Genomic DNA, 53,602 nt, shown 5'->3' on the forward strand with positions numbered 1-53,602 from the left:
TTTTCGCGCGCTGACCGAAGATGCGCTCGACTTTTGCCTCGCGCGGTTTCCCGGTGTCGACAAGGCCTTGCGGGCGGATCTGCTCGACGCCTATCGCAAGCTCGACTGTTTTGCCGAGGTGCCAGAGGTGCTGGCGGCGTTGCGCAAGACCGGGGCACGGATCGTGATCCTCTCCAACGGCACGCCCACCATGCTGGATGAAGCGGTTGTTGCGGCCCGGATTGGGCACTTGATCGACGACATCTTCTCGGTCGAGCCCTTGAAGATCTACAAGACGGCGCCTGCGGCTTATGCGCTGGTCACCTCGGCCTACAAGATTGCCGCCCCGGATATCGCCTTCCAGTCCTCGAACCGCTGGGACATTGCCGGTGCCAAGGCCTTCGGCATGACCTGCCACTGGATCAACAGAAGCGGTGCGCCGAACGAATACGCCGATTTTGCACCCGACAAGGTGTTGTCGTCGCTTTCGGGACTCGTCGAGATTGCCGGATGAACTGGTCAGCGAGCAATATCTGCAGTTCGAGGACGAACGGACGCGGCCGGCGCGGGATCTGCTTGCGCGTGTGCGCGACTATCCGCCGATGGCGGGCGGACGGGCCGCGCTAGCCTTGCCCCGGCTTTTTATCGTGGCCTAGACAAACCGAGCGTATCTGGCGTGATGGCATCGTGACCGCTATAGAGACCGCCACGATCCGGCGCTGACGCGCCACTGACTTCACGAAAGATGAAAACGCTGATGACGAAGACCTGGAGCAAGCCCGTGATCCTGCACGGGATCGGCGAAGAGGGCGAGGATGTTGTGGTCGACAGTTCACTCGGCGCCTCCTGGGCGCTGATCGAGGACTGGCCGGAAGAGGAGAGCGAGGCGCTGGATAAGGCCCTTCTGGTGCTCGGCGCCGTCGCCCAGGGCAAAGCCAAGGAAGAGGATGGTCGCAGAGCCCTGATTTCGGCGGCGACGGCAGCAGGCGTGAAGTTTACCGCCTGAGCGGCACCTTTGACTTAAGGCGTGACGCTTGCGGTGTCGGTGGTATCGGTCGGCAGGACGACATCATCGGCAGACGTTGGCGCCAGCGGATCCGGCGCAGTGACTATCTCGCCAGCCGGATCGGGGGCCGGGTCCGTCACAGGATCGACAACGGGATCCAGCACGGGATCAACGACCGGCTCGACCGGCATTGCCGCAGCAATTTCTTCCCGGATCTCATCGATCTTGCCGACGGCTGGACCGACACCGAGAAGCTCCTTGGCCCAATCGAGCGTTGCGTCGTCGACGACGGCACCTGGCTTTGCTGCGGCCTGAAGGGCCGCCCTCAGCGCCTCGTCGTCAAGCGCCGCATCTGTCGGCACCGTGTCGATACCGCTGGCCAGTTCATAGGTGGCATAGGCGGTGACATAATTCCTGATCGCGCTCATGCGGGGATCGGAGCTGTTGAGATAGGCGCGATAGTTGCGATTGAGCGAGTTCAATCCGGCGAGTTCTGCCCTGAGCGGTCCGACGGCAGGCTTCATCTTAGGCACCGAGGCGAGCGTGGTGATCGGCTCAAGCGGTTGGCGAGTGGCAGACTTTGTTTCGGTGCGCCCCTGGCGACGCTCCACGCTCTGGGCCTTGCTCGATTTCTGCCCCTTGCCTGTCAGTGTCGCGAATGCATCGGTGAAGAAATTACCCGACTTGCCCCTCTCGCCGGCCTTGCCGGAAGATTTTCCACGCTCTGCGGACTTTGCTTCGCGGGTCTCGGCGCTGCGACCATTACCACCTCCATTGCCGCCGCCACCGCCATTGCCGCCACCGCCGCCGTTACCGCCACCATTTCCTCCACCATTGCCGCCACCACCACCGTTACCACCGCCGTTATCCTTGGCGAGGGCAGTCTTTTCGGAGAGGCTGAAATGATCGGGAGAAAGCCCGAAGGGTGCGGTCGCCAGAGCGATAGCAAGTGTGGCGACAACTGCCGAGTTCGAAATCCGCATAAGTTTCCTCCGCGCTGATCGGTTGGGCGCAGTGACGAGATTCCGACGTCAGAATTTCACGCGGATTTGACAATCTCGTCAACACATCCATTAGAATTTTAGCAAGCTCGACTTATGATGACCCGATTGATGACGAATGGCTCAGGTGGAGACCTGCAATGTCAGGAACGCCAGAACCGCATAGCGCCCGGCCTTGGCGATCGTGACGAGGATCAGGAAGGTGAGAAAGGGTGTGCGCAGGAGGCCGGCGACGACCGTCAAGGGATCGCCGATGATCGGCACCCAGGACAAGAGTAGCGACCAGATGCCGAAGCGCCGGTACCAGGCTTCGGCGCGAGCGAGCTTTTGTTCTGAGACGGGAAACCAGGGCCGGTCGCGGAAATGCTCGATAAAGCGGCCAAGCAGCCAGTTGACGACCGAGCCCAGCACATTGCCTGTCGTCGCGACGAGAAGCAGCAGGACAACCGGCTGATCTTCGGCGAGGATCAGGCCGACCAGCACTGCCTCGGACTGCGCCGGGACGATGGTCGCGGCGAGGAAGGCTGCCAGGAAAAGGGCTGTATAGGCGGCGAATGCTGTGATCACCGGCCCGGTCTAGCGCGGCGAGTTCCCGCTGGCAATGTGGCGGGTACGCGCGACGGCACCTGCGTCGGTTCAGACGCTTCCGGTCTTTGCAAACGAAGGCTTCGAAAAGGGCTTCGAAACTGACCAAAAGAATGGCCGCCACGCATCCGGGGGCGATGCATGGCGGCCGGATGGCCGGGGGCTGGCCATCGAGACTTTTTCTGTCAGACGCTTTTCGTCAGACGACGCGGCGGGCGGCGTGCTCAATATCAGTGCCTGCGGCCTCATCGGCATCGATCACGCGGCTTCCTTCAACGCGTGCGCCCGGCTCCAGACCCTTCGGCCCCTGGTCACGGACCTGATGCGGGGCGGGCGTGGTGATGGCGCCGTGGTTCGGATCGTTGACGTCCTGGCCGCGGACGCCATCGGCATCAGCCTTGCGTTCATCCGGATTGCTGCGCGTTTCGCGTTCGCGGGTCGCATCGGCAATCAGGCGGTCGAGCTCGTCTTTGCTCATGGCGCTCAGATCGAAATCCTGCATCTTGGTCTCCCTGCTTTTCGTGATGAAAGGTGTTCGTCTCATCAACGCGCGACGCGGCGAAAGGTGCCGTCACTGCTGTCGATTGTGGAAACCGATCGGCCGGGGCAACGTTGCATCCTTATCAAGGGGGAGCCGGATCCATGGATTTCGTCAGCATCATGCACATCATCACCCGGGCGATCGAGGCCGTCGGCGTCGCGGTTATCGTCATCGGCATTACCGTCTCGGGATTTGCCTATCTGAAGAGCCCGCGCGGCCTGGACGCCTACGGGGATCTGAGGGCCGGCATGGGACGGGCGATCCTGCTCGGGCTCGAGCTGATGGTGGCCGGCGACATCATCAATACGGTGGCGATCGAGCCGACGCTCGATTCGGTGCTGGTGCTCGGCGTGATCGTCATCATCAGAACCTTTCTCAGTCTGTCGCTGGAGGTGGAGATTTCCGGTCGCTGGCCCTGGCAGGGCAAAGGCGGCGAACAAAGCCTGCATCGCGGCAAGACGGACGGCGGAGAGGATGAGAAGGCGTGATCAGCGCGGTTTGCCGATGATGCTGAGCGTACCGTCACTCTCCAGCACCACGGCCGCTACCTCATCGAGACTTTCGCGGCCATTGGAGCGGGCCGCGCTCATGATCTCGTCCTCGGTGATGCGCTGTCGCATCATGGCGTCGTGGCAGAAACTGCCGTTGCGTACGAGAAGTGTCGGCTCCGAGCGGATGGCCTTCGCCACGCTTTTCGATCGAACCGAGGCGAACGTGACGATGTATTGCAGGAAGATCAGCAATCCGAGCGCCGTTGCCCCTTCGGCGAGCGCAATCAATTCCTGCAGGAGAACGGCAGAGAGCGTCGAGCCGAGCGCCACCGTCACCACCAGATCGAAGGCATTGAGCTTCGCGAGCGTTCGCTTGCCAGAGATGCGCAGGAAGAGCACCAGGGTGATATAGGCGAGCGTTCCAACAAATATGGTGCGCGCCATGCCTGTCCAGCCCTGAAACAGCATCTCCTGCCAGTCCATGCCTTCGCTCCTTCCCGGTCATTCAGCGCTGCGGATTATCGGCGTTGGCAAGCGGCGATGGGCGGCCGTCAGGGCCGTCCTGTCCCTCGCGCTGGTCGCTGTCTTCCATATCCTGATCCACCAGGTAGGTGTCGGAGCCGAGCCGGTTCGCCTCGCGCAGGGCATCGTTGCGGGGTGTGGTGCCAGTGGTCTCAGGCAGCTTGCGAACGCCTTCCTCGCGATGGTTTTCATGGTCAGACGTCATCGTCTTTCTCCTTGAATGTCCTTGGGTTTTTATCTCCTTGTCGAACGGCGGTTGACGCAATTCGTTCCGACCCACGGCGGCGAAACTGTCGCGGCAGACCGGTCATCGTGTTGCAATGGTGGTTCCAAACTGCTCTATAAGGACAGCCTTGAACAATTTTCGACGCAATTTCGAAAGGGCGCACGGCTTGGCAGTCTGGGGTCCCGACATGGTGTTACGCTGGTTCCGGACCATTCAAATCGGGAGTGTCCTGATCCCGGTCGTTGGCGGGCTGATCTGGGGCGGGATCGCCTGGCAGGAGCAGAAGGCGATCGCCACCGATCATGCGGTCGATACCGTCACGCTTGTCCGTCAATACTCGCAGCGGCTGATCGAGACCGAGATCATCAAGCATGGCGCGGCCCGCAGCCGGGTGAACGGCGAGCCTGCGGACTTCCTGCTTTCAGAAGCCTTTCACAGTTTTCTCGCCGGCCTTGACGGTCGCCAGCCCGATAACTTCGGACTGGCTGTCATCAGCGACGAGGGGCGGATGATTGCTTCGAGCCGTGCCTTCCCGGTCGATACGCCGATGGGCGCGCGCGACTATGTCGATGCGATCCGGGGCGGCAGCCGGCTTTTCATCGACCGGATCAAGCTTGAACCGGGCGGCGAAGACGCGATCATCGTGGCGACACCCTTCGTCACCAATGATTTCCGCGGCATGATCGTCTCCTCGATCGCCACCGACACCAGCCGCACCTTCCTGCGCGATGTCGCAGCGCAGGATAATGAGGCGGCGTCGCTTACCCGCGACGATGGCAAGCTCCTGGTCCGCCAGGTCCCGTCCGAGCCTATCTTCCTTACCCCGGACACACAGGCGCGGCAGAACATGGCGCTCGGCAATGAAGGGGTTTACGAGGCGCTGGCGATCTCCGACGGTATCAGGCGCATCTACGCCTTCAGCCGGCTCGGCGGCATACCCCTCGTCGCCAATTTCGGTGTCCCGATCGACGGTATCCGTGCAGCCACGATCCGCAGCGCCCTGCCCGTCTGGCTGTTGATGCTCGCCATCAGCGCCTTCACGCTGGTTGCAACGGCGCTTGCGAGACGCAGCATGCTGGCACAGCGCGAAAGCGACCGGCAGGCGCTGAAGCGGGCAGAAGCTGAGAACCTCGCGCATCAACGGGCCGAACTCATGCGCGAGATGAATCACCGGGTGAAAAACAATCTCGCGCTGGTGACGAGCCTCATCAACATGCAGGCCCGACGCGGCAGCTTCGACGTGCAGGCGCTGCAGATGCGGGTCAGAGCGCTGGCCGAGGTGCATGACCTGCTCTACCGCTCCAGCCACGGCGAGAAAATCGATCTCGGCGAACTCCTGACCCGCGCCTGCGATCCGGCGACGCTGGTGCCGGAAGACCGGGCCATCACGCTCCAAGCCGTTCTGCCGAGCGGCATTCTCCTGCCTGCCGACCGGGCCTCGCCGCTGGCGCTTGCTGCGCTGGAACTGGTGACCAATGCGGTGAAACATGCCTTTGCCGACCGAGAGACCGGCACGATCCGCCTGACGCTGACAGCTGAAAACGACGGCCAGGCCAGCCTCACCATTGCCGATGACGGCATCGGCATGGAGGAGGAGACCGCGCGGCGCTCCGGCACCCGCCTCGTCGATGCCTTCGTCAAGCAGGTGGGCGGCGAGATCACCCGCGAGATGGACGGCGGCACGCGCTATGTGATCCGGTTCGGCCTGTGAGGGAAGCCACGTCGGGGGTTCCGCGACTTCCCTCGCCTCCCCTCAGAGCGTCATCTTTTCCTTCGGGTGCGGGCTGTCCTCATAGGCGCCCCAGATCGACTGGTCGAAATTGATCGTGGCGCCCGTCATCAGGCCGCTTTCCTCCGACGACAGATAGGCGCAGGCGCGGGCGACCTCGGCCGGATCGACGAGGCGGCCGAAGGGCTGGCGGGCGGCCGCTTCCTTCAGCCAGTCGGCGGGCGCGCCGTGATATTCCCGCTGGATGCGATCTTCGCCGTCGCTCGCCATCCAGCCGATGTTGAGGGCATTGCAGCGGATGCGGTTCTTCAAAAGGCCGAAGGCGACATTGCGGGTCAAGGTGTCGAGTGCGCCCTTGGAGGCGCAATAGGCGGCTATGAAGGGCTGGCCGGCCATTGCAGACATCGAGGAGATGTTGACGATGGTGCCCTCGATACCATCACGCAACATCAGCTTCACCGCATCCTGGATGAGGAAGAAGGGCGCGCGGGTGTTGATCGCGAACATGCGGTCGAACAGCGCTTCGTCGGTGTCGAGGATGGTGCCGCGATCGGTGATGGCGGCGACATTGACCAGCGCGTCGATGCGGCCGAATTTCTCATCGGCTGCGGCAATCACTCGGCGGCAGTCAGCGACTTCGCCGAGATCGGCCGAGACGAAATGCACCGGGGTGCCGTAGCGATCGGTGATCTCACGCGCCTTGGCCTCGCCCTTGTCGCGGCTGCGACCGCAGATGACCAGGCCTTTTGCGCCGCGCTCGGCAAACAGCCGGGCGACTTCCGCGCCGAGCCCCTGCGTGCCGCCGGTGACGACGGCGATCTTGTTGTCCAGTCTTCCCATTGTCTTCCTCATGCCCTGCGCTTGGCAGCCTGTGTCTCGACGAGCGCTGCGAAGGCCTCCGGTTCCATGCCCGCCTTGAGCGCTTGCGCCATCATGGTGTTCTGTGTCTTCGGCGCAAGGCCACCGACCGGCGGATCGCTGTCGAGATTGGTTGGGAAGGCATAGCCTTCCGCCGTTGCGGCCATGGCATTGGCGATTTCGGCCAAGGTCAGCGCGCCCGCCCTCTCGGCCGCCAGCAGCGCCGGATAGACCGCCTTGCACATGGCATCGCGGTCGACGCTTTCCATGGCGCGGCCGAAGGCGGAGGAGACCTGCAGCAGGTTTGCCATGCGCCAGATATCATCAGACACATTGTTGCCGGCGCCGTGCATCAGGGCCGGATTGAAGAAGACGGCGTCGCCCTTCGACAGCGGCAATTGCACGTGCTGCTCGGCAAACACCGCCTGAAACTCGGGGCGACCGAAGGCGAGGTAACCTTCGAAGAAGCTCTGCGAATAGGGCAGGAAGAGCGTGGGGCCGCTCTCGACCGGCATGTCGCAATGGGCGACCGCGCCCTGCAGGGTGAGCAGCGGCGACACGGCGTGGATGTGGCCCGGATAGGTCTGCATCTGTTCCGGCGACATGAAGCCGAGGTGATAATCGCGATGCGGGACCTGCGCCTTGCCGCCAGGGTTCACCCGGTTCATCTGCGCCGTCATCTGGTAGCCGCGGCCGAGCCAGGCTTCCGACGCCATGGCGATCGCGTCCGAGGCATAGTAGCGGGCGAAATTATCGGGGTCGGCGAGCGCGTGTTTCTGCAGCGAATTCCAGATGCGGTCATTGGCGCCGGGTTTGGCGAAATGGTCGGCGGCGGCCTTGCCGCCTTCCTTCTCGGCCTGGACGATCGCGTTGAAGACTTCGGTGGCGCGATCGACGACCGCAAGATCGGCAATGGCGTTGCGGATGACGATGACGCCGGGGCCGGTTGAGAAGGCTTCGACCCACTCGGCCATCAATTCGCGGCGGGCCTCCGGGTCGCGGGCGATGTCGCGCACGGCCGATCCATCATAGAGGAGCACGTTCTTCTCGACGCCGGCGGCGAATGGCCAGTCTTCGCGCCTGGTCTTTTGCGCCACCAGCGCCTTGAAGGCCTCGATGTCGCCGGCCTGGCTGTCAAGCCAGACCTTGTCGCGGCGACGACTGGTCAGTGTTCTCTGGTCCATGATGTCCTCCCGAAATCCTCATCCAGCTTGACCATAGTCAGACGACGGGCGAGAGATGAGCGGCAAAACACCTCAAAAACACCTCAAGGCCGATCCCATGCGTCCGCCCTTTCCGCTCAAGGACATTGCCCTGCAATCGGGCCTCAGTCTTGCCACCGTCGATCGGGCCCTGCACGGACGCGGGCATGTGGCGAAGGCGACGGGGCTCCGCATCGAGGCGGCGATCGCGGAACTGGAGCGGCAATATGCCGAGGCGCGGATCGGCGGGCGGCGCCTGGTCATCGACGTGGTGATGGAAACGCCGCAGCGTTTTTCGAACGCCGTGCGCGCGGCCTTCGAAGCCGAACTGCCGGGCATGCGGCCGGCTTCGCTGTCGGCCCGCTTTCACGTGGCCGAGACCATGGAGGAACGCGATCTTCTCGCCATCCTCAAGCGCATTCGCCGGCGCGGCAGCCATGGCGTCGTCGTCAAGGTGCCCTCGACGCCGGCGATCGCCGAGATGGCAGCCGAGTTGATGGAAAGCGGCATTCCTGTGGTGACGCTGGTAACCGACCTGCCCGCCACTGTGCGGCAGGGTTATGTCGGTATGGACAACCGGGTGGCGGGGGCAACGGCCGCCTATCTGCTTGCCCGCATGGCGGGGCCGGCTGCGGGCAAGGTGCTGGTCACACTGTCGAGCGCCCGGTTTTCCGGCGAGGAAGAACGCCAGCGCGGCTTTCGCGATGCGCTCAAAAAGGACGCGCCGCATCTTGGTATCGTGACGATATCAGAGGGGTTCGGCGTCGACCGCACGACGGAAAGGCTGGTGAAGGCGGCGCTTGTCGCGGATCCCGAGATCCGCGCCGTCTATTCGATCGGCGGCGGCAACCGGGCGATCCTGCGCGCCTTTGCCGAGGAGCGGCGCCGGATCGACGTCATCGCCGCCCATGACCTCGACGCCGATAACAGGGCGCTGTTGGCGGAGGGCCGCCTGACCTTCGTCATCCATCACGACCTGCGCCAGGACGCCCGCAGCGCCTGCCAGATGGTGATGGCGCATCACCGCATGCTGCCCCGGGATTTCCAGGTGGCACCGTCGCGGGTGGCGATCGCCACGCCGCATGAAGGAATGTGAGGCGATTAGTCGTCGCGGCGGATCATGCCGGAGATTGATGCGGCCACGATGGCGGTGACGCCCCAGCCCGCGATAATGAAGATTTTCTGCAGGTAGAACAGCCACCAGCCCCAGGGCCCGCGGCTGGTGGAGGGCGCCCACGCAGCTGTCTGGCCAAGATTGAGAACCGGAACGACCACGTCTACCCCATAGGCGAGTGCGTTGAAGGTCTCATAGTCGCGACCCGGACCAGCCCATGTGCCCGTCTGGCGATCCGGGCCGTCAGACCAATCGGCGGCCGGTGTGGCTGATGGTGGGCGCTCGGTCGTGCCATCTGCATAGGCCTTCCAGTCCGAAGAGGTGAGGATAACATCGGAATTGGGGGCGAAATCCCCGTAGCTCCATGTGATGTGCGAAAGGATGGCCATAGCGACGACGAGGGTGATCAGAGGCCCGAAGCTAAGCCAGGGTTTATAGCCATAGCCGGTGATTCTGCGGCTGAGTTTGTCCCAGAGCCAATTCAAGCCAAACTTCAGCCAGGGAAATAGAAAGAAATCGATGTATCGCCTACGAATATACCTCAACCACGGCAGTATTGTCTTCATCGAAGGCTTTCGTCCGCCCTCATAGTTGTCAATGATGTTCCGGATAGACGCGCGCACCGCCTTGCGCTGCTCCTTCTCCTTCTCGACCAGAATTTCGCGTGCTTCATGGCGATGGCCGGTTTCGCGGTAGAATTTGGCCAGTTGCTGATAGGGTTGGGGGTAGAACTGGCCGCTGAAGTTGGCACCGTTTTTGAGCCAGCGTTTGCGGCTTGAGAGATCAAGGGGATCGATCAGGTTTTCATAGGTAGCTCCAATCAGTATCAGCGAAGAAACCGCATTCCAGCTTTGCTCATCATCCACCAGATCGCGAAGCTGGGCGGCATTAAGGTCAACTGTTCCGGCAACGACTTTCAGTTTCCGCCAGATAAAACCTCCGCTGACGATCATACGCTGAGCGCGCAGGGCTTTGCCCTTCCCGCCATTCAACTCGGCGCCGTCAAATGCGAGTTGAACGCCAATATCAGCGCCGACAAACGAGACTTCGCCGTTGCTCTTCACGTTGTGAAGGAAGGCGCCGCCCTTGATTGTAGCTCCCTCCACATTCAGGGCGTTGCCCCCGTCGCTATTCAAGTCGGCGCCTTTGCAGGAGAGTTGACCGCCGATCTCGGCTCCAGAAAACGAGACCTCGCCGATGCTCTTAAAATTGTCGAGAAACGCGCCGCCTCTGATCGTGGCGCTCTGCGCATTGAGTGCCTTGCCCTCGCCGCCATTCAATTGAGCCTCCTCTGCCGAGAGTTGACCGCCGATCTCGGCTCCAGAAAACGAGACTTCGCCGGTGCTCTTCAACTTGTCGAGGAAGGCGTTGTCCATGATCGTGGCGCCCTCCGCATTCAGGGCAGCGCCCTCACCTCCATTCAACTCGGCACCGTTGCATGAGAGTTGACCGCCGATCTTGGCGCCGGCAAACGAGACTTCACCGGAGCTCTTCAGATTGTCGAGGAAGACGTTACCCTTAATTGTGGCGCCCTCGGCATTCAAGCCGGGCAGGCTGCTGCCATTGAGGACCAAGCGATCGAAAGAGGCCTGATCAGCTGCGATAGGTTCCGCGAAAGCACATCCGAATAAGTGAACCGCGCCCTTGGCACACGCAAAGCTCAGGTCCAGTTGCCCCGCGATCCAAGCTCCTTCCAGTTGCACACCCTTCTCATGTACCCGGCATTGTTCGCAGCCACCGAGGATCAGGTAGCGTAGCAGGTCAGCGCGGATGGTGCGCGCTTTGCTGGAGCGATTAGGCCGGGTCCCATTGCCGAGGGTGGTCAGTTCGCCCCGCTTGCAGTTCTCGATCAGTTTCTTTTCGGCGGGGCTTAGGGCAGCGTTGCCCTTGAGGTTTGCGATATCGGCATAGGTTCGGATCAGCATGGTCGCCCCAGGGGTTCAAGGTGATCGCGACACTAGCTGCGGGTTTCGGCGCCCGCAACCATAGGGCGGCAAGACGCTTGTGGTTCCCCCTCACCCGGCCTCCGCTTCGCTCGGCCACCCTCTCGCCGAGGGGAGAGGAGCGGTCGCAAGCGTCGTGGCGCCGATGCCCAAAACGCAAAAAAGCCGCCAGGTTGCCCCGGCGGCTTTTGTCATTTCAAACCTATCGCTCGTCTCAGACGAACTGGCTAAGACCCGGGACCGAGGCGACGACTTCGTCGACAACGTCTGCGCCGGCGTATTCGCGGGCGACGGCCATTGTTTCCTTGGCAAGCGTCGAGATTTCGCCCATGCCGAGGCCTTGCGACATCAGCTGCTGGCCGAGGCCCATGATGCCGCCGCCGCCGATGGCGCTCATCAGGCCGCCGAGCAGGCCGCCGCCGCCAGAGCCTTCGCCATTGTGCTTGGCGACCAGTTCAGCGGCACCGGGGATGGCTTCGATCATGCGGGCGACCGGGCCGTCGGCTGCTTCGCGCTGCAGGAAGCCGAGCATCATGCCGAGCGCCGTTTCGGCCTTTTCCGGGGAAATGCCGACACTGTCGGCGATGCGGGTGACGATTTCGCTCATTCTCGAAGTCCTCCTGAGGCGATTTTGACGTTAACGTCAACGTAATGGATGTTCACGGTGAACTCAAGCGGTCCAGCCCTGGGGTGACAAAAATTGCCGGGGACAGGACGGACCCGGCAGAGCACCCGAGACCGCCTTGACGCCAAGGACCGTACCAAGGTGAGACATCCGACCGTTGTCGATGTTCCACACTCCTCCTATAAGAGCAAGCTGAAGTCCTGATGACGATGGGAGAAACGTCCGCATGCTGCAAGAAGGCTCGCTCTATCTCGGCACCAGCCGCAACCCGGACGACAGCCTGAACAAGGCTGAATACATGGCGCTGAAATACGGCAACCGCCACGGCATCGTCACCGGCGCGACGGGTACCGGCAAGACGGTGACGCTACAGGTGCTGGCCGAGAGCTTTTCCGAGGCCGGCGTTCCCATCTTTGCCTCCGACATCAAGGGCGACCTTTCCGGCGTTGCCGCAATGGGCGAGCCGAAGGACTGGATCACGCAACGTGCGACACAGATCGGCTTCACCGATTACGCACCCGCCGAATTCCCCGTCATCTTCTGGGATCTCTATGGCGAGAAGGGCCATCGGGTGCGCACCACGGTGGCCGAGATGGGACCGTTGTTGCTCTCGCGCCTGATGAACGCTTCGGAGGCACAGGAAGGCGCGCTCAACATCGCCTTCAAGATTGCCGATGAGGGTGGGCTGCCGCTGATGGATCTCAAGGATCTGCAGGCGCTGCTCAATTACATGGCCGAACATGCGTCCGAACTTTCGAGCCAGTTCGGTCTCATCTCCAAGGCTTCGATCGCGACGTTGCAGCGCGGGCTCTTGATCCTCGAACAGCAGGGGGCGGAGAATTTCTTCGGCGAACCGGCGCTCAAGGTGACCGACATCATGCGCACCACCCATGACGGGCGCGGGGCTATTTCGATTCTGGCCGCCGACAAGCTGATGATGAACCCGCGTCTTTACGCGACCTTCCTGCTCTGGCTGCTCTCGGAGCTGTTCGAGGAGCTGCCGGAGGTGGGCGATCTCGACAAACCGAAGCTCGTGTTCTTCTTCGACGAGGCACATCTTCTCTTCAACGACGCGCCGAAGGTCTTGATCGAGCGGGTCGAGCAGGTGGTGCGGCTGATCCGTTCCAAAGGCGTCGGCGTCTATTTCGTCACGCAGAACCCGCTCGACGTGCCGGAGACCGTGCTCGCCCAGCTCGGCAACCGGGTGCAGCACGCGCTTCGCGCCTATACGCCGCGGGAGCAGAAGGCGGTGAAGACAGCGGCCGACACTTTCCGGCCCAACCCCGCTTTCGACTGTGCGGATACCATCACCCAGCTCGGCATCGGCGAGGCGCTGGTGTCGACGCTCGAAGCCAAGGGCATTCCTTCCATGGTCGAGCGGACGCTGATCCGCCCGCCCTCGGGCAAGGTGGGACCGATTGACGACGCCACGCGGCAGAAGGTGATGAACCTGTCGCCGGTCGCCGGGCAATACGACATCGATCTCGATTCGGAATCGGCTTACGAGATCCTCACCGCCCGGGCGAAGAAGGCCGCAGACGCCGAGGCAGCGCGGCGCGCGGCGGAGGAGAAGGCGGAAAGCGGTGACAGCGCTGCCGGTCGCTGGACCCTGCCCGGCTTCGGCGACGAGCCCGAGGAGACGCAGAACAGCCGCAAGACGACAACGACGAAACGCTCCGGCGGCTATCAGCGCGAAACGGTGATCGAGGCCGCCATGAAAAGTGCGGCACGCTCCGTTGCGACCTCGGTTGGCCGTGCCTTGGTTCGCGGTATCCTCGGCAGTCTTCGCCGGTGAAGGCTCGCGTTTTTCTCGCGCGCCACAAGAACTGAGTGACGAAAGCTCGCCGTTATCGGCGGGTTTTTGTTCACTTCCGTGCAACCATACCTGATATATACTCATCACTGATACAATTCGCGGACCTGTCTCCGGGAATTCATGGGGTCGAGCTTGGACAGCAGTCTGGATCACGTCGTTCTGGTCAACAATGCAAAGCGCGCGCTGGAACGCGGACGCTTTGAGCTCACCTACCAACCCATCTATTCCGTCGATAACCGGGAAGTGGACAGTGTGGAAACACTGCTGCGCTGGCGCATCGCCCCGGGTCGACTGGCGGCCGCGCAGGACTTCCGCGCCGTCTTTCGCGATCCCATGATGTCGCTGTCGATCCGTGATTTCGTGCTATCGACGACACTGCGCCAGGCGGCGCGTTGGCGGGCCGAGGGCCACGACATGGGGCGGATCAGTGTCAATGCCACGGCCTTCGATCTGTGTTCCGGCGATTTTGCCCTGCGGCTGACCGACATGGTGCAGGGTTTCGGGCTGACACCCGATATGCTGGAGATCGAGGTTGCAGAGCCGGCTTTCTATGGCCCGCTGGCCAAGCCGGTCAGTCTGGCGCTCGAAGCCTTGCATTACTGCGGCTTTTCGCTGGCCATGGACAATTTCGGCGCGACCCATGCAGGGCTTACAGCGCTCCGCAACCACAGCTTCCGGCGCTTGAAGATCGACCATTCGCTGATGCGCAGCGCGCTCACCAATGCCGTCGACAAGGCGATCGTGCGCCATGTCATCGCGCTTGGCCACGATCTCGGCATGATCGTCACGGCAGCCGGCGTCGAGAACGAAGACCAGATGGAAATCGCCGTACAGCTCGGCTTCGACAGCGTGCAGGGCTTCTTCGTCTGCTTCCCGAAGGAAGCGGAGCTTCTGCCGCGCGTCTGTCATGTGCTCAACCTGCAGGGGCGATCCGCCTGAGCCACTGGCCTCATGCCATTATGCCCTTCCGCCCTCGCCGATGAGATGGCAGGATGGCGCCCATGACCTTGCTGATCTATCCGCTGGCTGCCCTTGCCGAAATCGCCGGATGTTTTGCCTTCTGGGCCTGGCTGAAACTCGACCGCTCGCCGCTCTGGCTCGTGCCCGGCCTTCTGTCGCTTGCGGTGTTCGCGTGGCTGTTGACACTGGTCCCCTCCGAGGCAGCGGGCCGCGCCTATGCCGCCTATGGCGGGGTCTATATCGCCGCGTCGCTTTGCTGGCTCTGGCTGATCGAGGGGCAGCGGCCGGATCGCTTCGACCTGACGGGTGCCGCGATCTGCCTTGTCGGCGCAGCGGTGATCCTGTTGCCACAGCGGGGGTAAGCGAAAAGCCCCCAGATTCCGAGGATGCCGGCTTGCGGAATTTCCGTATATACATAAACTATGGTGATTGTCTGGGATGAACCGAAGCGGCAGCAGAATCTGGCGAAGCACAGCCTCGACTTTGCCGAGCTCGATCTGTCGTTTTTCCTGACTGCTTCGATCCGGACGGCGAAGACCGGTCGGCCGATTGCGATCGGAGAGTTCCAGAGTCGCGCTATCGTCGCAGTCGTCTTTCTTCCGATGGGGCGCGAAGCAATCTCCATGCGTCCGGCGAGCCGTCGGGAAAGGAGCGAGACATGAAAAACAAATTCTCCTCTGCACGTCCCCTGACCGATGAGGAAGAAGCCGAGATCCAGGCGATGATTGCGTCTGATCCCGACAACCCGGAAATGACGGAAGAGGAATTGAAGGAGTTCCGCCCCTTCCGCGAGGGGTTTCCCGATCTCGCCGCAGCGATCGACCGCAAGCTTGGTCGTCCCAAGGCGAAGACGACGAAAAAGGCGATCAGCCTGCGGCTCGACCAAGAGGTGATCGAGCGGTTCAAGGCGGGTGGCGAGGGATGGCAGTCGCGGATGAACGAGGTGCTGCGAAAGGCGGTGGGGCTTTAAGACCCCTGCCCCGTTCCGCCCTCCCGAGCCATTCACCAACTCCTCCACCCTTCCACCAGCATCAGCGCCGCCACGGCGACCAGCAGCCAGCCGGCGGCGCGGCCGATCCAGATGGTGACTTCAGGCTTCGAGACCAGCGCATCCCGCCCCTTGGCCGCAGCGAAAGCAAGCCCGCCATAGACCAGCCCCTGCAGCATGAGGGTGAGCGCGCCCATGACGAGCGCCTGACGCCAGAAGGGGCCGTATTCGGGGCGCATGAATTGCGGATAGACGGCGAGGATGAAGAGCCAGGCCTTCGGGTTGAGCAGGCAGGTGATCAGTCCCTGGCCGAAGATGCGGGCCGTCCGGTGCAGGTTTGAGGCTTCAATGCCGTCGATGACGATGGCGCTTCTGGCCAGCGTATAGCCGATCCAGATCATATAGGCCGAACCGATCACCAGCATGGGGCCGGCAAGCTGCGGGACCAGCGTCGAGAGGACTGTCACGGCGATGGTGCCGAAAAGCGTGTGGAAGACGCCGCCCAGCATGATGCCGGACGTGGCGGCCACGCCTGCGCGGCGGCCGCCGGTCAGGCCATTGGCGATGACGAAGATCATGTCCATGCCGGGCACGATGATGATGCCCGCCAGCAGGGCGGAGAAGAGCCAGAGGTTTTCGGCATAGGTCATGTCAGTAGGATCTCCTTAAATGGGCAAGCCATGCGCGGGGAATGGCCTGTTTTCAATGCTTTGGAGATGCTTTAGACAAGGGCTACTGACAAAGGTGTGTCAGTTGAGATGAGGTCTGACCCATGCGCAAGGCGTCCCGGCTGTTCGAGATCATCCAGACCTTAAGGCTTGCTGCCCACCCGATAACGGCGCAGCAGATCGCGGAAAAACTGGAGGTCACGCAGCGGTCGATCTATCGCGATATCGCCGCCCTTCAGGCGATGCGCGTGCCGATCGAGGGCGAGCGCGGGATCGGCTATATCCTGAGGCCCGGCTTTCACCTGCCGCCCCTGATGTTCACGCCGGAGGAGACGGAAGCGATTGTGCTTGGCATGGCGCTGACCAAACGCACGGCGGACAGGGAGCTGCGGGAGGCATCTGCCCGGGTGCTGGACAAGATTGCGGCTGCCCTTCCAGACCCGCTGCGCGAGGCGATCATCTCGCGCACGCTTTATGCCTGGGGACGGGTGGCAGAAGCGCCCGAGGCCATCGACTTTGCGATGATCCGCAGGGCGATCCGCGACGAGGAGACGCTGGACATCGACTATGTCAACGAGCAGCGGGAGGAAACGACGCGGCGGATCCGGCCGATCGCCGTCATCCATTACGCGGAATCGGAAGTCGTTGTCGCCTGGTGCGAGCTGCGCGAGGCCATCCGTAATTTTCGGGTCGACCGGATCAGCGCCTGCCATCAGACGGGAACGCATTTCCGCCGCGAGGGGGACCGGCTGCGGAAGTTGTGGGTGGCGGGGTGGGACACCTCCGGCCAGGGCGCGGGGCGTGACTGACCGGAGGCTGCGCGGATGACAGGGGCCAATCAGGCCGATCGTGCTGCCGCCCGGTCGGCCTGGCTCATCCCGCCATAACCCCAGTCGGTGGCCGGCAGTTCATGCACCACGACATAGGTGGCGGGATGCAGTTCCGGCCATTCGGCGCGCAACAGGGCCATGGCGTTTTCCTGGAAGCGCCGCTTCTGCTCGACCGTATTCGTGCCGGCGGTGACGAAAACTTCGAGATGGGCCGTCGTTTGCTGCCGCTCGCCGCCAATCGTCCAGGTCTGCGCGGGTGCGGCCTCGATCTGCACCGAGGTGAGATCATGACGCTTGGCGAGATCGGTGGCGACGAGGTCGGTCAGGGCGCGGGCGAGATCGCGTTCACGATCCGGATGGGGTGGGTGATAGCTCAGGCGGGCAAAGGGCATGGTGGGATTCTCCGAAACAGGGTGACGGAGGCAGGATAGTCGCGCTATTCTCAAATCATATCGACCAAGTGCGCATTCTGACTTGAGGAAAACGCATGCTTCCAGATCTTCCCTCGCCGCTGTTGCGCAGCTTCGTCGCCGTGGCCGATGGCGGATCTCTGGCCGCGGCGGCGACAAAGGTGAACCGCAGCGAATCGGCGCTCAGCCTGCAGATGCAGCGGCTGGAGGATATTGTCGGGCAACCGCTTTTCGACAGGGACGGACGGGCGCTGAAACTCAACGGCACGGGCAGCTGGCTGCTCGCGCATAGCCGGGCAATCCTGGCGCGGATCGATGCGGCGCGGGCAGAGCTCGATGCGGCGTCGCGCCCACCGATCCGGCTCGGCGTGGTGCAGGATTTCGTCGGCCAGGTGCTGCAGCCGACCCTTGCCGACCTGCGCGGGGAGGACGGCGAAACGCGGTTTTCGATCGTCATCGGCAGTACCAGCGAATTGCTGCAGGCGATGGGCGAGGACCGGATCGATACGGCGGTCTGTGCCGGCGATGTGGCCGCCGGCGGGGCTGGCGGGACCGTTCTTCCGATGGGCTGGTTCGGCGATGTGCGGCTATTGGAAGACGAGGTGGTGCCGCTGGTCAGCATCACGCCGCCCTGCCCGTTTCTGGCCGCAGCGACGCGGGCGCTGGATGCCGTGGGGAGGCCACGGCGGCTGGCGCTGGTCACGCCGAGCCTCGACGGGGTAAGAGCGGCGGTCGCCGCCGGTCTCGGCATTGCCTGCCGGACAGAGGCCGGGATGGGTCAGGCTGCCCTGACGGGGGCGGGATTGCCTGATCTTTCCGACATCCGCTATGCGGTGATCGAAAAACGGCCCGGGAAAACCGGGCCGTCAGAGGCAGCACTCAGGATGGCCGCGCATCTCTCGACGCTTGGCCAGACCTGACAGGTTCAGGCGACCGCCATCCGCCTGGCTTCCCGGAACGACACCAGACGACCGCGGGCTTCGTCCCAGAGAACCAACTTCACGCAGGCGAAGCTTTGCATCAGCGTGATGCGGCTGATGGTCTTCAGCTCCGGATGATCGCGCAGGACTTCCGGCAGACGGTAGAAGGGGATCTTGCTCGACAGGTGATGCACATGGTGCACGCCGATATGGCCGGTCAGCCAGCGCAGGCCCCAGGGCAGATCGTAGTGCGAGGCGCCGTGGAGAGCGGCGTGCTGGAACTGCCACTCCGGAGGGTTGGACCAATGGGTGTCTTCGAACTGGTGCTGGACGTAGAAGAGCCAGATGCCCAATGCGCCGGCGAGCAGCACGATCGGCAGATGCACGATGAGGAAAGCATCGAGGCCGGCAAGCCAGATCATCAGCGCCGCCATGATGACCATCCCGGCATTCGTTGCCATGGTGGAGACCCAGGGCAGAGCGCCGTCCTTCATCATGCCGAAGGGCAGACGCTGCTTCAAAAGGAAGACCCAGATCGGGCCGATGCCGAAGAGCACGACCGGATTGCGATAGAGGCGATAGCCGAGGCGGCCCATCGGGGACAGGGCCTTGTATTCGGCAACCGTCAGCGTGGTGATGTCGCCGACGCCACGTTCCTCGAGATTGCCGGCGGTCGCATGGTGTTCGGCATGGGCCCGGCGCCAGTAGTCGTAGGGCGTAAAGGTCAGGACGCCGAGCAGGCGACCGGTCCAGTCGTCGATCGAGCGACGGGCGAAGAAGGCGCCGTGGCCGCAGTCATGCTGGATGATGAAGAGGCGCAGCAGGAAGGCTGCCGCCGGCACGACGAGCACGAGGCCCGGCCAGAAGGCGTATTCGAAGCTTGCCCAGGCACCGAGCCAGAGCAGGACGAAGGGCACGAGCGTGACGCCGAGCTCGAAGCTCGAGCGCGTCAGGTCCGGTTTGCGATACGTATTGACGATTTTCAGCCAGGCCTTGGCGTCAGGGGTCTCGTCTTCGACGATTTGATCGTCGCGGTAATCGAATGCAGCGCTCACAGGCCGGCCTCCGAAAGGTTGGTTTGATCGGGGAAGGCGGCAGAGAGGCTAATGACGCCCGATATCGGGGCGCGCGACACGGGGCATCCGAAGGAGAGGCCCGCAGCAATGGTCATGGTCGGCTGGCTTTCGTGACTTAGAGATCGCCCGTCACTCCTGGAACGGGTGGTCCCTCCTATCAGATCATGGAGGCCTTGTCGCCATGGAACACTGTCGCTTGTCCGGCTGCGGCATTTCGCCGGGCATTGTGCATGGCGTCCCGGAACACTTGTGAACCGGGACGCTGGTCTTCTGGTCAGGGACGAGCGGCGCTCATCAGCCGGCCGGCTTCAGTGTTGCGAGGATCTTTCCGACTTCGGGCATGTTCTGGGCTTCGGTTTCCGTGGATGCCCAGTAGGTGACGATGGCGATCTTTTCGTCAGAAAGGCCAATGATGCCCACGCCGATGGAGACGGGACCGTCCTTGTCCGTCCCCTTCCAGTCGATGGTCTCGAACGGCATGCCGTTCAGCTGGTCCTTTGATTCTTTCTGAGACGCCGGATCGGGCACGACACCGTTTTCTTCCAGGAAGCCGAAAACGTCGGTCATGACCTGGTCCATGTCTTCGGCGCCTGCAATGTCGAAGGAAATGTAGGTGCCGGCGTCAGGAGAGTTCGCCTCGACGCCGTAATCGGTCTCGGTCGGCTGCCAGTCATCGGGGATTTCCACGGTTGCGGCCGGCTCGTCGGAGGGGAAGGTAAAACTGCCTGCAAGTGCGGTGGTCGCGGTGATCAGGAGGATTGTGGTTGCAGCGAGAAACTTGTTCATCGGAGGGTCCGTTGATGAGGGATGAGACGTGCCAGATGGTGGCTTTTTCAAGCCGCAGGTGGCGCGTTGTCGTAGCAAGCAGAGGTCAAGAAAGTCGTACTGTTTTTGCTTGAAACGGCCTACAGCGTTGGAAAAAATATCGATCCTTCACGATATGATGAAGAAATATTGAAGGAGCGTATTCCACGGCTTGCCACATCACTTTTTCGCCGCGGTGCAAAAGCCGCTTTCTGCAATGTTTTCCGCCGCTTCCCGCGCGCCTTTCGCTTCGTGAACAGCCTTGAAACAGCGGTTTTCCGGTTTTTGCTTGTATCGACGCCATCCTTTCCCTATATTGCCGGCATCGAAGATTGCGAGCGACTTTGTCTACGCGCTTTTAGCGCACGCCAGATTTCCTTCAACGTCGATATACCAGCCGTCGAATGTCTCGGCGGCAAGCCCAACGATTGAAAGGAAATCGTTATGAACACAGGTACCGTAAAGTGGTTCAACAGCACCAAGGGTTTTGGTTTCATCCAGCCGGATGAAGGCTCTGCCGACGTGTTCGTCCACATCTCTGCAGTTCAGCGCGCCGGCATGCGCGACCTCGTCGAAGGCCAGAAGATCGGCTACGACATCGTCCAGGACAAGCGTTCGGGCAAGAGCTCGGCCGACAACCTGCGCGCCGCTTAATAATTTGTCGCTCGCCCCCGCTGATAACGGATTTACCGGCAGAGGGGGCTGAGTGGCGAGGGAAGGTCGGGTTCCGCCCGGCCTTTTTTGTTTATCCTGTGATCGAAGCCATCAGCCGCGATCCACATCTTTGCCCGATTTTGTCGGGATCTTCGCCGGGGCATGGCGCGTTAGCCTGTCGTATCCCCTCCTTTGAAACTCGAAAACAAGCGGGCATCAACGCCCGGAAAGGAAACGACCGTGCAAGTTCTCGTTCGTGACAACAATGTCGACCAAGCACTCCGCGTGCTGAAGAAGAAGATGCAGCGCGAAGGTCTCTTCCGCGAGATGAAGGCCCGCAGCGCCTTTGAAAAGCCGTCGGAGAAGCGCGTGCGCGAAAAGGCGGAAGCCATTCGTCGCCAGCGCAAGCTCGCGCGCAAGAAGATGCAGCGCGAAGGCCTTCTGCCGGCTCCGAAGAAGGCAGTGCGTACGCGCTAATGACGCTATGATCCGTGCGCCTTCGGGCGCGCGGACCCGCCTTCCCCGCCACGAAGGCGCAACGCAGTTTGCGACGCGGGCAGGGACCAGACATGCCGAGACAGGCAGCCAGGCTGCAGGAAGGATCCGGACATGACCGCCACCAAAGAGACCTTCTTCAAGCCCGAAAAGGTTTCCCCGCAGGACAAGGCCGCCACGACCGACAGCGTCGCCCGTTCGCTGATCGCTCAGGAAGCGACCGCGCGGGAACGCAAGACGGAAACGCTGAAGGCGCTGCGCATGCAACGTGAAGCGCTCGAAGCCGAGCAGGCCCCTGCACCGAAGAAGCGTGCCGTGAAAAAGGCCGTGAAGCGCGGCTGAGCCGAGCGCAAACGACCACCAAGTCAGAAATTCCAGGAAGCCGGGGCTGCGGATGCTGCCCCGGCTTCTTTCATGTCATTTCTTCGCCGCCGTCAGATTGAAATAGGCGCCTTGCGGGTCCTGGCAGGCTGCGATCCAGGCGCCACCGGGGACCTCATGGGGGCCGAACATCAACTGCCCGCCGAGAGACTTCATCCTGTCGATCGCCGAATCGATGGCCGGGACGATGAAAAAGAAGCCCCAATAGGGCATTGGCATCTCAGGCGTCTTGTTCATCATGCCGCCGATGCCGCGATCGCCGAGCTTGAAGGTCTGGTACGTCCCCAAATCTCCCATATCGACTGCCATGTCCTTTTCCCAACCGAATCGGGCGGCGTAGAAGTCCCAGACCTTTTCCCAATCACCGGCCATCAGCTCGTTCCAGCCGACCGTGCCGGTGCTGCCGGGGGTCGACCAGCTGCCGGTTTCACCATCCGGCATCTTCGGCGTCATGAGGCAGACGACGGCGCCTTGCGGATCGGCGACGACGGCGAAACGGCCAATGCCGGGGATATCCTCCGGCGGGCGGTGGATCGCGCCGCCGTTCGACTCGTATTCGGCGGCCGTCTTGTCGACATCGTCGACGGCGATATAGCCGGTCCAGTTGGGCGGTATGCCCTGCCCTTTCATGTCCTCGGTCAATGCCATCATTCCGGCCACGCCGGAAGGGAAACCGGACACGGCGAAGGTGGTGTAGGTAAAGCCCTCCATCTCCATATCGGTCGGCTCCCAGCCGAGCAGCGGGCCATAAAAGGCCTTGGCCGCGGCCGGATCGGGGGTCATCAGCTCGTGCCAGATGAATGTGCCATGCATGCGCAGTCCCTCTCTCAATCTGTCGGCGATCAGCCGATGCGTTTTGCTTCGCTGGTCATGAAGGTGTGAAAGCTGCCGTCGGGTTGGCGAACGCTGCCCGAGAAGGTTCTGGTGTCATCATCGACGAAGTGGATGACATCGCGATAGGTCTCGGTCTGTTCGGGGTCCTGCATGCTCGGCCCCTCGGCCTCGAGCACAAGCGTCTGACCGTCATCTTCCAGCCAGCCCCTGTAGACCCAGAACTTGTCCATCATCGACCCAATCCAGCTGCCGACATAGTGGCCGAGGCGCGGATCGTAACCGAGGGTCATGATCATGGTAGCACGGCCGCCTTTCGTACCCATCCCGCCCTCACCTTCCGCGACCACCCAGAGGCCGCCGATGGAGCGGATCTTTTCGGTCCATCGCTTCTCGGGATCGTCGGGGTCGTAGCCTTCCATCCCGGTCGAGGTCAGGAAGAGCCAGTCGCCGACCAGCCGGTCGAGGACACGGTGATGTTCGCTGGGTTTGGCAAACTCCATGATACCCTCCTCAGTGGCAGCAACCGGCCTTTTCAGCCGGCTTGGCGACATACTCGTCCTTGCGCTTGACGAAACTCAGCGTGCCCGTCTCGTTGCGGCCGAGCGGCGCGTGGTCGAGGATCATCAGTGTGCCCAGCGCCTCCTCCCCGCCCCGGGCATATTGCGAATAGGTGTGGAAGATCTCGCCCTTGTCGTTGCGGTAGAAGGCGGACAAGCCCGGCAGTTCGTCGAAGGCCCGGTCGCTCGGCGTTTCGCGGAAGTTGTAGTTCACCGCGCCGGAGGCGAGCTCCTCCTTGGTGAAGGAGACGTGGAAATCGTAGTTGAAGTCGCTGCCTGCGGACGAGACCCAGGGGAAATGCCAGTTCATGCGGCGCTTATAGGCCTCGATCTTTTCGAGCGGCGCGCGGGAGACGGTGACGAGGGTCACGTCGTGATTGTTGAGATGCGGCAACATGCCGTCGATATGATCGGCGAAGAAGGAGCAGCCCTCGCAGCCGGCCTCCCAATCAGGATGAAACATGAAATGGTTAATCATCAGCTGGCTGCGACCATCGAACAGGTCGGCAAGCGTTTTCTCGCCCGATGGCGACTGGAAGCGGTAGTCCTTCTCCATCCGCACCCAGGGCAAGGCGAGGCGCGCGGCATTCACCCGGTCGCGCTGACGGGTCAGTTCTTTTTCCTGCTGAAGCAAGGTTTTGCGGGCCTCCAACCATTCTTCCCGCGAAACAACCGAATATTCCATTTTCCCGATCCTCCTCTTGACAATTAGGTTGATATCAACATATTTAGTCCATGTCAAACATGCCCCTGATTCCTTACGCCACGACCATCCACGTCAAAGATACCTGCCTTTGCCTGCATGCCCAGCGCGCGGCGCGCGCGCTCGCTCGTCGCTTCGATCTAGCACTGAAGCCGGTCGGGCTCACCAACCAGCAATTCTCCCTGATGATGGCGCTGAACCGGCCGGAACCGCCGCCCATGGGGCCTGTTGCCAGACTTCTGGCCATGGATCGCACCACGCTGACGGCGGCGCTGAAGCCGCTTTCGGCGCGCGGTTGGGTATCGATCGAGCCGGATCCGAAGGACAAGCGCGGCAAGCGGCTGCGGCTGACGGAGGAAGGTGCGCGTACGCTCTCAAGCGCCGTGCCGATCTGGACCGATCTGCATGGCGAGATCGAGGCCGGCATGCAGGCCGACCCCGCGATCCTTCGCCGCGGACTGCTGGAGGTCAGTGCCTGACGGCTGCCTCAGCCGAGGCCAAGCGGCAGGGCGACCAGCGGACCGATCAACATGACTGTCGCCATGGCGAGCGCCACACGGTCGCGGCCCTCGAACAGCGGCCCGCGGAAGGCGGATGCCGGGTAGCTGCGGCGAATCTCGTGACGGGTCACCTCGTTGACCGGAAGATCCGGCGACAGGCGATGATCCTCATAGATTGCATTGGCTGTGGTGGTTTGCATGGTTTCGTCCTCGATTGCGGGTATCGAGGTCCAACCGGGAACAAGGGCAAAGGGTTCCCCTCCGCGCTTATTGCGCTTTCCGCTGGACTGGCGGTTGCGATTGGCACCGGCGCAGTGACGGCGCCCGGCCCGGACAATGGACGCGGCTCAAGAGCATGCGACGCGGACATGAAAAAGGCCGGCGCGAGGCCGGCCTTCGGGCGGTGGATATCTCAATTGAGACCGATCAGATGACCGAGACCGGAACTTCGGTCGAGGTGCGCATGGCGTGGCTGTAGGGGCAGACGATGTGGGCGGCCGCAACCAGCTTCTCGGCCAGCTCGCGCTCCATGCCGGGGATCTCGACCGAAAGCTTCACTTCGATGCCGAAGCCAGTGCCGTCTTCGCGCGGGCCGATACCGACTTCGGCGTGGACCTTGGCGTTTTCCGGGATCTTCACCTTTTCCTTGCCGGCAACAGCCTTCAACGCGCCGAGGAAGCAGGCTGAATAGCCGACAGCAAAGAGCTGCTCGGGATTGGTGCCGGTTGCGCCGTCGCCGCCGAGTTCCTTCGGGGTGGTGAGCGTGACATCGAGGACGCCATTGTCGGAGGCGCCATGACCGGAGCGGCCGCCGGTGGCATGTCCGTGTGCGGTGTAAAGAATAGCCATTGGATGTTCTCCTTGTTTTGCGGTTGGTGAATTTCTATATAGTGGACAATTGAATTGCGCGCAATTGTTTTTTGCGCATTGAAATGTGCACCAGTTTTGGTCACTGTGGAAACAATAGATGCCGAAAGGGGTTCATCAAGGGCTATGGATGACGAAACGCTGGAAAAGGAACTGAGGCTGGACAAGCAGCTGTGCTTTGCGCTCTACGGCGCCGCACATGCCTTCACGCGCGCCTACAAGCCATTGCTCACGCCTCTAGGACTGACCTATCCGCAATATGTGGTGATGATGGCGCTGTGGGAGGAGGACGATCTCTCGGTGAAGGCGCTGGGTGAAAAGGTCGGCCTGGATTCCGGCACGCTGTCGCCGCTTCTGAAGCGGCTCGAACAGATCCATTACGTCTCGCGCCGCCGGGATGCGGCCGACGAACGCGTGGTGTTCATCACGCTCACCGAGGAAGGGCGCGCCCTGAAGGGTCGAGCGCTCGAAGTCTTTTCGACGATCGGCAACCAGATCGGCTGCGACATTGCCGAGATCGAGAGCCTGCGTGACAGTCTCAAGCGGCTGAAAGGCCATCTCGAGGCGATCGAGGAGAACCGATCCTGAAAAAGCGCTCCTTGAGCCTCGACAGCTTGTCTGATTCTCACTCTTGGTTACGGAGCAAACTGCCGCCTTGTACGTTGTGGAACAATGGACAAGGCGCGCAATCTTTTCGATATCGTCAGTGGCAAGCTATGGCTTCTGCCTCTCATCTTTTCGGGCCTTTCGGCCCTACTCGCCATACTGCTAATCAGCTATGGACACCTTCTGGGGCCCGATGTCGTGAGCGCGGGATGGTGGCTTTATAGCGGCGAGGCCGAGACAGCGCGGCAACTGCTGAGCAGCCTGTTGTCCGGGTTGATGACGATGACGTCGCTCGTTGTCTCCGTGACCTTCGTCATCCTGACGCTTGCGGCCAACCAGCTCGGGCCGCGACTGATTTCCCACTTCATGGCCGACCGGCAGATCCAGGCCGTGCTCGGCCTGTTCATTGGCACGATCCTCTACCTCATCCTCGTTTTGCGGATGATTTCCGACACGCTGGGCAAAGACGGCGTTCCGCATCTGGCGATCACGGTCGGCAGCCTGCTGACCGTGATCTGCCTGATGTCGCTCTTGTTCTACATTCACAAGGTGGCGCGGCTGATCATCGCCGACAACATGGTGCAGGCTCTGCATCGCAATCTGCTGGTGACCCTTGATGAGGTTTTGCCCGGCGAACCGACGAAACATGTCGAAGAGGCTGCCCGTTTTGCGGGCATAGGTCAGCCGGTGGCATTAAGGACGGTCGGGCACGTACAGGTGATTGATTATGCCGCGTTGACCCGCATCGCGGTAGAAAAGGATCTGCGGATCGACGTGGCCGTGAGGGCCGGTCAGTATCTGTTGGCGGAAGGCGATCATTTCACGATTTTTACCGGAGACACCGGCGAAGGGACTGAGATCGACGACGAGACGATCGCAGCCTTGCGTGCCTGCTTCACCATCGGGCTGCAGAACACCACCGCACAGGACCTCGAATTCAGCATACGACAGCTGACCGAGATCGCGGTTCGGGCCCTTTCGCCGGGGATCAACGACCCCTTCACAGCAGTCGCCGTGGTCGACCGGCTGGCGGCCTCCTTCGAGGCGGTGCAGCAGCGCCCCCTGCCCTATCGGCAGTATCACGATGACGATGGAGTGCTGCGTCTGATCGTCAGCCGTTCCGACTATCGCCGCATGCTCAACACCGGCTTCCGATCGATCCGCCAGGCGGGCGCCGACCAGCCGCTCGTGCTGATGCGGATTGCCGCCCGGCTCGCGGACCTCGCCCATTCCGTCCGCTCACCCGACCAGGCAGATGCGCTGAGGGAGCAGTTGGCGGCGCTGGAACAGACGGTCGAGGAATGCCATTCCATCGAGCACGACAAGTCGTCCATGCAAGCCTATCTCAGCGAAACTCGGCAGGTTCTGGCCGCGATCGAGACGGCGGCGGCTGACAATCCGGCTTGATCGCTGGCCCTCCGCCTCTCCTGCCGCGCGCCTCCCTGATGCCTTGATTGCCCCCGATGCAGGCAGCAGAAGGAGAGATTCGCATGACACCATCGAGAACCCTTACCGCTCGCTGTATCACCGCCCAAATCCAGCTTCTCGTTCTGCCGCTGATGCTCCTGGGCATAGCTATGCCAGCGTCCGGGCAGGCTGCCGAAGGCCAGATCGTCGCGGCGGCCAAGCGCGTGGAGCAGAAGCTCGGCATGCGGGTCGGGCTTTCGGTCATCGATACGGGCAGCGGCGCAGTCGTCGCCTACCGGGACGATGAGCGCTTCGCCATGGCAAGCACCTTCAAGTCGCTCGCCTGCGCGGCAGCCCTGTCGGGTGGCGATGCGGTTCTCGAGCAGACGACACGCATCACAAAAGCGGACCTGCGACCGCATTCGCCGGTGACGGAGACGCGGGTCGGCACGAGCCTCTCCACGCGAGAACTCTGCGAGATCACGCTGCGGACCAGTGACAATGCCGCCGCCAATGCGATCCTCAAAGTGCTCGGCGGGCCGGCCGAAGTGACAGGCTTCCTGCGCGGCATCGGCGATGCGACCACGCGGCTCGACCGTTATGAGCCAGAGGTCAACGAGGCGAAACCCGGCGACCCGCGCGACACGACGACACCGGAGGCGATGGCGCAGACGCTTCACCGGCTGTTGCTGGACGGCGCGCTTGCCCCTGCCGCCCGCGACCAGCTGGAAGCCTGGATGGCGGCGAATGCCGTGGCCGGCGGCCTGCTTCGGGCCACGCTGCCAAAGGGCTGGACGATCGCCGACCGCGGCGGTGCGGGCGGGCATGGCACGCGTGGGGTGGTGGCGCTCCTGCGCCCTCCGAAAGGCGCGCCGCTCGTCGTCGCGATCTACATGGACGGCAGGAAACATCCGCTGAAGACGCGGGACGCGGCGATTGCCGAGATCGGTGAAGCGGTCTTTGAAGAGTTTGCGCGATGACTGGTCGGACGATCGTCCGTCTGGCTTTCACGCTGTCGCTGGCAACGACACTGATGGCGCCCGGCACGCATGCCATGGCGCAGGAAGCCGGCACCACGGCAGAAGCACGGTCGGACTGGCAGCGGAAGAAATGCGACGTCTACCGGCAGGCCTTTGCCGAGATCCTCGACCATGTCGGACGCGAGGGCGTTTCGGACATATTCCTGGTCCGGAACCAGGCATTCATCGACAGCGGCTGTCTTGCCGATGTCGATGCCTGTCCGCAGACGGAGGCCGACATCGAGGTTGCCAATGGTCTGACCATCGCCAGCATGAATGCGGGTGCTGCGAGCTCGTTCAGCCCATTTCGCTGTCGGGAATAAGCCGCGTCAATCCGCCCCTCGGCCGGCGGGTGGAACGAGGAACCGATCTGCACGCGAAGGGTTGTCCTTCGGTCAACTGCGGTGACGACACCTCCAAGCGAGCGCCGCACAGACCATCAAGGAGAATGCCCATGCAAGTACCGCAGAATGCCGTGATTGCCGTTGCCGACGGCGAGAAGCTGAGCCTCTTCCAGAACGAAGGGAATGCTCTTGATATCAAGCTGAAGGCCATTCCGTCCGAAGAAATCGACGGTTCGAAAATCCCATCCGGCGCCCGCCATTCCAGCAGCGCCGCCAATCCCGACGACAGCCAGCAGGACGAGGACGGCTTCAGCAACGGTGTCACCGAAATGCTGAACAAGCAGGTGCTCGACGGCAAGATCAAGAGCCTCGTGATCGTTGCTGCGCCGCGGACGCTCGGCGAGATGCGCAAGAGCTACCACAAGCAGCTCTCCGCGGTGCTGGTCGGCGAACTCGACAAGGACCTGACCGGCCACACGGTTCAGGAGATCGAAAAGGCGCTTGAAGCCGCCTGATCTCGACGCGCATTCGAGACCCCGCAATGCAAACAGGCCCCGCCGTCACCGGCGGGGCCTTCTGTCTTCTTGCGGTGATTGCCGCGCGCGATCCGATCAAGAACGCCGGTTACTGGCGGACGACGATCTTTGCCTTTGTCGGCACGCGTTCGTAGAGATCGATGATGTCCTGGTTCATCAGACGGACGCAGCCGGAGGAGACGGCCTTGCCGATGGAGCTCCATTCCGGCGAACCGTGCAGACGGTAGAGCGTGTCCTGACCATTCTGGAAGATGTAAAGCGCACGTGCACCCAGCGGATTGTCGAGGCCGCCGGGCTTGCCGCCGTTGCGGACCGAGTATTTCTCCAGTTCCGGCTGACGGGCGATCATTTCGTCCGGCGGGGTCCATTTCGGCCACTTCTGGCGCCACTGGATGACGCCTGCGCCACCCCAGGCAAAACCGTCGCGACCAATGCCGACACCATAGCGCATGGCGGTTCCGCCACGCTCGACGAGGTAGAGAAAGCGGTTCGGGGTATCGACGACAACGGTGCCGGGGGCTTCGCCGGTGGGATCGATCACCTGCTGGCGGTAGAAGCGCTCCGGAATGCGCCAGTAGGGGACGGCCGGAATGACGTAGCCGCCGTCATAAACCTCGCCATACATGGCATCGAGTTCAGGGGTGCGGCCACTCGGCGCGGCCGGCACAACGGGGCCTTCCAGACGGGTACCCGGCGGAAGCGGACGGGAGGAGGTCGTGCAGCTGGCCAGCAGGGATGCCGCGCCGAGGCCTGTCAGGGACAGAAGCGAACGGCGGGTCAAATTGGGTGTAGAGGACATTTAGGTATGAGTTTCCTGTAGCAGTTCTGCGGATGAAGACGCTGGGAGGTGCGCTTTGTTCCGCGATGATGCGATGCAAACAGGAAAGGTTCAATTAAAGCAACGCTACCACCCCCTCACGTTTTGGAGAGAGGGCCAAGGTCGCAAATGAGTGTCGCTAAATGACAACAATCGGGGTGTTGTCGGGCACGCGATCAAAGAGGTCGATGACATCCTGATTGAACATGCGCACGCAGCCCGAAGAGGTTGCCTTGCCGACCGACTGCCAGTCCGGCGTGCCGTGGACACGGTAGAGCGTATCCTTGCCGTCCTGATAGATGTAGAGCGCACGCGCGCCGAGGGGATTGTTGAGGCCTGCGACCAGACCGCCGCGGGCTGCGGAAACGGGTCTGAGGTTGGGATTGTTCTCGACCATGTTGTCGGTCGGCGTCCAGTGCGGCCATTTCGCCTTGCGCTGGATCACGCCCCGGCCCGACCAGGCATAACCGTCACGGCCGAGCCCGACGCCGTAGCGGATCGCCTTGCCGTTCGGCTGGACGAGATAGAGGTAGTGCGCCCTGGTATCGACGACGATGGTGCCCGGGGCTTCCGTCGACTGGTAGCTCACCTCCTGGCGCAGCATGTCGGAGCGTACGCGGTCGAGCGGGATGGCGGGAAGCGTGTGGCCGTCATCGACCATCACACCGTAGAGCGTCCGATGCAGCGGGTTGGAGACCGGCAGACCATAGGTCTGGTGGAACTGGGTGCGGTAAAGGTCGCGCTTTTGCGGTGCGCTCTGGTCGGCGGCCGGCGGCGTGCGGGCTGGATCGTACCAGACCGGGGCCACCTCATCCTGGAAGACCTCGATGTTCATGCGGCTGGTATCGGTCATCAGTATGCAGCCCGACAGCGAGCCGACAAGAGCCGTACCGAGGCCGAGCGACAAGAGCCGCTTCGACAGGAGGGAGGCCGGGCCGGACGGGAGAGGCTTCAACATGCTGCACCGATTCACTGACATCGTTGCCGGCACCCTGTCAGCTGCGGCTGGCGCGAAGCTTATGACCGGGGGTGACTTGCGTGCGCCGTCATGTTGCCCCCCCGAATTGGAGCTGTGACGTTGTGGTGCCCGCATATGGGGAATTGCTTCGGCTAGACTTTTACCGGAAGTCGTATTTCCCCTTCAGATCGGCACGCAACTATGATTTTTAGTATTGCAGATATTAGTGTTTCATAACTTTTTAAGGCGTCTCGATCACGATCCGTTCAACATTTCACATCTGGGCAGGGCGAACGAACGTGCTTCACAACATGAAGATTGGCAGCAAGATCTATCTGGGCTTTGGGTCGGTGCTGGTCGTGCTCGGCGTCATCGCCGGGGCCGGCGTCTATTCAAACCTCAGCAACGAGGCGTCATTCGCGGAATATCGCGAGAGCGCGAGGCAGACGAACGAGGCGGGCCGTATCCAGGCCAATATGCTGGAAGCGCGGCTCGCCTTCCGCAAGTTTCGCGCCGACCCTTCGGACGAACTGAAGCAGGATGTAACGACGCGGCTTGCGACGACAAAGGCATCGGTCGACACCATGCTGAGCTATAAGCTGAGCGACACGGCAAAAACGGCCGTTTCCGGCTACCACGGCATCATCGACACCTATGCGCAGGGCTTCGACAAGGTCGTGACGCTGCAGACCCAGCGCGAAGAACTCGTGGACGGAACGCTCGACACACTCGGGCCGAAGATGGCCGCGGAACTGGAGGCAATCAGCGAGTCTGTTGCGACCTCCGGGAACGTCGAGGCGGTCGCTACGCTCGAACGATTGAAGTATGACATCAGCAGCCTCCGTCTGGGAACCAACAAGTTCCTGCTGAACAACAGCGATGACGCATTCGAAAACGCCAAGACGTTTGCCGAAAAGGCGCGTGAGGAAGTCGCAGAAATCAAAGCGAGTTCGACCGATCCCGCCGCGACTGCTACGCTCGACAGGCTTGCGACCGAATTGGCGACCTACGAAGCCGCCATCCGGTCGGTATATGAGGTGATCAAGAGCCGGAACCAGTTGATCAGCGAGACGATGAACGTCGCCGGGGATCAGCTATCGAAATCGGTGGAGCAGCTCAAGCTAGACCTGAAGAAGCAACAGGACACGCTGGGGCCGAACATCCAGTCGACGATGGAGACCGCCGTCGTGATCGGCAGCACGCTCGCGGCCGTCGGCCTCTTCATGGCCGGTTTCATCGCCTTCTTCATTGCGCGCAGCATCACGCAGCCGATTGGCCAGATTACCGGCGCCATGGGTGCGCTCGCCGACAACAAGCTCGATACCGTCGTTCCCGGCCTCGACCACAGAAGCGAAATCGGGCTGATGGCCAAGGCCGTCGACGTCTTCAAGCAGAACGCCATCAAGATCCGTGACATCGCGGCCCAGGAAGCAGCCCTGCAGGAGAAGAATGCCGACCTGCAGTCGAACATTGCGACCGTGGTCGATGCCGCCGTTGCCGGCGACTTCACCCGTCGCATCACCAAGCGCTACGACAATCCGGACCTCGACCGTTTCGCCGCCAACGTCAACACGCTGGTTCAATCCGTCGATGCCGGCATCGCCGAGACCGGCAGGGTGATCTCCGCGCTTGCCCAGGGCGACCTGACCGAGAGCATGGAAGGACACTATCAAGGCGTCTTTGCCAGCTTGCAGACGAATGTGAACGAGGCCATGGCCAGCCTGCGCAACCTGATGCAGCAGGTTCGCCAGTCGGCCGATGCGATCAATGGTGGCGCCGACGAGATCCGCCAGGCCTCGAATGACCTGTCGCGCCGCACCGAGAACCAGGCCGCCTCGCTGGAGGAAACCTCTTCGGCGCTTGAGGAAATCACGGTCGCCGTCAAGACCTCGACTGAGCGGGCGCAGGATTCGAGCAAGATGGTGACGGAAGCCCGGCAGTTCGCAGAGGCTTCTTCCGGCGTGGTCGGCGAGGCGACGTCGGCGATGAGCCGGATCGAACAGGCCTCGAAGGAAATCTCGCAGATCATCAACGTGATCGACGAAATCGCCTTCCAGACCAACCTTCTGGCCTTGAATGCCGGCGTTGAAGCGGCGCGGGCCGGCGAAGCGGGCAAGGGTTTTGCCGTCGTCGCCCAGGAAGTGCGCGAACTCGCCCAGCGTTCGGCAACGGCTGCCAAGGACATCAAGACGCTGATCACCAAGTCCTCGCAGGAGGTGCGGACAGGCGTCGACCTCGTCGGCTCAACCGGCCAGGCGCTGAGCGACATCCAGACGAAGGTTGTCGGTATTGCGAGCCAGGTGACCTCGATCGCAACGGCCGCCCAGGAGCAGTCGACGGGTCTCGCCGAGGTCAACATGGCCGTCAACCAGATGGACCAGATGACCCAGCAGAATGCGGCGATGGTGGAAGAAGCCGCCGCCAGCACCGCAAAGCTTGCCGAAGAGACCGCGCATCTACGATCGCTTGTCGCGCGCTTCAAGGTCCAGAAGGACGGTAACGCCCAGCGCTACGCGGCCTGATCGACCCAAAAGCTATCCTGCAAGACAAGACCCCGGCGCTTCGCACGCCGGGGTCTTTCATTTCTGTCTCAACGTTCAAGTGTCGGCAGCGGCCGCGGGCTTGCCCTCGCCTTCGCGCGGCAGGCGGATATTGGGGAGGAGGAGCGCCGCGATCAGGCCGATCACCATCATGCCGGAGGCCGTCAGGAAGAGCGGCACGAAGGCGTCCGAATAGGCGTTGGCAACCAGGGCACGGGCGGCCTCCGGCAGGGCGGCGAGGCCTTCCGGAGTGAGGTTGCGGAAATCGACACCGCCGGGCAGCGCGATCTGGACCTGGGTGAGGCCGGAGCTGACGATGGCGCCGTAGATGGAGATTGCGATCGCGGCGCCGCCCATGCGCGTCAGCGTGACCGTTCCGGTGGCGGCGCCCACGTCAGCGCGGGAAGCGGCATTCTGGACGCCGATGACGGGAACCTGCTGGCCGATGCCGACGCCAAAGCCCTGGAGCAGCATGACCAGCGCGATTAAGATCAGCGGGGTTCCGGCATGCAGGAAGGAGAAGATGCCAAGACTGACAACGCCGAGGGCTGCAGACGCAATCGAGAAGGGTTTGTAGCGGCCGCTTTTCGCGATCAGCCGGCCGGCGGCAATCGAGCCGATGGCGATGCCGCCTGTTGTCGCGACGAAGAGCAGGCCGGCCATGGAGGGCGAGAGGCCGGTCGTCGTTTGCAGATAGAGGGCGATGTAGTTGACCGAGCCGATGCCGATCGCGCCCGAGACCAGCGAGATGACCAGCAGCAGGTTGATGGTGGGCTTGGAGAAGAGCGAGAGGGGCACGACGGGCTCCGGCGCACGGCGCTCGACGAGGACCCAACCGACCGCGCAGAGGGCACCGAAGGCGACGACGGCAAGGCTTTGCCAGGCGATCAGCGAGCCGAAGATCTGGCCGCTATCGGCCCAGAAGACGATGGAGGCGACAGCACCGGCGAGCAGGATCGCACCGGCATAGTCGATCTTCGGTTTGCGGTTCGGCTTGCGATAAGGCAGCAGAAAGGCAAGGCCGATCAGGACGGCGATGCCGATCGGCAGGTTGACGAGGAAGATCGAGCGCCAGCCGAAGAGATCCGACAGCGTGCCGCCGAGGACGGGGCCAAGCGCGCCAGAGGCCATTAGCACTAGGCTCGAATAGCTCTGGTAGCGGGCGCGTTCGCGCGGCTCGAAAAGATCGGCATTGATCGAGAAGATCGAGACCATGATGCCGCCGCCGCCGAGCGCCTGCAGCACGCGGGCGGCAATCAGCGTATCCATTGAGACGGCAAGACCGCAGACCAGAGAGCCGAGCGTGAAGATCGCGATGGCTGCCATGATCACATACTTGCGGCCGAAGAGATCGCCGAGTTTGCCATAGAGCGGCATGACGGCGCTGGTCGTGAGCAGATAGGCGGAGCCGACCCAGCCGAAGCGTTCCAACTCGCCGAACTCGCCGACAATGGTCGGAAGCGCCGTCGAGACGATCTGGTTGTCGAGGGTCGCCATGAACATGGCGGACATCAGCAGAAGATAGACGAAAAGGCGGAGCCTGGGATCAGTGACCAGCGGCGTATTGTCTGCGGACGGCGCGGCGGTGGCGCTCGCTGTCGGATGCGGTTCGAAACGGGGATCAGGCCCGGAGGGGGCGGCGGTGGTGGCTCTGGTCATGGATCGGGGGCTCCTGTCTGGCCACAAAATGTGCCCCTCGCATTTATATGTCAATAGCACATATTTGCTTAAAGCATTCATTTTGCTTTCCGCACCGTTCAACTTTTGCTATGCTGAAGCCATCATGTCTGCTTCGCACACCAAACTCTCGAACGTTGAGCCCGAAACCGTGGATGCCCTGCCCGACGGCCTGCCGGAAGGCGGCGACGCCTCGCTGGCTGCCATCGGGCATGCCATGACGCGCATGCGGCTGTTGATCGGCCGCCGCTTCATCGGGCGCATGGCCTTGCAACGCATCGGGACGGGGCTCGAACTGTCGGACCTCGATGCCATCGGCGTCATCAAGCGGATCGGCAGCCAGCAGGAGGTGACGGTCGGCACGATCGCCGAACAGCTGAGGATCGATCCTTCGCGGGGCAGCCGGATCGTTGCGGATCTCGTGAAACAGGGGCTTCTGGAGCGCGCGGCCTCGCAGGAGGACGGCCGCCGCAGCCTTGTCAGGGTGACGGCTGCGGGCCGCAAGGTGCTCGATGACATCGAGGCCATCAAGCGCGAGACGATCACCGAGGCGACCGCCGGTTGGTCCGACGCGGATGTGGAGACATTCGGGCGGCTCTATGCCCGCTTTACCGAGGGCCTGGAGGCGCAATTCAAGCGCTTCGAGCAGGACGAAGGCTGACGGTCTCAGGGCGGCACGGCAGCGGGTCGCTGGAACGGAAACGACCCGACCGGCACTCCCTCCCCCGAGAAAATGCCGGCCGGTCGTCATGGGACTGGTTGTTCACCACCCTCCCCGCTCCGCCAGGACAGGAAGGGCTTGCGTCCCACGCCGAAGGGAATGGCTCAGACCGGTTTCGGCCCTTGCAAGGCGTTGTAGATCTTCTTCGCCAGGATTGCCGAAATCGGGACCGAAAGGACGAGACCGGCTGCGAAGGCGGATGCGATCTGCCAGCCTTCGCGCATGTCGAGCGACAGAACCGCGATCACCGCCGCACCGCCAACGGCGCTGGCGACGAGGATATAGAGAACTGCAGCGAGGCGAAGCATGATCGTTTTCCTTCGTGTTCATGTCTTTCTGTTGTGACAATAGGATCAACCCGGCAAGTTTCCTTGATCTGGCTCAAGTCTTTGCCTGAAATTGCTTAGACCAAAGGCGAAGCGCTTCACGTGCACCGTTAACACTGTTTTAAGCCTGTTCTTGCCGGGGCTGCACGCTTCCTCCAAGGTTCTGGCCTGACAGTGAAAGCCGTAAACGGAACGGACACATGCCTTCTCGACGCTCGGTCATGATCGGCCTTGGCGGGCTCTTTGCGACAGCGGGCCTGCCCGGCGGCCTGCGCCTTGCATCCGCCCAGACGCTTGCCATGGCGGAACTGCGCGGCGGCTTCGACGCGGCCGAAGCCGGGATCCTGCCGGGCACCGAAGACGACCAGAGCGCCAAGCTGCAGGATCTGATCGACCGGGCGGCGGCCATGGGCCAGCCGGTCTTCCTGCCGGCCGGCACCTATGAGGTCGCCAATCTCGAATTGCGCGATGGCAGCCGGATCGTCGGCGTGCCGGGACTGACGCGACTTGTCTATCGCGGCGACGGACATCTGATCGCAGCCCAGGACATCCGACGCCTCAGCCTGTCAGGCCTAACCTTCGATGGCGCCAATCGCTGGATTGCCGATTATACCGAGGGGCTCCTCTCCTTCCGCAGTGTCGACGACGTGACGATCGAGGCTTGCGAGATCACCGGCAGCCGCAAATGCGGGATCTATCTGGCACGCTGCGGCGGCCGCATTAATACCACGCGCATCTCGGGCGCTGCTGATGCCGGCATCTGGGCGATCGAAGGCAAGGCCTTCTCGATCCGCAACAACCAGGTCTTCGACTGCGGCAATGGCGGCATCCTTGTGCATCGCTGGACGAAGGGCGAAGACGGCAGCGTCATTGCGGGCAACAGGGTGGCACGGATCGGCGCGACCAATGGCGGCACCGGGCAGTATGGCAACGGGATCAACGTCTTTCGCGCCGACAATGTGCTGGTGTCGCAGAACCATGTGTCGGACTGCGCCTTCTCGGCGATCCGGGCCAACTCTGCCTCCAACATCACGATCAGCGGCAACCAGGCCTTCCGATCCGGCGAAACGGCCATCTATGCCGAATTCGAGTTCGAGGGCGCGCTGATAACAGACAACATCATCGACGGCGCGGCGATCGGCATTTCAGTCGCCAATTTCGACCATGGCGGGCGCCTGTCCACCGTCAGCGACAACATCGTCAGGCGGATCGTCAACAAGGGCCCCTATGTGCCGACGATCAGCAGCTTCGGCTTCGGCATCTCGGTCGAGGCCGATACGCTGGTCAGCGGCAATCTCGTCGAAGGCGCTGAGACGGCGGCCCTCGCGATCGGCTGGGGGCCCTATCTGCGCAATGTCATCGTCAGCGACAACATCCTGCGCGACAGCCCGGAAGGCATACGGGTGAGCGTGGTCGAGGGCGCCGGCCAAACTGTGATCCGCGGCAATATCGTCGAGGGTGCGGATAAGGGCGCGATCCTCGGATATCGCTGGAAGGAGCGCGTCGGCGACGAGCTTTCGGATGGAGAGACCGACTACAGGCATCTCAGCATCGCAGACAATGCGCGCATTACGCGGTGACACGATCAAGGCCATGCTTGTGCGTTAACCAAGTGGAAACCAACACCGGTATTTTCGGATAGTCGTAATCTCTGTTTAAGGTCGCGCTGATCTAATCGCCGACGACCCTAACGCAGCGAAGCCGATGTTCCTGAAACTGCAGAACACCATTCTCGAAATGATCGCGACGGGGCATCCCCTGGCGGAGACGGTCGATAGACTCTGCCGCGAGGTGGAAGCGATCAGCGACGATGTCGTCTGTTCGGTGCTGCTGCTCGACGACGAGCGGCGGCTGAGGCATCTTGCCGGTCCATCGCTGCCACTCGAATACACCTCCGCCATCGATGGCACCGCGATCGGACCCGGCGTCGGCTCCTGCGGGACCGCCGCGCATTTCGGCGAGCCGGTTCTGGTCGAGGATATCGACACACATCCCTACTGGCAGCCCTACAAAGGCCTGGCGCTGCCGAACGGCCTGCGGGCCTGCTGGTCTACACCGATCATCGGCGCCGGAAAGGTGCTCGGCACCTTCGCCTTCTACTACCGTGTCACGCGCGGTCCCTCGGATGCAGAAAAGGCGGCCGTCGAAGCCTGCGTGCATCTCTGCGCCATCGCCATAGAGCGCGACCAGCGGATCGCCGAGCGACGCAAGCTCGCTGAAACCGACAACCTGACCGGCCTGCCCAACCGCAGCCGCTTCAACGAGACGATCGATGACGTGTCGCGCCGCGGCCAGGACTGGGCGCTGATGCTGATCGACCTCGACAATCTGAAGATGGTCAACGACACCTTCGGCCACAGCGCCGGCGATGACCTGATCCGGATCGTGGCTCATCGCTTGCAGGATCGCGCTCCCGCAGAGATGACCTTCCGCCTCGGAGGTGACGAGTTTGCCGTGATCGTGCCTTGCCTGGAGGCAACGGACCCGACAGAACTCGCCGAAGCGTTGATCCAGCGGATCAAGGAGCCGGCCGACTGCGCCGGGCACCTGATCTATCCTGCCGCCACACTCGGCGGCGCAAAGGCCGGCGTCGAGCGCAGCCCGCAGCAGGTGCGCCAGAACGCGGATTACGCACTCTATCACGCCAAGGAACGGGCGCGCGGGCGCTATCTCGAATATGCCCCGGGTCTCGGCACTTCCATCGTCAAGCGCTTCCGCGCCGTGCAGGAGGTGGATCGGGCGCTGCGCGAGGACCGCATCGACGCCCATTACCAGCCGATCGTCGAACTCGCCACCGGGCGGATCATGGGATTTGAGTCGCTCTGCCGGATGAAGATGGCCGATGGCAGCGTCGTTGCTGCCGCCCATTTTCAGGAGGCGATGAAGGATGCGCATGTGGCGATCGAGATCACCGAGCGCATGCTGGAGCGCATTGCGGCGGCTTGCATCGAATGGCAGCGAGACGGGCTGCAATTCTCGCGTATCGGTCTCAACCTGTCCGCCGCCGATTTCCACCGTGGTGGACTGACGCAGCGGATCGTCGATGCGGTGAGCCGCGTCGGCCTGCAGCCCAGCTCGATCGTCGCCGAGGTCACCGAATCCGTCTATCTCGCACAGAAGGACAACGTGATTGCCGAAGAGATCCGCGCCATGCGCGAGGCCGGCATCAAGGTGGCGCTCGACGATTTCGGCACCGGTTTTGCGTCGCTCACCCATCTGCTGACGGTCCCGGTCGATGTCATCAAGATCGACAAGTGCTTCGTTCGCCGCCTGGCCGACGCCGGAAGCGGATCGGTGATCACCAAAGGACTGCTCGACATCGCACGAGGGCTCGGCATCTGGGTGATTGCAGAGGGCATCGAAGAAGAGGGCCAGGCCGAGCATCTGTTGTCGCTCGATTGCAAGGCAGGCCAGGGCTATTATTTCTCGCGTCCCATGGATCGCGACAGCGTGCGGGAGATGCTTGAAGTCAGCCAGTTCCATCCGGACTGGTCACGCATTCTCCTGGAACGCGAACGGCAATTTCTTCCCAAAGTCGGTTGAGAGACCGGCGGCCACGGCCGCCCGTCCCTGCAACCTCTCTCCGCTTCAGTTCCGTGCGGTCTGGCGACTGCCGACCCAGCGGATCAGCTCACGCGCCTCCGGTGGCGGGCGCTTTTCGACCCGGCGATAGAGGCGGCAATCGCGGGTGCGGGTGAGAAGCCCCATATTGACCAGTTCCCGGCGGATCAGCACGTGATCGCCAAAGCCGTTGTGGCGCATCAGCACCGCATTGACCGCCTTTTCCGGCATGTCCTCGCCCGCCGACAGGAAGGACCAGAGCACCCAGAGCGCCAGTTGCTGCTGGTTGAGCTTGCCCGGCCAACGGACGAGGGTGTCGGTTCCGGCGAAGCAGCGGGCGGTGAGTTCGACGCGGCGGAAATCGACGGCGGGCTCCGCTTCGACCACCACTGGATGGGCCAGACGATCTTCCGCCGCGCGGCTTGCCTTGAAATGCTGGTAGTTGCGAAAGCCGACGGCGCGGGTCAGCATGTTCAGGAGCTCGACATGGCCGGGCAAGTCTGCCCGCGCTTCAAGTTCGCGTTTCAGGTTTTTGGCAAGCGCCGACAGATCGGGGGCTGCGAAGGCATGTGTTGTCTTCGACATCTCATTTCTCCTGGTCGTGCCCGGTCTTTGAAAGGACCACATGGCCGGTGGTCACCGACTTCCGACGGGGCACGGGAAAACGAGCTTCGTCGATCAGAAGAAAGGCAGGTTTAGCTCCCCTTGTCGGGGCGGTGACGCCTGGGTGAACTGCAGACCCTGGAGGCTCAGCAATAAACGCAGCTCGGGCATGCTGTCAATTGCGGCGACGATCAGCAAAATTCATCGATCCCATCAGCGCGAACGGCTTTTCCAGAGCCCATCGGCGCGATAGCCTCCGGCCCACCAATCAAGGGAGACCGGCATGCTGAAGATCTATGGCGTCTACAAGTCGCGCGCGACGCGCATCCTCTGGCTCGTGGAAGAGCTCGGCATACCCTTCGAGCTGGTGCCGGTCATCCAGGCTTACAAGCTCAAGGATCCGACGGCGTCGGATGCGCGGCTCAATACGCGGTCGCCGGAATTCCTCGCTGTGAACCCGATGGGCAGCATTCCGACCATCGCGGATGACGGGCTGGTCTTGAACGAGTCGCTGGCCCAGACGCTTTATGTGGCGAAGAAGCAGGGCGGCACGATTGCGCCGCGCGATCTCAACGAAGAAGCGCAGATGCTGCAATGGTCGCTGTTTGCAGCAACCTCGATCGAAACGGATGCACTCAAGATCTCCATGGCCAATGCCAGCGGCAAGCTGGCTTCGGCAGAGGGACAGGCGGAAGCGGCCGAGGTCGCCAAGATGCTCGCGCGGCCGTTCGGCGTGCTTGAGGCACATTTCTCGCACAATGATTATACGGTCGGCGGACGTTTTACCGTTGCCGATATCAACCTGGCCGAGGTCGTTCGCTACGCTCAGGCCTATCAGCCCATCTTTGAAGCGCATCCGAAGACCGCCGAATGGCTGGCACGCATCCAGTCGCGGCCGGGCTTCAAGGCGATGTGGGAGAAGCGGCTGGCAGAGGTGGAGTGACGGCGGGGACTACCGACCTCACCTGTGTCCTGACGTCCTAAATCCGCCTCACCCGCAACCCGGCACATCCTCTAGCCTGTACCAGACCGGAATGCCGCGTTCGGTGGCAATGCGGACATCGTTGTCGGCGCCCTTGGAGGCGCCGGGCAGGCGCAGCACGCCGTCGCACAGTGCCAGGAGCCGGCCGGCGACAGGGTGGAAAATTTCTTCGTAGAGATCGTCGCCGATCGTCTTGCCGCCCGCGGCATGCCAGACGGGTAGCGCCACCCATTCCCCGATCATCGGCACATGGCCCGCCTTGAACAGGGCGTAGGACGGCGCTTCGAGTGCCTTCAGGTTGGCGGCCATCTTTGCCGGGTCATCGCCCGTGCCAGAACGGTAGGGGCCGGCTATCAAAATCAGCATGTCAGTCTCCTCTTTTGATCTGCCTCATGCAGAAACGTGCACATATCCGCACGATTCTGCTGGATTGTCGAATCCAATTCGGCATACTTCGGAGTTAACATGAACAAACGGGCGCAATCATGCTGACTGAACAGAGACGACGGCTGATCCTTGAGGTGCTGAAGCGTGACGGGCGGGCGGTGGCGGGAGAGCTGGCGCGGCTGTGGGAGGTCTCGGAGGATACGATCCGGCGCGACATGCGGGACATGGCGACAGCAGGTCTGCTCAAGCGCGTGCATGGCGGGGCGCTGCCGATTGTGGCACCCCTGCCCGATCTCTCGGCGCGGCGGGGGCTTGCGACCGAGGAGAAGCAGCGGCTAGCGGCGGCAGCGCTTCGGCTGATCTCGCCGGGTCAGGTGGTGTTCTTCGACGGAGGCACGACGACGGCGGAGATCGTGCGACAGATCCCGCTCGACATGGCACTCACCGTCGTCACCCATGCTCCGACGCTTGCCACCGACCTGGAACGGCACAGCGATATTGAGGTGGTGCTGCTCGGCGGGCGGATCTATCGCCATTCGATGGTGGCGGTCGGGCCGACTGCCCTTGCAGCAATCGAGCAGATCCGGCCGGATGTCTTTTTCCTCGGCGCCACGGCCGCGCATCCGGCGGAGGGGCTGTCGACCGGGGATTTCGAGGAGGCGGCGATCAAGCGACGGATTTTGGAGCGTAGCCTTGCCACCTATTGCCCCCTGACATCAGAGAAGCTCGACACGGTCTCGCCTTTCGGGATCGTGCCGATCTCGCAGCCAACCGGGCTGATCGTCGTCTCGGATATCGATCCGGTCGTGCTCGACGGCTATCGCGCCCAGGGCGCCCATCTTGTGCTGGTCTGACGACCATCGCCCTCACCGTCAGTCCTGCGCGGCAATTCTTGTGAAGGGACGCGCCAGCACCCAATAGCCCGTGTGGCGGTGGACCAGCCCCGTGACCACCACCAGCCGGATGAGCTGCACGAGGACCATGGCGGCGGCAGCGCCGGTGATCCCGTAGAGGGGGACCAGCAGCAGCATCAGGCCGAGGCAGGCTGCGACCGAAATGGAGACGATGGCAAGGCTCAGGCGATAGCGGCCCTGGACCACGAGAAGTTCAGCTGCCTGGCCGGTAGCGGCGCGGACGATATAGGCAAGCCCCAAAAGGACAAGACAGGGATAGGCGGAGACGAAGGCCTCTCCGAAAAGGTGCAGCAGCGGATGGCCGGCGGCAAGCGTGAGCGCCACCGAGGGGATGGTGAGCCAGAAGGTGGCATTGGTCGAGCGGGTGATGCGGGCCTGTAGCCCTGCCCTGTCGGCAGAGGCGAGCGAGAGCGAAAAGCCACGCGCTGCGACCAGCATGAAGCCATATTGCACGAAGGCGGCGAGCGAGAGCGAACGCTGGGCGGCGAAATAGAGCGAGGCCTGATCAGGGCTTACCAGAAAGCCGAGGATGAGCACGTCGATCCAGACGAAGAGCTCCTCCGCCGTCATCGCCGGCATCATCAGCACCGAAGCGAGCAGCCAGAAGCGACGGCGCTCCGGTGTCGTTGCGGTGGGCGCGGCCTTCTTCGGGAGGCGTGCGCGCAGGAGGAGTACCTGGACGATGAGGACGACGATCGAGGAGAGCACGACGAGAGCAAGGACGGTCACGGCATCGAGGGGCAGGCCCGAAAGCCTCGCCAGACCGACACCGGTCATGACCAATACGGGCCGCAGGATGAAACCCGGCACGGTCGAGAGCGCATACCAGCCGAAGCCGCGGGCAACACCCGTCACATAGGTTTCGAGCGACAGGACGGGGAAGCCGAGGGCCAGCACGCCGATCGGCAGCAGGAAGGCCGGATCGACGAGGCCCGGCAGGACAAGCAGGAAGGCAATGGCGAGAGCCGCCAGCAGGCCGGATCCAAGGATGACGGCGCGGAAGCCGGTCGCGAGATAGCCCGTCAGATGCGCGTGTTTTTCGCGCCGGCCATAGCGGGGAATGAAGCGGGCGGCGGAATTGTAGAAGCCGAGCACGCCGATCTGTCCAACGACGCTGACCCAGGTCCAGAGGATGACATAGACGCCGTAGTCCTCGAGCGCCATCAGCCGGGCGAGCAGGATCTGCAGGCCGAGCCCGACAAAGGCGGCGGCGATGCGGACGGAGATGCTGACAAGCGCCCCGCGCAGGCCGGGGTCCCGCACCGCCTGCTGCAGCCTGGCGACAAACCGGGCGATCATGGGATGCAGCACAGGACCAGGACCATGCTGCCGCCATGGCGACCAAGCAGGCGCTGGACCGCGCCGACCGCCGACAGGAGGCGGGCACGGATTTGCGCCCCGAAGCGATGGTAGATAGACCGGACATGCGGGCGAAGGCCTGCCATCCAATGATGGCAATAGAGCCGGCCGAGGCTGGTCAAGGGAACATAGAAGGCCGTCAGCGGCTCGGTGGCGTTGGTCCAGCTCGACTTGTAGGCGGAGGGATCATTGAGAAAATCGAAGCGGCGGATCCCGGTTTCGATCGCCCAGCGCTGGGCGCTCTCCATCTGCACCTTGCCCGGCGAGTGTTTCTGATAGGCAAGATCGATGGCGCCGAGGAAGCAGTAATAGTCATCGCGGAAGCGCATGCCGATTTCCATGGCGATCGGGCTGCCGTCGAGCGTCAGCGTATGCAGGTAGACGCCGTCATCGCCCTCGTTCGCCTTGGTGCCGAGATCGCGGAGGAAGGCGGCAAAACGTGGATCAAACACGTCGCGACCGAGGCGGCCGGTGTCTCTCAACCAGGCCTGTTTGAGGGCAATGCAGCGATCGATGTTGTATGCGTAACCTGCACTTCCTGCCGGATAGACGCGATAATCGAGGGCGCCCAGCTTTTCCAATCGGTTGCGGCGACTGTTGCGCTGCAGGCGCTGTTTCTTCGGCAAGGCGCGGTGATGGCTTTCCCAGTCAGTGATAGCAGAGAGATCGAGGATGGAGGATTGCTGACCGTCCTCGGGGCTTACCCCCTGACCTTCCAGAATATCTGCGAGCAGGGCTGATTGCGGTACATGGTCGAGGCAGACGGCATCGAGCCCACGATCCCTGCGGATCTCATCGAGGACTGCGCGACCAGCGCCCCGATCAAAACGAGCGGGATCGTAAAGCAGCGTCGAATACTGGTTCATCGGCGCCGTCAGCGGAACGAGAAGCGTGATCGCCGGACTGATGCGGCGGGTCATCATCGGCCAGATCATCACGCAATCGGCGCCATCCCACAGTACATAGACCCGGGCGCGCACATCCGTCTTTTCCGGCGCGAGGAAAACCCTGCACCAGGACAAACACCAGTCGAAGCTCTGGAAATAACCGAAAGGCTCCGGGCAGCGCGTTTCAAGCCCCTGCCAGACATCCCTCAATGCTTCGAGTTCATTGAGCGTTTCGAGGCATTCGAGCTCCAGGTGGCGGCCATGGCGCACGAGCGGAATGGCCCAGCTACGGCCGGCGCTGGCCACGGCGACGCGGTCTCGCCCTCTGATCGCAACAGTCATGAAACTCGGCCTCGTCGTTTGCCCACGATGGGTCGTGGCCGCAGTCTAGACCGACAAGGGTTAAACCTCCCTTGAAGCAGGTGGCCCCGACGGGACAGCCCGGCAAGGGCGCTTGAGGCTCAGGCGAACAGCACGTCCGTCGTGCGGATCGCGCCGACCGGCATGCCATTCCAGTTCGACATGCCGTGATGGGCAAGCGTCATCAGGGCCGCCCGCTCTTCGCTATCGGCGTCGAAATGGCGGGCAAGTAGGGCTGCGATCATCGCTTCTGCGGCGCGGGTTGCGCCATCCTCGGCCTTGACGGCGAAGGAAAGGCCCTTGTCCGGGAGAAGCGCGCAGAAGACGCCCTCGGCGCCGGTCTTGGCGAAGATCCTGCCCGGTGCGACCTGCATCAGCTTGGTGCAGAAACGCTTGGTGCCGGCGACGTAGAAAGGTTCTGCCATGCAGGCATTGATCAGGCGGCGGGCGGCGGCGGCGCGCAAGGGTTCCAGTCCCTTGCCGGTGACCAGCTTGCCGAAGCCGCGCGCAAGGCCCGTGAGCGGCACGGCATAGGTCGGGATCGAGCAGCCGTCGGTGCCGCAATTGTCTCTCGAAAGCACGGCGCCGGTCAGATCCGTCATGATGGCGCGGATAGCCTCCTGCAGCGGGTGGTCGAAGCCGGCATAGCCGCGCGGGTCCTCGCCGGTGTGGCAGCAGGTGCAGACAAAGCCGGAATGTTTGCCGGAGCAGTTGTTGTGGAGGGCGGTCGGCTTATCCAGCGTGCGGGCCTGATCGATCAGTACGTGTTGGTGCGAGGACCAGTGAGCGCCGCATTCGAGCACGTCCTCATCCCGGCCGGCGGCCTTCAGCATGAAGGCTGCGGTTGCGACATGTTCCGGTTCGCCGGAATGGGAGGCGCAGGCGAGTGCGAGTTCGCGGTTTCCGAAGCCATAGGCATCCGCCGCACCGCTTTCGACCAGCGGCAGGGCCTGCATGGCCTTGCAGGCGGAACGCGGGAAAACACCGGAATCGACATCGCCGGCGGAAAAGACGATCGCGCCCTCCGCATCAATTACGACGGCCATGCCACGATGGCGGCTCTCGACGAGTTGACCGCGCGTGACCTCGACCGTGATCGGATTTTCCATGACGTGCCTCAAAATGCCAATATTCTCTGATGCTTCTTAAAGCATGCATCGTCCTGCTGTTCGAGGTCCGGATTGAAATTTCTGTTGCGCATCGTCTCCGTCATCCTGCTTGTCTTCGTCCTGCCGACGCTGGTTTCGGCCGGGCTTTGGGCGACACGCGACCATCCGGAGGGCTGGAGTTCGGCACGATGGAGTTCGTCCGGGCTGCTGCCGACGGCCGAAGAAAGTCCGGAAGCGGCGATCTACATATTCTCGGCGATGACCGGGGGACTGAAGGGCGCGATCGCCAGCCATGCCTGGATCGTCACCAAGGACGAAAACGGCGATTATCAGCGCTATGACAAGGTGGGCTGGGGCTCGCCGATCCGCCGAAACCACAGGGCACCCGATGCCTTCTGGTATTCCAACCCGCCGCGGCTCGTGGCCGAAGTGAAGGGCGAGGAGGCCAAGCGGCTGATCCCGATGGTGGAGGCGGCGATTGTCGGCTATCAATATGGCCAGCCGGGCGGCTACCGGATCTATCCGGGCCCGAACTCCAACACCTTCGTCGCGCATGTGCTGCGCGAAGTGCCGGAACTGGGAGCAGTGCTTCCGGCCGATGCGGTCGGCCGCGACTATCTGCCTGATGGCGCCTTCTACCATCTCGACAAGGATGGCCGCGACCTGCACTTAAGCCTCGGCGGCTTTGCCGGGCTGTCGGTCGGGGTGCGCAGCGGGCTGGAGGTGAATTTCCTCGGCCTCGTGGCCGGCATCGATGTCGCGCGGCCGGGCATCAAGGTTCCGGGCTTCGGGACTGTGGGACTTTGAGCGCCCTGCCCTTACAACAAATCCCCTGAATCAGAAGAGCCACCCGCGAGGGTGGCTCCCATGAGTTTTAGTCCTTTGTCTGGACCCGGACGGGGAAACCGCCCGAAGGAAGGCTGGATCAGGCCGAGGGCTGCCCCGTCAAAACCGCACCCTTTCCAAAGTCACACACGCAGACCGAAATCTCATTAGACATTGGATCACCTTCCTTTCGTTACGTTGCCGATGACTTGAAGGTAGGGCGGAGAAATGGATTCGACAAGGCACGTTATGTGACGTTTTGTTTGGATAATTGTGTTGCATTGCAGCGGAGTGCGATCATAATTCGCGCGCCGGCGGTTCGATCACTCGCTCTTGTGCAAGGGGCGTCAGGAACAGGCGCTCATAGCTGGTAAACGGTGGGGACTTGCCGAACCTTTGGTTGGCAGCCAAGCCATCCGGATCTTGCGCAACCTGTTGACGGTACTTCAAGTAGGATTGCTCATCTGGAAAGGTGAAGATCGCGACCGCTGTGTTGGCCTCGCCATCTTGACCGGCGCCAGGAAAACTCATCTGGGCATCGTCAGGCCTCTCGCGGGGCATGAAGTAGCCAAGGTGGTGACCTCCATGGCGCTCGATGAGTCCAACCCAGATCCTTGCATATTCTTCGAAATCTGCGATCCGACCGGGGTCCAGCCGATAACGAATCTCACATGTGATTGGACGTCTCAGCATGGGACCTCTCGTCGGTGCCTTGGCGGTTCGCCACTGTTGGTGCAACGCGCCTTGCCATGGCGCAATTCGTGTTGACCGCCCAGCCTCCGGCAGCGACACTCCTGCCTGCAATGGGAGGAGCATATCATGGACGAATCCATCCGCTGGCGAAACATGCGCTCGGCGCCGCGCGACGGCAGCCGCATTCTCGTGACCATCCGCGCATCCGAACAGGGGCCTGGCGCCGTCGATCTCGTCTACTGGTCGAAGGGCGACCGGTTCGGGGCGGACGGCTGGCGGTCCTCCGACTCGACGCCGGGACTGATCGTTGCCTATGCGGAGCCGGAGCTCAAATGCTGGATGCCGCTGCCGGGGGTCAACATGGATGCCATGGTCCGTCCGCCGGCCTGGGAAGGCGAGGACGAAAAGGAGCTGGATGGCTCGGGGATCTGAGCCTCAGCGCCTCAGTCGAATATCTTGGCGATGGCGGCCTGTTCGGCCTTCTCCCAACGAGCCACGACATCTGCGACCTTGTCGATCTCCTTGTCGGTCAGGTGATGGGCGCCGTCCTTGGTGATGCGGCACAGGCTGAATGGCTTGCCGACGCTGGCGGAGGTGAGGTCGAGCGACTGCAACACGCGCAACACCGCCGCACAGCCGACATCGACAGAGCGCTTGCCGAGGCTAAAATGCGAGAGCAGCGAGCCCGCCTGCTGGGCCATGGCCGCCCCACTGCCGATCGCGTGGAAACCAATATCGGCATAATGTCCGATCATGCCCGACGGGGTGATTTCGATGATCCACGGCTCACCATCCCGCCATCCGGCCGCCATGACATAGGCCGAGGGCGTGCCGCCGCCTTCCTCGCCGGGCACGTCGAGAATGAAGGTGTTGTAGTGATGGCGAAGGATCGGCAGGACCTGGCTTTGCAGGGCACGGCCGATGTCCGGCGCCTCGAGGATCGCCGCACTGTTTTCGTTGAAGCTGCGCTCTACGTCTGTCAGCACCGAGCGGGCGCCGCTGCCGGCCCAGGCCGCGTCGGTGCCGAGAGGGTGAAGCTTCTGGGCCGGATAGGTCATACCGCGCCCCTTGTCGGTGATCTGGGAATCCGATCCCATGACCACGCCATCTTCACACACGGTGGCAAGCACGACAGTCATGTTGCAGTCCTTTCAATTTCAGCGTCTCCGACGCCCGACTAGCCACCTCTCAGCGGCCGCAATAGATCGTCGTCTCGACGTTCAGAACAATGTGGGGGAACACATCATCCGCTTCTCCTAGACGCCTTGGGCCCTCAAGCCGTTCCATTCAGGTCCCGCTTTTCGCCTCCACTGGCGCAGACTTGGCCGGGCATGGCCTGCACAGACGGCCTGCCCAGAGAGGGGCTTTTCGCGCTAAGCTCCGACCAGCCAAAGATTCTCGAGGGAGGAAACATTGAGCCGCAATATCATTCTGGTCGATCCATTGCCGAGGACACTCGACCTGATCATGGAGCCGTCCGTCCGGGCACGGCTCGAGGCGCTGGGCGAGGTGATCGTGTCAGAGGATCGCCCAATGCCGGCCGAAGACGTAGAGCGGTATCTTGCCGATACCGTCCTGATCTTCGGCCAGACCGACATGCAGAGAGAGCGTCTGGACAGGGCGCCGAGGCTGAAGGCGATCATCAATGTCGAATTGAATTTCCTGCCCAACATCGACTATCAGGCCTGTGTCGAACGCGGGATCTGGGTGATCACGCCGGCCTCGGCCTTTGCCTCGCCGGTGGCGGAGGCAGCACTTGCCATGGCGCTCGATCTCGCCCGCGGGATCACGGCGGCGGATCGTGATTTTCGCCAGGGCGTCGAGCGCTATGGGCTGGAGGGCAACGCGCACACCTTCCGTTTTGCCGGCGCACCCGTCGGGATCATAGGCTTTGGCGATCTCGGCCATGCATTTCGTGACCTGATCCGCCCGTTCAAGAACAGGGTTCGCGTCTTCGATCCCTGGCTTCCCCGGGAGATCATCGAAGGCCAGGATTGCGAACCGTCGACGCTCGACGAGGTGCTCAGCGAAAGCCAGGTGGTCTTCGTGTTTGCGAGCGTCACCAGCGAGAATGAAGGCTTCATCGGCAGCAGAGAATTCGCGATGATGAAGCCGGGGGCCGCCTTCCTGCTGATGAGCAGGGCTGCCGTCGTCGATTTCCCGGCGATGATCGAAGCGGCGCAATCCGGCCATATCAAGGTGGCAACGGACGTCTTTCCGGAGGAGCCTGTCGCGGCCGACGATCCCGTGCGCCAGGCGGCGGGCATTCTCTTATCTGCCCACAGAACCGGCGGCACGCGGGACGCCTTCTATGCGCTGGGGTCGATGGCCGTTGCCGATGCCGAACTGATCATGAAGGGCCTGCCGCCCCGCCTCTGCCGCCGCGCCGACCCGGCAACGACCAGCCGGCTGCGGTCGAAGCCGGTGACGGTGTCGTGATGGTGGGGTCGGCATTGAATGGGTAGCCGGCATCCGGTCCAAAGGTCATCGCGTATCGAGATATCAGATTTTACCGTCCGGCCTGACCGAATGTTAAGCTCCCCTGCCTCAAGATCCTGGTCGTTGTGTGCCCCTTGCGGGTTCAAACATGTCCGTGAGGGATTTGACGTGCGTGACAGAGAGACCGACGATGTCTTCAAGACGCTGGTATCGGAGTTGCATTCAACGCTCACCCCGACGACGATCATGGGGATCACCATCCTTGCCGTCGGGCTTTTCGCCTATGAGAGCCTTCAGAGCACACCGCTCCTGATTGCGACGATCGCCGCTACCCTTGCCTCCCTTGGCAAGATCGCCGTTTCCCTGGCGCATAGACGCGCTGACGCTACGAAGCGCTCAACGGTTGCGGATGCCGCGCGCTGGGAAAAGCTGCAGGGCCTTTTCATCTTTGTCATTGCGGCTTGTGTGGGTACTCTCGCCACCGTCGCCTTTGCCTACCGGGACCTGTCGGTCCATATGCTTGCCGTAGCGCTCACCTTTGGATACTGCGCCGGAGTGACGGTCAGGATATCCGTTCGGCCATTTATCGCCGCGACCGCCATCTTGCTTGCAGCCCTGCCGCCGACACTCTCGGTCATGCTGTATGGCGATACGGCCCACTGGATTTTGAGCCTGCTGTGCGTGATCTTCCTGATTGCCGCAATGCAGAGCATGCTGCATGTCTATGGAACGACCATTCGGCAAATCCGCCTGTTTCTCGACATGGAGCATCAGGCACGCCACGATCCGCTGACGGGGCTTTTGAACCGCAAAGCGCTGTGCGAGGCCTATCTGAGCCTCGGTACCGCTGACGATGTGCTCACCTGCGTGCATTGTTTCGACCTTGACGGTTTCAAGAGCGTCAATGATCGCTTTGGCCATGCGGTGGGCGATGCCCTGCTGGCTGAGATCGCCGGGAGGCTGCGAGAGAGCCTGGATCCACCTGCTCTTGCCATTCGGATTGGCGGCGATGAATTTGTCATCCTTCACCCCGATGTTCGGGATCCCGCCGATGCCGAAGCCCTGGCGCGCAGGGTCGTTGCACTTCTCGGCATGCCTTACCAGATTGCCGGTGATGAGATCACCATCGGCATCAGCCTCGGTTATACGATGGCCATTTCCGGATCTGTGGATCTGGAACAGATGATGGTCACAGCGGATAAGGCGTCTTACCGCGCCAAACGAAACGGCGGCGGCATTGACCGTGAAATTCCCGCAACGCTGGACCTTGGGAAGTTCTCTGTAGCCGCATGATCGCCGCTCGTGACGCGCCCGCCTCTCTCAAGCGGCGCTCGCCTCACCCCAGCTTCAGCACGATCTTGCCGATATGCTCTGAGCTTTCCATCAGCCGGTGCGCCTCGACGACTTGCTCGAAGGGAAGGACCGTATGGATGACCGGGGCCACGTCGCCGCTTTCCAGGCGGGGCCAGACTTCCGTCATCAGGTCATCGCGAATGGCGCGTTTTTCTTCCAGGCTGCGCGGGCGCATGGTCGAGCCGGTAATCGTGAGGCGCTTGGTCATGATCGGGGCAAGGCTCGCCTTTTCGACGGTCGAGCCGCCGAGGAAGGCGATGATCGAGAGACAGCCGTCCTTGGCGAGGGCCTGGAGATTGCGGTCGAAATAGGCAGCACCGATCATGTCGAGCACGACATCAACGCCCTTGCCTTGGGTCTCTTCCTTGACGATCTCGACGAAATCCTCGGCCTTGTAATTGATCGCCCTTGCTGCACCGAGATCCATGCAGGCGGCGCATTTTTCGGCCGAGCCGGCGGTGGTGTAGACGGTTGCGCCGAAGGCTTTCGCCAGCTGGATGGCGGTCGTGCCAATGCCTGAGGATCCGCCATGGATGAGGACGGTCTCGCCTTCGGTCAGCCCGGCCATCTGGAAGAGATTGGCCCAGACGGTGAAGAAGGTTTCCGGCAGTGCTGCCGCCTTCACGGCAGCATAACCCTTCGGAAACGGCATGGCCTGACTTGCCGGCACGGCACAGTATTCGGCGTAACCGCCGCCATTCGCCAACGCACAGATCCGGTCGCCGAGCTGGAAATCGGTGACGCCGGCACCGAGACCGACGATCTCGCCTGCGATCTCCAGGCCGAGAATGGGGCTTGCATCCTTCGGTGGCGGATAGGCGCCCTGGCGCTGGGCGACATCCGGCCGGTTGACGCCCGCCGCCTCGACCCTGACCAGCACTTCGCCGGGCCTCGGGCTCGGCAGCGGCCCCTCGACGAGGCGCATGACCTCCGGGCCGCCATGGGTGGGCAGGTCGACATGGCGCATGGTGGAGGGCAGAGACATGGGCGGGTTCCTCGGATCAATGGCTCAAGGTGAGGCATAGAGCCTCTGAAATGCGATGAAAAGGAGGCCCTTTGTCCGACGTGACAAATGGTATCGGGTATCAGTTTCGCCGGCGTCCGCCTGCACAGCCCCTTGCCGTCAGACCCGTGGAAACCTCATTCCGAGCCACGGACTGCGATGAGTTCCGGATAGGGATGATAGCGTAGACGCTTGTCGCGGCAGCGATAATCATGAAGCGTCGAGCCGAGGATCTTGTTGTCCCGCATCGATATACCGATCACGTCAGGCTGACGCTGGCGTTCCGCGTGCCAGGCACGGACGCAAAAGGCATAAGTCTCGGTCTGCGGATCAAGCAATACGACGCTTGAAATTTCAGGTCTGACGAAATCGCCGATCTTGCCACCGTTATCCCTTACGATTTGCACGACCTGATTGCGGACAGACGACGGGGGCGGAACCTGCGATTCGGCAACGGATTGCGGCACGTCTGTCTGACAGCCCGCCAGCATGATCAGGCTGCAGATAAAGGTTATCGATTTTTTCATAAGAGAATCCCGTTTAAAGTGCAGCGCAATCTTGCGCATCTCAAGCGGGCATTCAAGTCGTGCCGCAGGTGGCACCATCGATCCATGGGAGGATTGCGCCGTCGAGCCCCTATCAGACGTCAATCAATCCGAAGGAAAGCCCACCCTCATTTTCCTTCGCCTGCTTCTTCAAATCCGCGATCTCGCCACTGATGCGGCTGACATCGTCGATGACGAGGCCGGCGGGGAGTTCCAGCACGCCGATCGAGCAGCGCATCAGGGGGAAATCGCGTTCCAGGCCCTGGCGGTCGAGGCCCTTGATGTGGCCGGTCTGGCGATCGGCTTCGGAATAGAGGTCGATGACGTCGTCGTGGAAATCCGACAG

At 62.5% G+C, this 53,602-nt stretch carries 64 protein-coding genes and 1 pseudogene (2 of these 65 only partly in view); 33 read left to right on the forward strand and 32 right to left on the reverse strand.

The window, feature by feature from the left end:
• The 3 genes and pseudogenes from SJY08_RS11830 to SJY08_RS11840 all read left to right on the forward strand — a co-directional run.
• Positions 1–493, forward strand: partial view of a haloacid dehalogenase type II gene (locus tag SJY08_RS11830; RefSeq protein ID WP_377275809.1) — the 3' portion only. The gene continues 215 nt to the left of window position 1, outside the view; only the last 493 of its 708 coding nucleotides appear in the window; its start codon lies beyond the left edge, outside the window; its stop codon occupies positions 491–493.
• Positions 490–578, forward strand: a pseudogene (locus SJY08_RS11835) (trans-aconitate 2-methyltransferase); the annotation flags it as partial. The gene SJY08_RS11830 and the pseudogene SJY08_RS11835, both read left to right, overlap by 4 nt.
• Positions 579–736: 158 nt before the next feature.
• Positions 737–985 (forward strand): DUF982 domain-containing protein, encoded by a 249-nt coding sequence (locus tag SJY08_RS11840; protein ID WP_054151105.1) that lies wholly within the window; start codon positions 737–739, stop codon positions 983–985.
• Positions 986–999: 14 nt separating this feature from the next.
• Here SJY08_RS11840 and SJY08_RS11845 read toward each other — a convergent pair whose 3' ends face one another.
• From SJY08_RS11845 to SJY08_RS11855, 3 genes are all read right to left on the reverse strand, one after another.
• Positions 1,000–1,968 (reverse strand): hypothetical protein, encoded by a 969-nt coding sequence (locus SJY08_RS11845; RefSeq protein ID WP_377275811.1) that lies wholly within the window; start codon positions 1,966–1,968, stop codon positions 1,000–1,002.
• Between the two features lie 141 nt (positions 1,969–2,109).
• The gene (locus tag SJY08_RS11850) at positions 2,110–2,550 is read right to left on the reverse strand and encodes a YqaA family protein (protein ID WP_054151168.1); all 441 of its coding nucleotides are present in this window, start codon (positions 2,548–2,550) and stop codon (positions 2,110–2,112) included.
• A gap of 220 nt (positions 2,551–2,770) precedes the next feature.
• Positions 2,771–3,073 carry a hypothetical protein gene (locus SJY08_RS11855; protein ID WP_054151107.1) on the reverse strand — a complete coding sequence of 101 codons (303 nt, stop codon included), beginning with the start codon at positions 3,071–3,073 and terminating at the stop codon, positions 2,771–2,773.
• Positions 3,074–3,213: 140 nt separating this feature from the next.
• Between SJY08_RS11855 and SJY08_RS11860 the strand changes: the two genes are divergently transcribed.
• Complete coding sequence (locus tag SJY08_RS11860; RefSeq protein WP_054151108.1) at positions 3,214–3,600, forward strand: DUF1622 domain-containing protein; 387 nt, start codon at positions 3,214–3,216, stop codon at positions 3,598–3,600.
• On the opposite strand, the gene SJY08_RS11865 is transcribed toward SJY08_RS11860, so the two are convergent.
• Positions 3,601–4,086 (reverse strand): DUF421 domain-containing protein, encoded by a 486-nt coding sequence (locus SJY08_RS11865; protein ID WP_377275814.1) that lies wholly within the window; start codon positions 4,084–4,086, stop codon positions 3,601–3,603. It lies immediately after the preceding gene.
• A 22-nt stretch (positions 4,087–4,108) separates the two neighbouring features.
• A complete protein-coding gene (locus SJY08_RS11870; RefSeq protein WP_054151110.1) occupies positions 4,109–4,330 on the reverse strand; it encodes a hypothetical protein in 222 nt (73 codons plus the stop codon).
• Positions 4,331–4,538: 208 nt separating this feature from the next.
• Here SJY08_RS11870 and SJY08_RS11875 point away from each other — a divergent pair, with 208 nt between their 5' ends.
• Complete coding sequence (locus SJY08_RS11875; protein WP_377275816.1) at positions 4,539–6,062, forward strand: sensor histidine kinase; 1,524 nt, start codon at positions 4,539–4,541, stop codon at positions 6,060–6,062.
• 42 nt (positions 6,063–6,104) lie between these two features.
• On the opposite strand, the gene SJY08_RS11880 is transcribed toward SJY08_RS11875, so the two are convergent.
• The gene (locus SJY08_RS11880; RefSeq protein ID WP_377275818.1) at positions 6,105–6,920 is read right to left on the reverse strand and encodes an SDR family oxidoreductase; all 816 of its coding nucleotides are present in this window, start codon (positions 6,918–6,920) and stop codon (positions 6,105–6,107) included.
• Between the two features lie 8 nt (positions 6,921–6,928).
• On the reverse strand, positions 6,929–8,122 hold the full coding sequence (locus tag SJY08_RS11885; protein ID WP_377275820.1) for a phytanoyl-CoA dioxygenase family protein: 1,194 nt from the start codon (positions 8,120–8,122) through the stop codon (positions 6,929–6,931).
• Between the two features lie 55 nt (positions 8,123–8,177).
• Here SJY08_RS11885 and SJY08_RS11890 point away from each other — a divergent pair, with 55 nt between their 5' ends.
• Positions 8,178–9,236 carry a LacI family DNA-binding transcriptional regulator gene (locus tag SJY08_RS11890; protein WP_377275822.1) on the forward strand — a complete coding sequence of 353 codons (1,059 nt, stop codon included), beginning with the start codon at positions 8,178–8,180 and terminating at the stop codon, positions 9,234–9,236.
• A gap of 5 nt (positions 9,237–9,241) precedes the next feature.
• Here SJY08_RS11890 and SJY08_RS11895 read toward each other — a convergent pair whose 3' ends face one another.
• Complete coding sequence (locus SJY08_RS11895; protein ID WP_377275824.1) at positions 9,242–11,179, reverse strand: hypothetical protein; 1,938 nt, start codon at positions 11,177–11,179, stop codon at positions 9,242–9,244.
• Between the two features lie 232 nt (positions 11,180–11,411).
• Complete coding sequence (locus SJY08_RS11900) at positions 11,412–11,804, reverse strand: DUF937 domain-containing protein (RefSeq protein ID WP_054151115.1); 393 nt, start codon at positions 11,802–11,804, stop codon at positions 11,412–11,414.
• A gap of 244 nt (positions 11,805–12,048) precedes the next feature.
• Between SJY08_RS11900 and SJY08_RS11905 the strand changes: the two genes are divergently transcribed.
• From SJY08_RS11905 to SJY08_RS11925, 5 genes are all read left to right on the forward strand, one after another.
• Positions 12,049–13,617, forward strand: coding sequence for a helicase HerA-like C-terminal domain-containing protein (locus SJY08_RS11905; RefSeq protein ID WP_377275826.1), 1,569 nt, complete (start codon positions 12,049–12,051; stop codon positions 13,615–13,617).
• Between the two features lie 153 nt (positions 13,618–13,770).
• The gene (locus SJY08_RS11910) at positions 13,771–14,577 is read left to right on the forward strand and encodes an EAL domain-containing protein (protein WP_236759329.1); all 807 of its coding nucleotides are present in this window, start codon (positions 13,771–13,773) and stop codon (positions 14,575–14,577) included.
• A gap of 62 nt (positions 14,578–14,639) precedes the next feature.
• A complete protein-coding gene (locus SJY08_RS11915) occupies positions 14,640–14,960 on the forward strand; it encodes a YnfA family protein (RefSeq protein ID WP_377275829.1) in 321 nt (106 codons plus the stop codon).
• A gap of 60 nt (positions 14,961–15,020) precedes the next feature.
• Complete coding sequence (locus SJY08_RS11920) at positions 15,021–15,260, forward strand: BrnT family toxin (protein WP_377275831.1); 240 nt, start codon at positions 15,021–15,023, stop codon at positions 15,258–15,260.
• Positions 15,257–15,568, forward strand: a complete 312-nt coding sequence (locus tag SJY08_RS11925; protein WP_377275833.1) for a BrnA antitoxin family protein — start codon at positions 15,257–15,259, stop codon at positions 15,566–15,568. The genes SJY08_RS11920 and SJY08_RS11925 overlap by 4 nt, the downstream gene beginning before the upstream one ends.
• A 32-nt stretch (positions 15,569–15,600) precedes the next feature.
• On the opposite strand, the gene SJY08_RS11930 is transcribed toward SJY08_RS11925, so the two are convergent.
• Positions 15,601–16,236, reverse strand: coding sequence for a LysE family translocator (locus tag SJY08_RS11930; RefSeq protein ID WP_069041866.1), 636 nt, complete (start codon positions 16,234–16,236; stop codon positions 15,601–15,603).
• A gap of 122 nt (positions 16,237–16,358) precedes the next feature.
• On the opposite strand from SJY08_RS11930, the gene SJY08_RS11935 reads away from it, so the two are divergent.
• The gene (locus SJY08_RS11935) at positions 16,359–17,063 is read left to right on the forward strand and encodes a helix-turn-helix transcriptional regulator (RefSeq protein ID WP_377275835.1); all 705 of its coding nucleotides are present in this window, start codon (positions 16,359–16,361) and stop codon (positions 17,061–17,063) included.
• Positions 17,064–17,092: 29 nt separating this feature from the next.
• Here SJY08_RS11935 and SJY08_RS11940 read toward each other — a convergent pair whose 3' ends face one another.
• Complete coding sequence (locus SJY08_RS11940) at positions 17,093–17,476, reverse strand: 4-oxalocrotonate tautomerase family protein (protein ID WP_377275837.1); 384 nt, start codon at positions 17,474–17,476, stop codon at positions 17,093–17,095.
• Positions 17,477–17,571: 95 nt separating this feature from the next.
• Here SJY08_RS11940 and SJY08_RS11945 point away from each other — a divergent pair, with 95 nt between their 5' ends.
• Positions 17,572–18,414, forward strand: a complete 843-nt coding sequence (locus SJY08_RS11945) for a LysR family transcriptional regulator (RefSeq protein WP_377275839.1) — start codon at positions 17,572–17,574, stop codon at positions 18,412–18,414.
• A 5-nt stretch (positions 18,415–18,419) separates the two neighbouring features.
• Here SJY08_RS11945 and SJY08_RS11950 read toward each other — a convergent pair whose 3' ends face one another.
• A complete protein-coding gene (locus SJY08_RS11950) occupies positions 18,420–19,469 on the reverse strand; it encodes a fatty acid desaturase (protein ID WP_069041868.1) in 1,050 nt (349 codons plus the stop codon).
• Positions 19,470–19,784: 315 nt separating this feature from the next.
• Complete coding sequence (locus tag SJY08_RS11955) at positions 19,785–20,276, reverse strand: histidine kinase (RefSeq protein ID WP_377275841.1); 492 nt, start codon at positions 20,274–20,276, stop codon at positions 19,785–19,787.
• A 105-nt stretch (positions 20,277–20,381) separates the two neighbouring features.
• Between SJY08_RS11955 and SJY08_RS11960 the strand changes: the two genes are divergently transcribed.
• The 4 genes from SJY08_RS11960 to SJY08_RS11975 all read left to right on the forward strand — a co-directional run bounded on the left by SJY08_RS11960 (position 20,382) and on the right by SJY08_RS11975 (position 21,785).
• Positions 20,382–20,726: a hypothetical protein gene (locus SJY08_RS11960; protein WP_377275843.1), complete on the forward strand. Its 345-nt coding sequence runs from the start codon at positions 20,382–20,384 to the stop codon at positions 20,724–20,726.
• A 12-nt stretch (positions 20,727–20,738) separates the two neighbouring features.
• A complete protein-coding gene (locus SJY08_RS11965; RefSeq protein WP_006727165.1) occupies positions 20,739–20,948 on the forward strand; it encodes a cold-shock protein in 210 nt (69 codons plus the stop codon).
• Positions 20,949–21,188: 240 nt separating this feature from the next.
• Entirely contained in the window at positions 21,189–21,425 is a 237-nt protein-coding gene (rpsU, locus tag SJY08_RS11970) for a 30S ribosomal protein S21 (RefSeq protein WP_054151125.1), read from the forward strand.
• A gap of 132 nt (positions 21,426–21,557) precedes the next feature.
• Complete coding sequence (locus SJY08_RS11975) at positions 21,558–21,785, forward strand: hypothetical protein (RefSeq protein WP_006727163.1); 228 nt, start codon at positions 21,558–21,560, stop codon at positions 21,783–21,785.
• Positions 21,786–21,860: 75 nt separating this feature from the next.
• Here SJY08_RS11975 and SJY08_RS11980 read toward each other — a convergent pair whose 3' ends face one another.
• From SJY08_RS11980 to SJY08_RS11990, 3 genes are read right to left on the reverse strand one after another with little or no spacing between them, the layout of a single operon-like run.
• Positions 21,861–22,637: a VOC family protein gene (locus SJY08_RS11980; protein WP_377275846.1), complete on the reverse strand. Its 777-nt coding sequence runs from the start codon at positions 22,635–22,637 to the stop codon at positions 21,861–21,863.
• A gap of 29 nt (positions 22,638–22,666) precedes the next feature.
• Positions 22,667–23,158, reverse strand: coding sequence for a DUF1579 domain-containing protein (locus SJY08_RS11985; protein WP_377275848.1), 492 nt, complete (start codon positions 23,156–23,158; stop codon positions 22,667–22,669).
• 10 nt (positions 23,159–23,168) lie between these two features.
• On the reverse strand, positions 23,169–23,900 hold the full coding sequence (locus tag SJY08_RS11990; protein ID WP_377275850.1) for a DUF899 domain-containing protein: 732 nt from the start codon (positions 23,898–23,900) through the stop codon (positions 23,169–23,171).
• A gap of 50 nt (positions 23,901–23,950) precedes the next feature.
• On the opposite strand from SJY08_RS11990, the gene SJY08_RS11995 reads away from it, so the two are divergent.
• Entirely contained in the window at positions 23,951–24,397 is a 447-nt protein-coding gene (locus SJY08_RS11995; protein WP_069041873.1) for a MarR family winged helix-turn-helix transcriptional regulator, read from the forward strand.
• Positions 24,398–24,405: 8 nt separating this feature from the next.
• Here SJY08_RS11995 and SJY08_RS12000 read toward each other — a convergent pair whose 3' ends face one another.
• Entirely contained in the window at positions 24,406–24,618 is a 213-nt protein-coding gene (locus SJY08_RS12000; RefSeq protein WP_054151130.1) for a hypothetical protein, read from the reverse strand.
• 226 nt (positions 24,619–24,844) lie between these two features.
• On the reverse strand, positions 24,845–25,267 hold the full coding sequence (locus SJY08_RS12005) for an organic hydroperoxide resistance protein (RefSeq protein ID WP_054151131.1): 423 nt from the start codon (positions 25,265–25,267) through the stop codon (positions 24,845–24,847).
• Positions 25,268–25,411: 144 nt separating this feature from the next.
• Between SJY08_RS12005 and SJY08_RS12010 the strand changes: the two genes are divergently transcribed.
• From SJY08_RS12010 to SJY08_RS12030, 5 genes are all read left to right on the forward strand, one after another.
• Positions 25,412–25,873: a MarR family winged helix-turn-helix transcriptional regulator gene (locus SJY08_RS12010; protein ID WP_054151132.1), complete on the forward strand. Its 462-nt coding sequence runs from the start codon at positions 25,412–25,414 to the stop codon at positions 25,871–25,873.
• Between the two features lie 84 nt (positions 25,874–25,957).
• Positions 25,958–27,298, forward strand: coding sequence for a DUF2254 domain-containing protein (locus SJY08_RS12015; protein ID WP_377275853.1), 1,341 nt, complete (start codon positions 25,958–25,960; stop codon positions 27,296–27,298).
• An 83-nt stretch (positions 27,299–27,381) separates the two neighbouring features.
• A complete protein-coding gene (gene bla, locus SJY08_RS12020; protein ID WP_377275855.1) occupies positions 27,382–28,278 on the forward strand; it encodes a class A beta-lactamase in 897 nt (298 codons plus the stop codon).
• Positions 28,275–28,640, forward strand: coding sequence for a hypothetical protein (locus SJY08_RS12025; protein ID WP_377275857.1), 366 nt, complete (start codon positions 28,275–28,277; stop codon positions 28,638–28,640). The genes bla and SJY08_RS12025 overlap by 4 nt, the downstream gene beginning before the upstream one ends.
• A 131-nt stretch (positions 28,641–28,771) precedes the next feature.
• Positions 28,772–29,176, forward strand: a complete 405-nt coding sequence (locus SJY08_RS12030; protein ID WP_377275859.1) for a host attachment family protein — start codon at positions 28,772–28,774, stop codon at positions 29,174–29,176.
• Between the two features lie 109 nt (positions 29,177–29,285).
• Here SJY08_RS12030 and SJY08_RS12035 read toward each other — a convergent pair whose 3' ends face one another.
• Both SJY08_RS12035 and SJY08_RS12040 read right to left on the reverse strand, forming a co-directional pair.
• Positions 29,286–29,996: a L,D-transpeptidase gene (locus SJY08_RS12035; RefSeq protein WP_054151136.1), complete on the reverse strand. Its 711-nt coding sequence runs from the start codon at positions 29,994–29,996 to the stop codon at positions 29,286–29,288.
• A 157-nt stretch (positions 29,997–30,153) separates the two neighbouring features.
• Positions 30,154–30,972: a L,D-transpeptidase gene (locus SJY08_RS12040; RefSeq protein ID WP_054151137.1), complete on the reverse strand. Its 819-nt coding sequence runs from the start codon at positions 30,970–30,972 to the stop codon at positions 30,154–30,156.
• 311 nt (positions 30,973–31,283) lie between these two features.
• Between SJY08_RS12040 and SJY08_RS12045 the strand changes: the two genes are divergently transcribed.
• Positions 31,284–33,494: a methyl-accepting chemotaxis protein gene (locus SJY08_RS12045; protein ID WP_377275862.1), complete on the forward strand. Its 2,211-nt coding sequence runs from the start codon at positions 31,284–31,286 to the stop codon at positions 33,492–33,494.
• Between the two features lie 75 nt (positions 33,495–33,569).
• Here the strand turns inward: SJY08_RS12045 and SJY08_RS12050 are convergent, their stop codons facing one another.
• Complete coding sequence (locus SJY08_RS12050) at positions 33,570–35,171, reverse strand: MDR family MFS transporter (RefSeq protein WP_377275864.1); 1,602 nt, start codon at positions 35,169–35,171, stop codon at positions 33,570–33,572.
• Positions 35,172–35,295: 124 nt separating this feature from the next.
• On the opposite strand from SJY08_RS12050, the gene SJY08_RS12055 reads away from it, so the two are divergent.
• Positions 35,296–35,850 (forward strand): MarR family winged helix-turn-helix transcriptional regulator, encoded by a 555-nt coding sequence (locus SJY08_RS12055; RefSeq protein ID WP_082347814.1) that lies wholly within the window; start codon positions 35,296–35,298, stop codon positions 35,848–35,850.
• A gap of 164 nt (positions 35,851–36,014) precedes the next feature.
• Here the strand turns inward: SJY08_RS12055 and SJY08_RS12060 are convergent, their stop codons facing one another.
• Positions 36,015–36,218, reverse strand: coding sequence for a hypothetical protein (locus tag SJY08_RS12060; protein ID WP_054151139.1), 204 nt, complete (start codon positions 36,216–36,218; stop codon positions 36,015–36,017).
• 218 nt (positions 36,219–36,436) lie between these two features.
• On the opposite strand from SJY08_RS12060, the gene SJY08_RS12065 reads away from it, so the two are divergent.
• Positions 36,437–37,816 (forward strand): TIGR03808 family TAT-translocated repetitive protein, encoded by a 1,380-nt coding sequence (locus SJY08_RS12065; RefSeq protein ID WP_377275866.1) that lies wholly within the window; start codon positions 36,437–36,439, stop codon positions 37,814–37,816.
• A 124-nt stretch (positions 37,817–37,940) separates the two neighbouring features.
• Positions 37,941–39,779, forward strand: coding sequence for a bifunctional diguanylate cyclase/phosphodiesterase (locus SJY08_RS12070; RefSeq protein ID WP_054151141.1), 1,839 nt, complete (start codon positions 37,941–37,943; stop codon positions 39,777–39,779).
• 45 nt (positions 39,780–39,824) lie between these two features.
• On the opposite strand, the gene SJY08_RS12075 is transcribed toward SJY08_RS12070, so the two are convergent.
• Complete coding sequence (locus SJY08_RS12075) at positions 39,825–40,382, reverse strand: DUF2087 domain-containing protein (RefSeq protein WP_377275869.1); 558 nt, start codon at positions 40,380–40,382, stop codon at positions 39,825–39,827.
• Between the two features lie 301 nt (positions 40,383–40,683).
• On the opposite strand from SJY08_RS12075, the gene SJY08_RS12080 reads away from it, so the two are divergent.
• A complete protein-coding gene (locus SJY08_RS12080) occupies positions 40,684–41,343 on the forward strand; it encodes a glutathione S-transferase family protein (RefSeq protein ID WP_377275871.1) in 660 nt (219 codons plus the stop codon).
• Between the two features lie 48 nt (positions 41,344–41,391).
• Here the strand turns inward: SJY08_RS12080 and SJY08_RS12085 are convergent, their stop codons facing one another.
• A complete protein-coding gene (locus SJY08_RS12085; protein WP_377275873.1) occupies positions 41,392–41,748 on the reverse strand; it encodes a DUF4406 domain-containing protein in 357 nt (118 codons plus the stop codon).
• 119 nt (positions 41,749–41,867) lie between these two features.
• On the opposite strand from SJY08_RS12085, the gene SJY08_RS12090 reads away from it, so the two are divergent.
• Positions 41,868–42,623, forward strand: a complete 756-nt coding sequence (locus tag SJY08_RS12090) for a DeoR/GlpR family DNA-binding transcription regulator (protein WP_377275875.1) — start codon at positions 41,868–41,870, stop codon at positions 42,621–42,623.
• Between the two features lie 18 nt (positions 42,624–42,641).
• Here the strand turns inward: SJY08_RS12090 and SJY08_RS12095 are convergent, their stop codons facing one another.
• From SJY08_RS12095 to SJY08_RS12105, 3 genes are all read right to left on the reverse strand, one after another.
• Positions 42,642–43,982, reverse strand: a complete 1,341-nt coding sequence (locus SJY08_RS12095; protein WP_377275877.1) for a lipopolysaccharide biosynthesis protein — start codon at positions 43,980–43,982, stop codon at positions 42,642–42,644.
• Positions 43,979–45,271 carry a GNAT family N-acetyltransferase gene (locus SJY08_RS12100; RefSeq protein ID WP_377275879.1) on the reverse strand — a complete coding sequence of 431 codons (1,293 nt, stop codon included), beginning with the start codon at positions 45,269–45,271 and terminating at the stop codon, positions 43,979–43,981. Before SJY08_RS12100 ends, SJY08_RS12095 begins: the two co-directional genes overlap by 4 nt.
• A gap of 119 nt (positions 45,272–45,390) precedes the next feature.
• Complete coding sequence (locus tag SJY08_RS12105; RefSeq protein WP_377275881.1) at positions 45,391–46,398, reverse strand: asparaginase; 1,008 nt, start codon at positions 46,396–46,398, stop codon at positions 45,391–45,393.
• A gap of 72 nt (positions 46,399–46,470) precedes the next feature.
• On the opposite strand from SJY08_RS12105, the gene SJY08_RS12110 reads away from it, so the two are divergent.
• Positions 46,471–47,205 carry a DUF3750 domain-containing protein gene (locus SJY08_RS12110; protein WP_300889643.1) on the forward strand — a complete coding sequence of 245 codons (735 nt, stop codon included), beginning with the start codon at positions 46,471–46,473 and terminating at the stop codon, positions 47,203–47,205.
• Between the two features lie 315 nt (positions 47,206–47,520).
• Here SJY08_RS12110 and SJY08_RS12115 read toward each other — a convergent pair whose 3' ends face one another.
• Positions 47,521–47,916: an NIPSNAP family protein gene (locus tag SJY08_RS12115; protein WP_377275883.1), complete on the reverse strand. Its 396-nt coding sequence runs from the start codon at positions 47,914–47,916 to the stop codon at positions 47,521–47,523.
• A gap of 126 nt (positions 47,917–48,042) precedes the next feature.
• On the opposite strand from SJY08_RS12115, the gene SJY08_RS12120 reads away from it, so the two are divergent.
• The gene (locus SJY08_RS12120; protein ID WP_054151149.1) at positions 48,043–48,348 is read left to right on the forward strand and encodes a hypothetical protein; all 306 of its coding nucleotides are present in this window, start codon (positions 48,043–48,045) and stop codon (positions 48,346–48,348) included.
• 11 nt (positions 48,349–48,359) lie between these two features.
• Here SJY08_RS12120 and SJY08_RS12125 read toward each other — a convergent pair whose 3' ends face one another.
• The gene (locus SJY08_RS12125; RefSeq protein WP_377275886.1) at positions 48,360–49,055 is read right to left on the reverse strand and encodes a proteasome protein; all 696 of its coding nucleotides are present in this window, start codon (positions 49,053–49,055) and stop codon (positions 48,360–48,362) included.
• A 274-nt stretch (positions 49,056–49,329) separates the two neighbouring features.
• Between SJY08_RS12125 and SJY08_RS12130 the strand changes: the two genes are divergently transcribed.
• Both SJY08_RS12130 and SJY08_RS12135 read left to right on the forward strand, forming a co-directional pair.
• Positions 49,330–50,355 carry a hydroxyacid dehydrogenase gene (locus SJY08_RS12130; protein WP_377275888.1) on the forward strand — a complete coding sequence of 342 codons (1,026 nt, stop codon included), beginning with the start codon at positions 49,330–49,332 and terminating at the stop codon, positions 50,353–50,355.
• A gap of 168 nt (positions 50,356–50,523) precedes the next feature.
• Positions 50,524–51,648: a diguanylate cyclase domain-containing protein gene (locus tag SJY08_RS12135; protein ID WP_377275890.1), complete on the forward strand. Its 1,125-nt coding sequence runs from the start codon at positions 50,524–50,526 to the stop codon at positions 51,646–51,648.
• Between the two features lie 43 nt (positions 51,649–51,691).
• Here the strand turns inward: SJY08_RS12135 and SJY08_RS12140 are convergent, their stop codons facing one another.
• The 3 genes from SJY08_RS12140 to SJY08_RS12150 all read right to left on the reverse strand — a co-directional run.
• Entirely contained in the window at positions 51,692–52,693 is a 1,002-nt protein-coding gene (locus SJY08_RS12140) for an NAD(P)H-quinone oxidoreductase (RefSeq protein WP_377275892.1), read from the reverse strand.
• 155 nt (positions 52,694–52,848) lie between these two features.
• Positions 52,849–53,277 carry a membrane lipoprotein lipid attachment site-containing protein gene (locus SJY08_RS12145; protein ID WP_377275894.1) on the reverse strand — a complete coding sequence of 143 codons (429 nt, stop codon included), beginning with the start codon at positions 53,275–53,277 and terminating at the stop codon, positions 52,849–52,851.
• A gap of 73 nt (positions 53,278–53,350) precedes the next feature.
• Positions 53,351–53,602, reverse strand: the final stretch of a protein-coding gene (locus SJY08_RS12150) for a bifunctional diguanylate cyclase/phosphodiesterase (protein ID WP_153761732.1). It continues 1,548 nt past the right edge of the window; 252 of the gene's 1,800 nt are visible here — the last part of the coding sequence; its start codon lies beyond the right edge, outside the window — the gene reads right to left on this strand; the stop codon is at positions 53,351–53,353.

Origin of the sequence: Rhizobium sp. R86522, from assembly GCF_042466255.1 — a bacterium.
Lineage (GTDB): Bacteria > Pseudomonadota > Alphaproteobacteria > Rhizobiales > Rhizobiaceae > Allorhizobium.

Coding starts and splice junctions, on each gene's coding strand:
- SJY08_RS11840 (WP_054151105.1), top strand. CDS start 737: ATGACGAAGACCTGGAGCAAGCCCGTGATCCTGCACGGGATCGGCGAA.
- SJY08_RS11845 (WP_377275811.1), bottom strand. CDS start 1,968: ATGCGGATTTCGAACTCGGCAGTTGTCGCCACACTTGCTATCGCTCTG.
- SJY08_RS11855 (WP_054151107.1), bottom strand. CDS start 3,073: ATGCAGGATTTCGATCTGAGCGCCATGAGCAAAGACGAGCTCGACCGC.
- SJY08_RS11860 (WP_054151108.1), top strand. CDS start 3,214: ATGGATTTCGTCAGCATCATGCACATCATCACCCGGGCGATCGAGGCC.
- SJY08_RS11865 (WP_377275814.1), bottom strand. CDS start 4,086: ATGGACTGGCAGGAGATGCTGTTTCAGGGCTGGACAGGCATGGCGCGC.
- SJY08_RS11870 (WP_054151110.1), bottom strand. CDS start 4,330: ATGACGTCTGACCATGAAAACCATCGCGAGGAAGGCGTTCGCAAGCTG.
- SJY08_RS11875 (WP_377275816.1), top strand. CDS start 4,539: ATGGTGTTACGCTGGTTCCGGACCATTCAAATCGGGAGTGTCCTGATC.
- SJY08_RS11880 (WP_377275818.1), bottom strand. CDS start 6,920: ATGGGAAGACTGGACAACAAGATCGCCGTCGTCACCGGCGGCACGCAG.
- SJY08_RS11885 (WP_377275820.1), bottom strand. CDS start 8,122: ATGGACCAGAGAACACTGACCAGTCGTCGCCGCGACAAGGTCTGGCTT.
- SJY08_RS11890 (WP_377275822.1), top strand. CDS start 8,178: ATGAGCGGCAAAACACCTCAAAAACACCTCAAGGCCGATCCCATGCGT.
- SJY08_RS11895 (WP_377275824.1), bottom strand. CDS start 11,179: ATGCTGATCCGAACCTATGCCGATATCGCAAACCTCAAGGGCAACGCT.
- SJY08_RS11900 (WP_054151115.1), bottom strand. CDS start 11,804: ATGAGCGAAATCGTCACCCGCATCGCCGACAGTGTCGGCATTTCCCCG.
- SJY08_RS11905 (WP_377275826.1), top strand. CDS start 12,049: ATGCTGCAAGAAGGCTCGCTCTATCTCGGCACCAGCCGCAACCCGGAC.
- SJY08_RS11915 (WP_377275829.1), top strand. CDS start 14,640: ATGACCTTGCTGATCTATCCGCTGGCTGCCCTTGCCGAAATCGCCGGA.
- SJY08_RS11920 (WP_377275831.1), top strand. CDS start 15,021: ATGGTGATTGTCTGGGATGAACCGAAGCGGCAGCAGAATCTGGCGAAG.
- SJY08_RS11925 (WP_377275833.1), top strand. CDS start 15,257: ATGAAAAACAAATTCTCCTCTGCACGTCCCCTGACCGATGAGGAAGAA.
- SJY08_RS11930 (WP_069041866.1), bottom strand. CDS start 16,236: ATGACCTATGCCGAAAACCTCTGGCTCTTCTCCGCCCTGCTGGCGGGC.
- SJY08_RS11935 (WP_377275835.1), top strand. CDS start 16,359: ATGCGCAAGGCGTCCCGGCTGTTCGAGATCATCCAGACCTTAAGGCTT.
- SJY08_RS11940 (WP_377275837.1), bottom strand. CDS start 17,476: ATGCCCTTTGCCCGCCTGAGCTATCACCCACCCCATCCGGATCGTGAA.
- SJY08_RS11945 (WP_377275839.1), top strand. CDS start 17,572: ATGCTTCCAGATCTTCCCTCGCCGCTGTTGCGCAGCTTCGTCGCCGTG.
- SJY08_RS11955 (WP_377275841.1), bottom strand. CDS start 20,276: ATGAACAAGTTTCTCGCTGCAACCACAATCCTCCTGATCACCGCGACC.
- SJY08_RS11965 (WP_006727165.1), top strand. CDS start 20,739: ATGAACACAGGTACCGTAAAGTGGTTCAACAGCACCAAGGGTTTTGGT.
- SJY08_RS11975 (WP_006727163.1), top strand. CDS start 21,558: ATGACCGCCACCAAAGAGACCTTCTTCAAGCCCGAAAAGGTTTCCCCG.
- SJY08_RS11980 (WP_377275846.1), bottom strand. CDS start 22,637: ATGCATGGCACATTCATCTGGCACGAGCTGATGACCCCCGATCCGGCC.
- SJY08_RS11985 (WP_377275848.1), bottom strand. CDS start 23,158: ATGGAGTTTGCCAAACCCAGCGAACATCACCGTGTCCTCGACCGGCTG.
- SJY08_RS11990 (WP_377275850.1), bottom strand. CDS start 23,900: ATGGAATATTCGGTTGTTTCGCGGGAAGAATGGTTGGAGGCCCGCAAA.
- SJY08_RS11995 (WP_069041873.1), top strand. CDS start 23,951: ATGTCAAACATGCCCCTGATTCCTTACGCCACGACCATCCACGTCAAA.
- SJY08_RS12000 (WP_054151130.1), bottom strand. CDS start 24,618: ATGCAAACCACCACAGCCAATGCAATCTATGAGGATCATCGCCTGTCG.
- SJY08_RS12005 (WP_054151131.1), bottom strand. CDS start 25,267: ATGGCTATTCTTTACACCGCACACGGACATGCCACCGGCGGCCGCTCC.
- SJY08_RS12010 (WP_054151132.1), top strand. CDS start 25,412: ATGGATGACGAAACGCTGGAAAAGGAACTGAGGCTGGACAAGCAGCTG.
- SJY08_RS12015 (WP_377275853.1), top strand. CDS start 25,958: ATGGACAAGGCGCGCAATCTTTTCGATATCGTCAGTGGCAAGCTATGG.
- bla (WP_377275855.1), top strand. CDS start 27,382: ATGACACCATCGAGAACCCTTACCGCTCGCTGTATCACCGCCCAAATC.
- SJY08_RS12025 (WP_377275857.1), top strand. CDS start 28,275: ATGACTGGTCGGACGATCGTCCGTCTGGCTTTCACGCTGTCGCTGGCA.
- SJY08_RS12030 (WP_377275859.1), top strand. CDS start 28,772: ATGCAAGTACCGCAGAATGCCGTGATTGCCGTTGCCGACGGCGAGAAG.
- SJY08_RS12035 (WP_054151136.1), bottom strand. CDS start 29,996: ATGTCCTCTACACCCAATTTGACCCGCCGTTCGCTTCTGTCCCTGACA.
- SJY08_RS12040 (WP_054151137.1), bottom strand. CDS start 30,972: ATGTTGAAGCCTCTCCCGTCCGGCCCGGCCTCCCTCCTGTCGAAGCGG.
- SJY08_RS12045 (WP_377275862.1), top strand. CDS start 31,284: ATGAAGATTGGCAGCAAGATCTATCTGGGCTTTGGGTCGGTGCTGGTC.
- SJY08_RS12050 (WP_377275864.1), bottom strand. CDS start 35,171: ATGACCAGAGCCACCACCGCCGCCCCCTCCGGGCCTGATCCCCGTTTC.
- SJY08_RS12055 (WP_082347814.1), top strand. CDS start 35,296: ATGTCTGCTTCGCACACCAAACTCTCGAACGTTGAGCCCGAAACCGTG.
- SJY08_RS12060 (WP_054151139.1), bottom strand. CDS start 36,218: ATGCTTCGCCTCGCTGCAGTTCTCTATATCCTCGTCGCCAGCGCCGTT.
- SJY08_RS12065 (WP_377275866.1), top strand. CDS start 36,437: ATGCCTTCTCGACGCTCGGTCATGATCGGCCTTGGCGGGCTCTTTGCG.
- SJY08_RS12070 (WP_054151141.1), top strand. CDS start 37,941: ATGTTCCTGAAACTGCAGAACACCATTCTCGAAATGATCGCGACGGGG.
- SJY08_RS12075 (WP_377275869.1), bottom strand. CDS start 40,382: ATGTCGAAGACAACACATGCCTTCGCAGCCCCCGATCTGTCGGCGCTT.
- SJY08_RS12080 (WP_377275871.1), top strand. CDS start 40,684: ATGCTGAAGATCTATGGCGTCTACAAGTCGCGCGCGACGCGCATCCTC.
- SJY08_RS12085 (WP_377275873.1), bottom strand. CDS start 41,748: ATGCTGATTTTGATAGCCGGCCCCTACCGTTCTGGCACGGGCGATGAC.
- SJY08_RS12090 (WP_377275875.1), top strand. CDS start 41,868: ATGCTGACTGAACAGAGACGACGGCTGATCCTTGAGGTGCTGAAGCGT.
- SJY08_RS12095 (WP_377275877.1), bottom strand. CDS start 43,982: ATGATCGCCCGGTTTGTCGCCAGGCTGCAGCAGGCGGTGCGGGACCCC.
- SJY08_RS12100 (WP_377275879.1), bottom strand. CDS start 45,271: ATGACTGTTGCGATCAGAGGGCGAGACCGCGTCGCCGTGGCCAGCGCC.
- SJY08_RS12105 (WP_377275881.1), bottom strand. CDS start 46,398: ATGGAAAATCCGATCACGGTCGAGGTCACGCGCGGTCAACTCGTCGAG.
- SJY08_RS12115 (WP_377275883.1), bottom strand. CDS start 47,916: ATGCTGAGACGTCCAATCACATGTGAGATTCGTTATCGGCTGGACCCC.
- SJY08_RS12120 (WP_054151149.1), top strand. CDS start 48,043: ATGGACGAATCCATCCGCTGGCGAAACATGCGCTCGGCGCCGCGCGAC.
- SJY08_RS12125 (WP_377275886.1), bottom strand. CDS start 49,055: ATGACTGTCGTGCTTGCCACCGTGTGTGAAGATGGCGTGGTCATGGGA.
- SJY08_RS12140 (WP_377275892.1), bottom strand. CDS start 52,693: ATGTCTCTGCCCTCCACCATGCGCCATGTCGACCTGCCCACCCATGGC.
- SJY08_RS12145 (WP_377275894.1), bottom strand. CDS start 53,277: ATGCGCAAGATTGCGCTGCACTTTAAACGGGATTCTCTTATGAAAAAA.